The 46,099-nt window shown below is 72.0% G+C and carries 44 protein-coding genes (1 of these 44 running past the window's edge); 18 read left to right on the top strand and 26 right to left on the bottom strand.

Features of this window, described 5'->3' with window-relative positions; all coding sequences use genetic code 11:
* On the top strand, positions 1-300 hold the final stretch of the coding sequence (locus ETD85_RS05285; protein WP_240778969.1) for a substrate-binding domain-containing protein. The gene continues 627 nt to the left of window position 1, outside the view; only the last 300 of its 927 coding nucleotides appear in the window; its start codon lies beyond the left edge, outside the window; it ends in the stop codon at positions 298-300.
* Between the two features lie 9 nt (positions 301-309).
* Here the strand turns inward: ETD85_RS05285 and ETD85_RS05290 are convergent, their stop codons facing one another.
* Both ETD85_RS05290 and ETD85_RS05295 read right to left on the bottom strand, forming a co-directional pair.
* Positions 310-2,424: a SpoIIE family protein phosphatase gene (locus tag ETD85_RS05290; RefSeq protein WP_138688458.1), complete on the bottom strand. Its 2,115-nt coding sequence runs from the start codon at positions 2,422-2,424 to the stop codon at positions 310-312.
* 254 nt (positions 2,425-2,678) lie between these two features.
* On the bottom strand, positions 2,679-3,536 hold the full coding sequence (locus ETD85_RS05295) for an oxidoreductase (protein ID WP_170246507.1): 858 nt from the start codon (positions 3,534-3,536) through the stop codon (positions 2,679-2,681).
* 136 nt (positions 3,537-3,672) lie between these two features.
* Here ETD85_RS05295 and ETD85_RS05300 point away from each other — a divergent pair, with 136 nt between their 5' ends.
* Complete coding sequence (locus ETD85_RS05300; RefSeq protein ID WP_138688459.1) at positions 3,673-5,718, top strand: SpoIIE family protein phosphatase; 2,046 nt, start codon at positions 3,673-3,675, stop codon at positions 5,716-5,718.
* Here ETD85_RS05300 and ETD85_RS05305 read toward each other — a convergent pair.
* Positions 5,715-7,121 (bottom strand): MFS transporter, encoded by a 1,407-nt coding sequence (locus ETD85_RS05305; RefSeq protein ID WP_138688460.1) that lies wholly within the window; start codon positions 7,119-7,121, stop codon positions 5,715-5,717. The genes ETD85_RS05300 and ETD85_RS05305 overlap by 4 nt on opposite strands.
* A 168-nt stretch (positions 7,122-7,289) precedes the next feature.
* On the opposite strand from ETD85_RS05305, the gene ETD85_RS05310 reads away from it, so the two are divergent.
* The 3 genes from ETD85_RS05310 (at position 7,290) to qcrB (ending at position 9,936) form a co-directional block, all read left to right on the top strand.
* On the top strand, positions 7,290-7,646 hold the full coding sequence (locus tag ETD85_RS05310) for a winged helix-turn-helix transcriptional regulator (RefSeq protein WP_138688461.1): 357 nt from the start codon (positions 7,290-7,292) through the stop codon (positions 7,644-7,646).
* Positions 7,647-7,789: 143 nt separating this feature from the next.
* On the top strand, positions 7,790-8,311 hold the full coding sequence (locus tag ETD85_RS05315; protein WP_138688462.1) for a hypothetical protein: 522 nt from the start codon (positions 7,790-7,792) through the stop codon (positions 8,309-8,311).
* Complete coding sequence (qcrB, locus tag ETD85_RS05320) at positions 8,308-9,936, top strand: cytochrome bc1 complex cytochrome b subunit (protein WP_138688463.1); 1,629 nt, start codon at positions 8,308-8,310, stop codon at positions 9,934-9,936. The genes ETD85_RS05315 and qcrB overlap by 4 nt, the downstream gene beginning before the upstream one ends.
* A gap of 14 nt (positions 9,937-9,950) precedes the next feature.
* Here the strand turns inward: qcrB and ETD85_RS05325 are convergent, their stop codons facing one another.
* Positions 9,951-10,457 (bottom strand): RNA polymerase sigma factor, encoded by a 507-nt coding sequence (locus ETD85_RS05325; RefSeq protein WP_240778970.1) that lies wholly within the window; start codon positions 10,455-10,457, stop codon positions 9,951-9,953.
* A gap of 75 nt (positions 10,458-10,532) precedes the next feature.
* The gene (locus ETD85_RS05330) at positions 10,533-11,441 is read right to left on the bottom strand and encodes a MerR family transcriptional regulator (RefSeq protein WP_138688464.1); all 909 of its coding nucleotides are present in this window, start codon (positions 11,439-11,441) and stop codon (positions 10,533-10,535) included.
* A 187-nt stretch (positions 11,442-11,628) separates the two neighbouring features.
* On the opposite strand from ETD85_RS05330, the gene ETD85_RS05335 reads away from it, so the two are divergent.
* From ETD85_RS05335 to plsX, 4 genes are read left to right on the top strand one after another with little or no spacing between them, the layout of a single operon-like run.
* Positions 11,629-12,675, top strand: a complete 1,047-nt coding sequence (locus tag ETD85_RS05335; RefSeq protein WP_170246508.1) for a polyprenyl synthetase family protein — start codon at positions 11,629-11,631, stop codon at positions 12,673-12,675.
* A gap of 32 nt (positions 12,676-12,707) precedes the next feature.
* The gene (locus tag ETD85_RS05340) at positions 12,708-14,174 is read left to right on the top strand and encodes a phytoene desaturase family protein (protein ID WP_240778971.1); all 1,467 of its coding nucleotides are present in this window, start codon (positions 12,708-12,710) and stop codon (positions 14,172-14,174) included.
* On the top strand, positions 14,171-15,070 hold the full coding sequence (locus ETD85_RS05345; RefSeq protein ID WP_138688466.1) for a phytoene/squalene synthase family protein: 900 nt from the start codon (positions 14,171-14,173) through the stop codon (positions 15,068-15,070). The genes ETD85_RS05340 and ETD85_RS05345 overlap by 4 nt, the downstream gene beginning before the upstream one ends.
* Complete coding sequence (plsX, locus tag ETD85_RS05350) at positions 15,067-16,101, top strand: phosphate acyltransferase PlsX (RefSeq protein ID WP_240778972.1); 1,035 nt, start codon at positions 15,067-15,069, stop codon at positions 16,099-16,101. Before ETD85_RS05345 ends, plsX begins: the two co-directional genes overlap by 4 nt.
* 5 nt (positions 16,102-16,106) lie before the next feature.
* Here plsX and ETD85_RS05355 read toward each other — a convergent pair whose 3' ends face one another.
* Complete coding sequence (locus ETD85_RS05355) at positions 16,107-16,811, bottom strand: spheroidene monooxygenase (protein ID WP_240778973.1); 705 nt, start codon at positions 16,809-16,811, stop codon at positions 16,107-16,109.
* On the opposite strand from ETD85_RS05355, the gene ETD85_RS05360 reads away from it, so the two are divergent.
* The gene (locus ETD85_RS05360; protein WP_138688467.1) at positions 16,786-17,382 is read left to right on the top strand and encodes a glycerol-3-phosphate acyltransferase; all 597 of its coding nucleotides are present in this window, start codon (positions 16,786-16,788) and stop codon (positions 17,380-17,382) included. The genes ETD85_RS05355 and ETD85_RS05360 overlap by 26 nt on opposite strands.
* On the opposite strand, the gene ETD85_RS05365 is transcribed toward ETD85_RS05360, so the two are convergent.
* From ETD85_RS05365 to ppk2, 10 genes are all read right to left on the bottom strand, one after another.
* Entirely contained in the window at positions 17,333-18,448 is a 1,116-nt protein-coding gene (locus tag ETD85_RS05365) for a glycosyltransferase family 2 protein (RefSeq protein WP_138688468.1), read from the bottom strand. The two genes, ETD85_RS05360 and ETD85_RS05365, sit on opposite strands and share 50 nt — an antisense overlap.
* 84 nt (positions 18,449-18,532) lie before the next feature.
* A complete protein-coding gene (locus tag ETD85_RS05370; RefSeq protein WP_240778974.1) occupies positions 18,533-19,972 on the bottom strand; it encodes a phytoene desaturase family protein in 1,440 nt (479 codons plus the stop codon).
* The gene (locus ETD85_RS05375; RefSeq protein ID WP_240778975.1) at positions 19,960-20,697 is read right to left on the bottom strand and encodes a carotenoid biosynthesis protein; all 738 of its coding nucleotides are present in this window, start codon (positions 20,695-20,697) and stop codon (positions 19,960-19,962) included. Before ETD85_RS05375 ends, ETD85_RS05370 begins: the two co-directional genes overlap by 13 nt.
* Before the next feature lie 125 nt (positions 20,698-20,822).
* Positions 20,823-21,356: a TspO/MBR family protein gene (locus ETD85_RS05380; RefSeq protein WP_138688469.1), complete on the bottom strand. Its 534-nt coding sequence runs from the start codon at positions 21,354-21,356 to the stop codon at positions 20,823-20,825.
* Between the two features lie 98 nt (positions 21,357-21,454).
* Positions 21,455-22,465, bottom strand: coding sequence for a SpoIIE family protein phosphatase (locus tag ETD85_RS05385; RefSeq protein ID WP_138688470.1), 1,011 nt, complete (start codon positions 22,463-22,465; stop codon positions 21,455-21,457).
* Positions 22,453-22,854, bottom strand: coding sequence for an anti-sigma regulatory factor (locus tag ETD85_RS05390; protein ID WP_138688471.1), 402 nt, complete (start codon positions 22,852-22,854; stop codon positions 22,453-22,455). The genes ETD85_RS05385 and ETD85_RS05390 overlap by 13 nt, the downstream gene beginning before the upstream one ends.
* Positions 22,851-23,231, bottom strand: coding sequence for an STAS domain-containing protein (locus ETD85_RS05395; protein ID WP_206058093.1), 381 nt, complete (start codon positions 23,229-23,231; stop codon positions 22,851-22,853). The genes ETD85_RS05390 and ETD85_RS05395 overlap by 4 nt, the downstream gene beginning before the upstream one ends.
* Positions 23,231-24,094, bottom strand: a complete 864-nt coding sequence (locus ETD85_RS05400) for an STAS domain-containing protein (protein ID WP_240778976.1) — start codon at positions 24,092-24,094, stop codon at positions 23,231-23,233. Before ETD85_RS05400 ends, ETD85_RS05395 begins: the two co-directional genes overlap by 1 nt.
* A 146-nt stretch (positions 24,095-24,240) precedes the next feature.
* The gene (locus tag ETD85_RS05405) at positions 24,241-25,056 is read right to left on the bottom strand and encodes a SigB/SigF/SigG family RNA polymerase sigma factor (RefSeq protein WP_138688472.1); all 816 of its coding nucleotides are present in this window, start codon (positions 25,054-25,056) and stop codon (positions 24,241-24,243) included.
* A gap of 213 nt (positions 25,057-25,269) precedes the next feature.
* Positions 25,270-26,256 carry a polyphosphate kinase 2 gene (gene ppk2 / locus ETD85_RS05410; RefSeq protein WP_240778977.1) on the bottom strand — a complete coding sequence of 329 codons (987 nt, stop codon included), beginning with the start codon at positions 26,254-26,256 and terminating at the stop codon, positions 25,270-25,272.
* A 234-nt stretch (positions 26,257-26,490) separates the two neighbouring features.
* Here ppk2 and ETD85_RS05415 point away from each other — a divergent pair, with 234 nt between their 5' ends.
* The 3 genes from ETD85_RS05415 to ETD85_RS05425 all read left to right on the top strand — a co-directional run bounded on the left by ETD85_RS05415 (position 26,491) and on the right by ETD85_RS05425 (position 29,106).
* Positions 26,491-27,585 carry an AI-2E family transporter gene (locus ETD85_RS05415; protein ID WP_240778978.1) on the top strand — a complete coding sequence of 365 codons (1,095 nt, stop codon included), beginning with the start codon at positions 26,491-26,493 and terminating at the stop codon, positions 27,583-27,585.
* 117 nt (positions 27,586-27,702) lie between these two features.
* Complete coding sequence (locus tag ETD85_RS05420) at positions 27,703-28,359, top strand: SDR family NAD(P)-dependent oxidoreductase (protein WP_138688474.1); 657 nt, start codon at positions 27,703-27,705, stop codon at positions 28,357-28,359.
* 84 nt (positions 28,360-28,443) lie between these two features.
* Positions 28,444-29,106, top strand: a complete 663-nt coding sequence (locus tag ETD85_RS05425; protein ID WP_138688475.1) for a TetR/AcrR family transcriptional regulator — start codon at positions 28,444-28,446, stop codon at positions 29,104-29,106.
* 41 nt (positions 29,107-29,147) lie between these two features.
* Here the strand turns inward: ETD85_RS05425 and ETD85_RS05430 are convergent, their stop codons facing one another.
* Positions 29,148-29,375 carry a hypothetical protein gene (locus ETD85_RS05430; RefSeq protein WP_138688476.1) on the bottom strand — a complete coding sequence of 76 codons (228 nt, stop codon included), beginning with the start codon at positions 29,373-29,375 and terminating at the stop codon, positions 29,148-29,150.
* 19 nt (positions 29,376-29,394) lie between these two features.
* Between ETD85_RS05430 and ETD85_RS05435 the strand changes: the two genes are divergently transcribed.
* From ETD85_RS05435 to ETD85_RS05445, 3 genes are all read left to right on the top strand, one after another.
* A complete protein-coding gene (locus ETD85_RS05435; RefSeq protein WP_138688477.1) occupies positions 29,395-30,222 on the top strand; it encodes a hypothetical protein in 828 nt (275 codons plus the stop codon).
* Between the two features lie 58 nt (positions 30,223-30,280).
* Positions 30,281-30,622, top strand: a complete 342-nt coding sequence (locus ETD85_RS05440) for a hypothetical protein (protein WP_138688478.1) — start codon at positions 30,281-30,283, stop codon at positions 30,620-30,622.
* A 154-nt stretch (positions 30,623-30,776) separates the two neighbouring features.
* Positions 30,777-31,583 carry an NmrA family NAD(P)-binding protein gene (locus ETD85_RS05445; RefSeq protein WP_138688479.1) on the top strand — a complete coding sequence of 269 codons (807 nt, stop codon included), beginning with the start codon at positions 30,777-30,779 and terminating at the stop codon, positions 31,581-31,583.
* A gap of 45 nt (positions 31,584-31,628) precedes the next feature.
* Here the strand turns inward: ETD85_RS05445 and ETD85_RS05450 are convergent, their stop codons facing one another.
* From ETD85_RS05450 to ETD85_RS05470, 5 genes are all read right to left on the bottom strand, one after another.
* The gene (locus ETD85_RS05450; RefSeq protein WP_206058094.1) at positions 31,629-32,972 is read right to left on the bottom strand and encodes an alpha/beta hydrolase; all 1,344 of its coding nucleotides are present in this window, start codon (positions 32,970-32,972) and stop codon (positions 31,629-31,631) included.
* A gap of 277 nt (positions 32,973-33,249) precedes the next feature.
* Positions 33,250-37,566: an nSTAND1 domain-containing NTPase gene (locus tag ETD85_RS05455; protein ID WP_138688481.1), complete on the bottom strand. Its 4,317-nt coding sequence runs from the start codon at positions 37,564-37,566 to the stop codon at positions 33,250-33,252.
* A gap of 192 nt (positions 37,567-37,758) precedes the next feature.
* Positions 37,759-39,063, bottom strand: coding sequence for an RNA polymerase sigma factor (locus ETD85_RS05460; protein ID WP_138688482.1), 1,305 nt, complete (start codon positions 39,061-39,063; stop codon positions 37,759-37,761).
* The gene (locus tag ETD85_RS05465) at positions 39,060-39,431 is read right to left on the bottom strand and encodes a YciI family protein (protein ID WP_138688483.1); all 372 of its coding nucleotides are present in this window, start codon (positions 39,429-39,431) and stop codon (positions 39,060-39,062) included. Before ETD85_RS05465 ends, ETD85_RS05460 begins: the two co-directional genes overlap by 4 nt.
* Before the next feature lie 42 nt (positions 39,432-39,473).
* On the bottom strand, positions 39,474-40,103 hold the full coding sequence (locus tag ETD85_RS05470; RefSeq protein ID WP_138688484.1) for a DUF998 domain-containing protein: 630 nt from the start codon (positions 40,101-40,103) through the stop codon (positions 39,474-39,476).
* A gap of 158 nt (positions 40,104-40,261) precedes the next feature.
* On the opposite strand from ETD85_RS05470, the gene ETD85_RS05475 reads away from it, so the two are divergent.
* Positions 40,262-40,696, top strand: a complete 435-nt coding sequence (locus tag ETD85_RS05475) for a hypothetical protein (protein ID WP_138688485.1) — start codon at positions 40,262-40,264, stop codon at positions 40,694-40,696.
* Positions 40,697-40,716: 20 nt separating this feature from the next.
* Here the strand turns inward: ETD85_RS05475 and ETD85_RS05480 are convergent, their stop codons facing one another.
* From ETD85_RS05480 to ETD85_RS05495, 4 genes are all read right to left on the bottom strand, one after another.
* Positions 40,717-41,319, bottom strand: a complete 603-nt coding sequence (locus ETD85_RS05480) for a TetR/AcrR family transcriptional regulator (RefSeq protein WP_138688486.1) — start codon at positions 41,317-41,319, stop codon at positions 40,717-40,719.
* Positions 41,320-41,332: 13 nt separating this feature from the next.
* Complete coding sequence (locus tag ETD85_RS05485) at positions 41,333-41,836, bottom strand: alpha/beta fold hydrolase (protein ID WP_206058095.1); 504 nt, start codon at positions 41,834-41,836, stop codon at positions 41,333-41,335.
* Between the two features lie 311 nt (positions 41,837-42,147).
* Positions 42,148-44,526, bottom strand: a complete 2,379-nt coding sequence (locus tag ETD85_RS05490) for an ATP-binding protein (protein ID WP_138688487.1) — start codon at positions 44,524-44,526, stop codon at positions 42,148-42,150.
* Between the two features lie 99 nt (positions 44,527-44,625).
* Positions 44,626-45,378 carry a sensor histidine kinase gene (locus ETD85_RS05495; RefSeq protein WP_170246510.1) on the bottom strand — a complete coding sequence of 251 codons (753 nt, stop codon included), beginning with the start codon at positions 45,376-45,378 and terminating at the stop codon, positions 44,626-44,628.
* Positions 45,379-45,637: 259 nt separating this feature from the next.
* Between ETD85_RS05495 and ETD85_RS05500 the strand changes: the two genes are divergently transcribed.
* Entirely contained in the window at positions 45,638-46,078 is a 441-nt protein-coding gene (locus ETD85_RS05500) for a YybH family protein (RefSeq protein ID WP_138688489.1), read from the top strand.
* The last annotated feature ends 21 nt before the right edge of the window (positions 46,079-46,099 follow it).

The raw sequence follows: 46,099 nt of genomic DNA on the forward strand, positions 1-46,099 counted from the left end.
CCCGGCGTCACAGGCGTGTTCGCGAGCAACGACGAAATGGCATTGGGAGCGATCAAGGCGCTGGGCAGCAGAGCTGGGCAGCAGGTCAAGGTGGTGAGCTTCGACGGGACGCCGGACGGGATCAGGGCGGTGCAGGCAGGCACGATGGCCGCCACGGTCGCCCAGCAACCCCGGCTGATGGGCTCGATGGCGCTGAACGACGCGATCAAGGCGGCCAAGGGGCAGGCCATCGCGAAGTCGGTGGCGGTTCCCATCAAGCTGGCGACCAAGGCCAACGCGGACGAGTTCTGGACCTTCTGAGCCCCGCGCTCACGAAGATGTCGCGGTGGGCCGCAGGAGGAGCAGGGCGATGTCGTCCATGCGGTGACGGGCGGGCGAGTCGTCGATGAGCGACTGTGCGAGCTGGCGCAACGGCAGGCCGGGGGCGGGGGTGAAGCGATGCGCCAGGCCGCTGATGGCCTCGCCCAGGTCGAGACCGGGTTGTTCGATGAGGCCGTCGGTGTAGAGGGCCAGGACCGAGCCGGGCGGCAGGGCCACCTCGCTGGTGTAGGCGGCGTCGGGGTCGATGCCGAGCAGCAGCCCGGGTGGGGTGTCGATGATGTGTGCGGGCCGGCCGGGGCGGCTGAGCAGGGGCGGCAGGTGCCCGGCGTTGGCCAGGCAGGCGGTGTGCCGTTCGAGGTCGATGGTGAGGTAGATACAGCTGGTGAAGCGGTCGGGGGCCAGCCGGTTCATCAGGCGGTTGGTGTGCGCGAGTACGTCGCCCGGAGGGACTCCGGCGGTGGCGTGGGCGTGGATGGCGGTGCGTACCTGGCCCATGAGGGCGGCGGCGGTCACGTCGTGGCCCTGGACGTCGGCGATGACGGCCGCGCTCCGGGTGTCGCTGAGCTGGATGAGGTCGTAGAAGTCGCCGCCGATGTCCATCCCGGGGGTGGCGGGCACGTAGCGGGCCGCCAGCTCGAGGCCGGGGAGGTGGGGCAGGTCGCGTGGCAGCAGGTTCGACTGCAGGCATTGGGCGATCTGGTTCGTGCTGTCATAGAGCTGGGCGCGCTCGAACGCCTGGGCGATGAGGCCGGAGAGCGCGGTGAGCGCGGCGCGCTCGTCGGTGGTGAACAGGTGCGGCCGGTCATAGGCCAGTACGCAGGTGCCGATCGGCCGGCCTGAGGTGACGAGCGGCAGGAACGCCCAGGCGGACATGCCGTCGGCGCGGATGGCGCCCAGGTAGCCGTGGCGAAGCTCGTGCCAGGTGGAGCAGAACACCGGCTGGCCGCGTTCGTGGTCGCGCGCCGCTGAAGCCTGGTTGATCACCGGACGGCCGTTGAACTTCTCGATGGCCTGCCGGCTGTAGCCGTGCGAGGCGACGACGCGGATGCGGCCGCTGCGCCAGGTGAGGATGGCCATGGCCTGGGCGTTGTGGAGGGGCAGGACGTGGTCGGCGGCGAGGTCGATGACGTCGTGCACGGTGATCGCCCGCGCCAGGGCGGTGGCCAGGTGCAGCGTCTCGTGCAGGCCGAACACCCGAGGACGCCGGGTGCGGCTGGCCGGGTCCGGTTCTGCGGTGTTCGGGGTGATGCGGAGGGTGACGCCCGGCAGACCCGGATAGCACTGGAACAGCAGCTGCCGTCCTTCGGGGTTGCGGGCGGTGAAGTGGGTGGTCTGATGGCTGACGATCGCGGCCCGATACTGGTCTTCGCAGGCCGGATCGTCCACCCACGGCAGCGCTTTGCACAGGCGCCGCCCGATCATCTCCGTCGGTTCGGTCGCGAGCAACGCCGTGGCGGGCGTGGTGACGAGGCTCACCCGGCCGTGCGCGTCGAGGAAGCAGAAGCCCTCGGGCAGCCGGTTGAGGCACTCCACCGCGATGGAGTCGGCAGGGAGATGCGTCCCGCGTGCGGGGTGCGGGTCCAGCACCCGCGGCTGCGGTCCCGCGGTGACCGGCCGGCCTCGCTCGTCGGCCTGCCGGAGCAGCTCACCCATGCGAGCGCAGGCGCTGTCGATGACGTGGAGCTGGCGCGGGGTGAGCCCGCCGGCGCGTCCGGTGGGCCACGCCAGGAGGATCCCTCCCTGCACAGTAGCGTCGGAGCAGATGGGGGCGGCGGCCAAGGCGAAGTGGTACGGCAGGGCGAGCGCTGCGGCGGGGAACCCGCGGGCCAGGGCTTCCCGGCCGCTGAGCCAGATCAGCCGCCGTTCCCGCACCGCCACCGACACCGGCACCTGATCGTTTCTCCGGACCCGGGCCCACGCCTTGGCGATCATGGCGGGAAGGCCTATCGCCGTCTGCATCGTCAGTACGTGGCCGTTGCCGGCGATGGTGTACACCACGCCGATGTGCGCCTCTGCGTCGAAGACGGCCTGGACCAGCAGCTCATCCAGACGAGACGAGTCTTTCGCCACGTCGGGGACGACGGCGTCACGCAGCCGCGCCACCGCGGCACGCCTTGCCCACTACGAGCCCGATCACTACACAAAACCCCCCATACGGGCAGAATACACACCGGAGTGGCGCCGACCGCTCGGGATTCGGCTGGAAGCCACAGAGCCCGAGTATCAGCCGGACGCCCGGCCGGCGCTGCGCGCCACGTGACGGCACGGCGTGCTTTGAGGGCAATGTGGCACGACGTAAGGCAAAGTCCTTTTGACCAGGAACTCACTGGCGGGCGGGAGAAGCGGGCACGCGGCCCTCACCCCAGGTCGGCGAGGTCCTCCGCGGTCAGCTTCAGCGTGCCCGCGGCGACGTTCTCCTCCAGGTGGGCCGGCGAGCCGGTGCCGGGGATGAGCAGGATGTTCGGTGAACGGGCCAGCAGCCACGCCAGCGCCACCTGCGGCACGGTCGCGCCGTGGCGGGCGGCGACGGCGTCCAGCCGCGCGGTGGTGAGCGGCTGGAACCCGCCGACCGGGAAGAAGGGGACGTAGGCGATGCCGGCTCGCGCGCAGGAGTCGACCAGCGGATCGTCGTCGCGCCGGGCCAGGTTGTAGAGGTTTTGCACGCAGGCGATCGGCGCGATCGTCCGTGCCTGCTCAACCTCGGCAGCCGTGACGTTGGAGACGCCCAGGTGGCGGATCAGGCCCTCCTCACGCAGCGCGAGCAGCGTCTCCAGAGGCCCGGCCAGCCCGGTCTGGCTCCGGTCGAGGTCACCCATCCGCAGGTTCACCACATCGAGGCGGTCCACGCCGAGCGAGCGCAGGTTCGCCTCGACGCCGCGGCGCAGGCCGTCGGGGGTCAGGCCGGTCATCTCGTGTGCGGGCAGGGCCAGGTCGGAGCCCTCGACCAGCGCCCCCACCTTGGTCACGATCACCAGATCGTCCGGGTACGGGGACAGCGCCTCGCGGATCAGCTCGTTGGCCGCCACACCGTCGCGGGAGTAGTAGTGGGAGGTGTCGATGTGATTCACCCCGAGCTCCACGGCCCGGCGCAGGACGGCCAGCGCCGTCTCCCGCCCGGGCCGCTCGCCCTTCGGCCAGCCGGTCAGCTTCATCGCGCCGTAGCCGATCCGCGCGACGTTGAGATCGCCGTTCAGTGCCCATCGTTCAGTCGTCACGATCACACACCTTAAGGGCAGCCGTAGCTGGGGCTGCATCTCGTAGGCCGCGCCCGTGCTGCCGGCATCGCCGAGTTCGTGCTTCGCCATCCATGGGTAGGGCTGAGAGAGCTTGTGACCGTCGGGGGAGGTCACGATGGATGTCGCAGATCGCGGAAGCAGCGGGCTTTCGTTCGACATGCTGGACCCTGCGCCGGTGGGGGTCGCGGTGACGCGGGGTCCGGATCACCGGCTGATCTACAGCAACGCCGTGTACCGGAAGCAGGTCAGCGATCCTCGCGGTGGAATACCGGTCGAGGAGGCGTTCGCCCGATTCGTGCTGCCGCACTACCGCCCGCGCTTCGACCGGGTGTACGCCACGGGCGAGCCGGTCATCAGCACCGCGGAGCCGGCGGTGTCGATACCCGGTGACGATGCGGCGGCGGAGCGGTTCTTCACCTTCAGCCTGTCGCGGGCCGTGTTCGGCCTCGGCGACCACGGCGTCCTCGTGGTGGTGCTGGACGTGAGCGAGCAGACCACCGCCGCCCGCCGGCTGACGGCCATCGCCGAGCAGCGCCGCCGCATCCTGCGGCGCTACCAGAGCCTTATGCGCGTCAGCGCCGACATCTTCTGGGTGACCGACAGGGACGGGTACGTGTCCGAGCCGAGCCCCAGCTGGGAGCGGGTGACCGGGCAGCCGTGGGAGGGGCACCGCGGGCAGGGCTGGCTGCGGATGGTCCACCCCGAAGACCGCCCGGCCACCGTGATGTCCTGGGCCCAGGCGGTCGGCAAGGTCACCGAGATATGGGAGCACGTATACCGGCTGCGCATGCGCGACGGCGGCTACCGGCACTTCCAGCTCCGCGCGGTGCCGATCTCCGAGAACGGCGAGGTCGTGGAATGGGTGGGCACGTGCACCGACATCGAGCAGGAGTGGCAGAAGCAGCGGCGCCAGCGCCTGCTCAACCTCGCCGGGGCCGCCACGGCGCAGCTGCGGAGCCTGGAGGAGATGCTCAGCGCGCTGGCCGACGTCATCGTCCCGGAGTTGGCCGACGGCTGCGGCGTCTACCTCGTCACCGACCTCACCGACGCGCGGCATGGCGGCGCCCCGTTCATCATCGAACGGCTGGCCACCGCCGCGCGTCCCGGCCTGAAGCGGCTGCCGCCCTACAGCGAGGAGCCGCTTTCCGCCGACAACGCCTTCGTCAAGGCCGTCCGGCGTCGCCGGCCTTTGCTGAAGACGTTTCCCCCCGGCTCGCCGCCGCCTGACGCCGTTCCCGCGGGCACGCTGCCGTGGCTGACGGCGAACGACGCCAACAGCATGCTGGTCCTGCCGGTCGTGGTGGACGGGACGGTTCCCGCCGTGGTCTGCGCGGTGATGTGCGGGGACCGCCCGCCGATCAACCGGGAGGACATCTCCCTGCTGAACCGCATGTTCGATCACGCCCATGACGCCTTGAGCAGGGCCATCCGCTTCCAGCGCACCCAGCAGATCGCACTCGCCCTGCAGTACAGCCTGCTCGCCGAGCCGCCGCGCCTGCCCGGCCTGCAGATCGTGGCCCGCTATCGGGCCAGCCCGGCCGCGGCGGAGGTGGGCGGGGACTGGTACGACTCCTTCATCCTGCCCGACGGTGTCCCGGTGCTGGTGATCGGCGACGTGGCCGGCCACGATCTGAGCGCCGCCGTCGCGATGAGCCAGCTGCGGAACATGCTGCGCGCGCTGGCGATGGACCGATGCGAACCGCCGGGAGAGATCCTCACCCGGCTCAACAGGGCGGTGGAGTCGCTCTCCAACGACGTCACCGCCACCTGCGTGTACGCGCGAGTGGAAGCACTCGATGACGGTTACCGGCTGCAGTACGCGACGGCCGGCCATCCGCCGCCGCTGCTGGTCACGCGCGAGGGCCGGGGCCGTTTCCTCGAGGGGGCCCTCAGCCCGCTGCTCGGCTTCCCCGATGCCGGAAAGCGCGTCTCGCAGATGGAACCGCTGCCACCGGGCAGCACGCTCCTGCTGTACACCGACGGCCTCGTCGAGCGGCCGGGCGAGCACCTCGACCGCGGCTTGGAACGGCTGCGCTGCCTGGCGGAGACCGTCGCCAACGACCCGGTGGACAGGTTCTGCGACACGATGCTCAGCGGGCTCCCCACGAGCGGGCTGGACGACATAGCGGTGATAGCGCTCCGCCTGCCCACGGCCGACTAGGCGGTACGTCCGGCGGCGCGCCGGAGCACCAGGCTGATCAGGATCGTCACCGCCATCGCGACCGCCCCCGCCCAGGCGGCGGTGGTGTAGCCGGCCTCGGCCGGGAAGGTGGCGCCGGTGCCGGTGTGGGCGGCGAGCACCAGGCCGCCGAGCGCGCTGCCGATGGAGAAGCCGACGCTGCGCACCACCTGGTTGAAACTCATCGCGCTGGAGGTCTCTTCCGGCGGGGTGGCGGCCAGGATCGCGGCGGGCATCGCGGCGGAGAAGGCGCCGACGCCCAGCCCGAGCAGGCCCATCACGGCGAACGCCAGCCACAGCTGGCCGCGGGCCAGCGCGAACACCACCAGCGCCGCCAGGACCGCGCCACCTCCGGCGGCCAGGACCGTCGCCGCCTGGAGCCGCTCGCGCAGCCGGGGCGCCAGTTTGCCGCCCGCGAAGCCCAGCACCGAGAACGGCACGAGCACCAGGCCGGCCGTGAAGACGTCCACGCCGAAGCCGTACCCGGCCGACGCGGGCGTCTGCACGTACCGGGTGACCAGGGTCAGCAACAGGTACATGCCGATGCCGCCCAGAAACATGGTCACGTTGGCGCCGGCCACCGCGGGATGCCGCAGGAGAGTGAAGTCCACCAGCGGGACGGCGGACCGGCGTTCGCGGCGCACCCAGGCGGCGAGCAGCACGGCCGCGGCGACCGGCAGGGCGGCGGCGAGCGCCGGGTGCTCGGTCCACAGGGCGGTCTGGCTGATCGCCAGTGACAGCGCGATGAGACCGGCGCCGAGCAGCGCGGCCCCGGGCACGTCGACCACCGCCGACCGGCCCGGTGGCGGCTGCGGCACCGCCCGCCAGGCCGCGGCCAGCGCGCCAGCGGTGATCAGCAGGCCGAGCCCGTACGCCGCCCGTAGCCCGGAGACGTTCGTGAGGAGCCCGGCCAGCGGGTAGCCGATGCCGATGCCGACGGTGGAGGCCACCGACAGCAGCGCGATCGCCGCACCGGCGCGCTGCTGCGGCAGGTGGTCGCGGGCGACGCCCATCATCAGCGCGGCCAGCCCCAGGCCGGCGCCCTGCGCGACTCGCCCGGCCAGCAGCCAGCCGAAAGACGGCGCCACCACGGTCAGCAGGCTGCCGGCCACCACCACGGCCAGGATGGCGAGGATGACCTGACGCCTGCGCGGCCCGGCGCCAAGACGCCCGAGTACGGGGGTGGCGATCGCGCCCACCAGCAGCGGGGCGGTGAGCGTCCACTGCGCGGCGGCCAGCGAGACCTCGAACTCACCCGCCACCGCGGTGATCAGCGGCGCCCCGAGGCTGCCCACCACCGCGACGACCAGGGCGATGAACATCAGGGCGGGCACCAGCAACCGGCCCGCGGCCCCGTGCCGGGACTCGTTCGCGGTGCCGGTCATCGGCTCGCCTGACGCGGCGGCAGGTCGGCTCCCAGCCGCTCGCACAACGGCGTGCGCAGCACCGTCATCTTCGACTCCCCTGCCCTCATGTGCTTCGGAAACAGAATCACCGGAAGCACGGTACTGTATCGGAAAACGAAGCGCGGACATGGGTCGGGAGGCGACAGCATGGCAGCTCCGATCCCAGGAGAGCCGGTACGCGGATCAAGCACGGGCCGTCCCCTGATGGCCGCGCTCGACCTGTTCGGACGCCGATGGAACCTGCGCATCGTCTGGGAGCTGCGACGCGGCGCGCTCGGCTTCCGGGCACTTCAGCAGCGCTGCGACAACATGTCGTCCAGTGTCCTGCGACAGCGGCTCACCGAGCTGCTCGACACCCGGATCGTCGAGCAGCAGCCCGACAGCACCTATCGCCTCACCGAGCTGGGCCTCGGCGCCTACCGGGCACTCCGCCCGCTCGTGCGCTGGTCCGGCGAATGGGCGTCCGCCCTCGCCGCCGACGACGACTCCGCCCCGCGCAGCTAACCGACGGCACTCGCCGCCCGGACGGGGCCCGGCCCGCCACCTCTCGCGACGTTCTGCAAAGAAAGATCTGAGTGAACGCGCGTTCCCGATTAAGGCGTCACGGACAGGGACTCTTGAAGGCGAACAGGAGAGCCGGTTGAGCCATGATGCAGCAGGACGTGCTTCTCGATGCGGTTATTGACGCGCTGGATGCCAGCCGACCGTGGATTCGGTACAGAATCCGGCGATTCCCCGAAGGCGAACCATATCTGCGCCTGACGGTCGCCGGATGCCACATGATTGTCTTCGTCCAGGAGACCACGTGGTTCTGCCTGAGCTGGGACCATTCGGGCGTCGCCCGGCTGAGCGCCCTCGGGGACGTCTCCGAGTCGCCGCAATCAATAGTCGAGCGTCTACGCCAACCGGCGGCCTCCCGGCGCTCCCGTTCACCGATATTCGCGATTCTCGGCAGGCTCGCGGCCGCGGCCATGGTCGTGGTGACGGCCACCGTCGTCATAGGCGCCCTGCTGGCCGTGGCCGTCCCCGCGGCCGGTTACAGCACGGCGCGCGACACCGTCCGGATCGTCATCTCCGCCCTGGCCATCGGGGCGGGCCTGATAGCGGGCGGATGGACATTCCGCCGGCTGATGGGCGTCAGAAGCCGCTGTCGAGGAGGCCGCCGATGAAAAGTGTTCCGAACGCCGTAGCCAAGCCCGCGGCATTTCTGGACGACCGTCTGGGCGGGGCGGGTTTCCTCAAGCGCAACCTCCGGAAGATCTTCCCGGATCACTGGTCTTTCCTGCTGGGCGAAATCGCCCTCTACTCGTTCATCATTCTGCTGTTGACGGGCACGTTCCTGACCTTCTGGTTCAAGCCGAGCATGCTGGAGACCGTCTACGACGGCGGCTACGCACCGCTCAAGGGCGTGACCATGTCCGAGGCGTACGCCTCGACCCTGGCGATCAGTTTCGACGTGCGCGGCGGGCTGCTCATCCGTCAGATTCATCACTGGGCCGCTCTGCTGTTCGTGGGCGGCATGATGATCCATATGCTGCGGGTGTTCTTCACCGGCGCGTACCGCAAGCCTCGCGAGCTCAACTGGCTGATCGGCGTGCTGCTGCTGACGCTGGCCCTCGCCGAGGGACTGACCGGCTATTCGCTCCCCGACGACCTCCTGTCCGGCGCCGGGCTGCGGATCACCCATGGCGTCATCATCTCGCTGCCGCTGGTCGGCACCTACCTCGCGTTCTTCCTGTTCGGTGGCGAGTTTCCCGGAGAGGACATCATCCCCCGGTTCTTCACCCTGCATATCCTGCTCATTCCCGGCATTCTTCTGGCGCTGATCTCGGCCCATCTCGTTCTCATGTGGGTGCAGAAACACACGCAGATGCCGGGCAGAGGCCGGACGAACGCGAACGTGGTGGGCGGACCGTTCTTCCCGGCGTTCATGGCCAAGGCGGGAGCTTATCTCCTGTTCACCCTGGCGACCGTTTCGGGGCTGGCGACATTCGCTCAGATCAACCCGATCTGGCTTTTCGGCCCCTACACGCCGGCGAGCATCTCGGCCGGGTCGCAGCCTGACTTCTACATGGGCTTCCTCGAAGGCTCCCTCCGGCTCATGCTGCCGTGGGAGATCAATCTCTTCGGCACCGCCCACGCCGGCACTCTCCCGCTGAACGTGATCATCCCGGCGCTCGTACCGCTGGGCCTCATCATGACGGGCCTGGCGCTCTACCCCTTCCTCGAACGCTGGGTGACCGGCGACAACAGCGAGCACCACATCGCCGAACGGCCGAGGAACAATCCGCACCGCACCGCGATCGGCATGTCCGCCGTGACCTTCTACGGCGTCCTGTGGATCATGGGCGCCAACGACGAGATCGCGGCCAATTTTCACATCAGCCTCAACTGGACGACCTACATCGGGCGGGTGCTGATCTTCGTCGCGCCGGTCCTGGCTTACGTGATCACCTACCGTATGTGCCTGGGCCTGCAGCGCTCCGACGCGGCGCAGATCGCGCACGGCGTGGAGACCGGTGTGATCAAGCGCCTGCCGCACGGCGAGTTCATCGAGGTCCACACGCCGCCGGGTGCCGACAGGGTCGCGGTGCTGCACAGCAAGGTTCCCGTGCCGGCCCGCTTCGCCGACGGCGGCCCGAAGGAGGGCGTCCGGCCCGCCCGCCTGCGCGGCCCGCTCGGCCGGCTACGCCGCCGCATGTCCAGTGCCTACGGCGGGGAGAAGGTGCCTCTCGACGGCGACGGTCACGACCGCGCCGCCATCGAGACTCCGGAGGCGAAGGATCGCCGATGACCCGTCGAGCCGGCTCACGCCGTCCCGCTCAGCAGGGCCGAGAGCCTGTGCAGCCCGCGTGAGATGCGGGCCTTGACGGTGCCGATGGGCACGCGCAGGCGGTGGGCGATCTCCCGTTGGGTCAGGTCGGCGAAGTAGGCCAGTTCGATCGCCTCCCGCTGGGCGTCCGGCAGCTCGGCGAGTGCCCTGTCGATCTGGTCGCGGTCACCGAGCTCGTCGGGTACGGACCGTCCTCGTCTCGCCAGGTCGCCCGCCTCCTCCAACGGCACGGTGGGCGGCCTGCGGGCGCGCAGGTGGTCGACGGCGCGGCGGTGGGCGATGGCGAAGACCCAGGCGGCCTGGCTCCGGGCCGGATCGTAGCGCTCGCGTGAGCGCCAGACGTCGGCGAAGACGATCTGCAGCATGTCCTCGACGTCCTGGGCGGGCACGAACCGGCGCAGGTAGGAGCGCACGGCGGGGGCATGCGCGCGGTAGCACGCGCTGAGCTCTTCGTCGTCGCCGTCCATGCGCCTGCCCCTCACCCAAAAAATCTACTCAAAACTTATTCATAGCGAGGCGTGGGGCGCCGGCGCAAGCTCATCGGGGGAAAGGTCAGGTCAACCGAGGGCGGAGGTGACGCACGCGACGGCGTCGGGCAGGCTCGACACCCGGATGACCCCGGGTGGCGGCTCCGCTCGCCAGCCGAGCCCGCCGATGACGATCTGGCAGGCAGGGCGAAGCCCGGGCAGGGCGGCGAGCGGGGCGACGTCGCCGGTGATCTCCTGCTGCGACCACACGAACACGACCGCCGGGCCGAGCCGGCGCATCGCCTGACCCAGTGCGGTGTAGGGGGTGCGGGCGCCGAGGACGCGGGTCTGCACGTCCCGTTCGGCGAGCGCGGCGGCCAGTGCGTGCACCGGCAGGCTGTGCTGCTCGTCCTCGGCGCAGGCCAGCAGCACGGGCCGGTCCGCGCTCGGCGCGGCGTCGCGAGCGACGCGCTGCAGCGCCGCCTGGACCCGGTCGGACAGCAGGTGCTCGATGTCGATGCCCGCCCCGGTGCCGTCCTGGCGGCGGCAGACGGCGTCGAAGACGGGCAGCACGAGCCGCTCCCACGTCCACACCACACCTTGCGCGGCCAGCGCCTCGTCCACCAGGCCGGAGACCGCGTGGCCGTCGAGCATGAACGCGGCGCGGGCCAGCGCGGCGGTGGCCGGGCGCGCCCCGGGCCGTTGGCGGGCGGGCGAGAGCTCCGGCGCGGGATCCGGGGCCGGAGCCGGTGTGGCCAGGACGAGCCTGGCCGCCTCGGCCGGTGCCAGGCCGGTCGCGATCAGGCGCTTCATCTCGGCCAGGCGCCGCAGGTCGGCCGCGTCGTAGCGGCGGTGGCCGCCGGGGCTGCGGCGGCTGGGGCCCAGGCCGTAACGCAGATTCCAGGTGCGCAGCGTCGGCGCGGGCACGCCCAGCCGCCGGGAGACGGCCCCGATGCCGTAGCCCGCGTCCTGCTCGCTGACCGGTGTGTCCTCGCCCATGGTGTTCCCGCTGCCGCTCGACGTGTCCGACCATCCTTTCGCGGTTGCGGAGCACCTTGGACGCATGCGCGGGCGTGTCCCGCCGGGGAAGCGGCGTGCAGTGGTTACCGTGAAGATGCGTTCCGGCGTGCAACCGGGCCCGCTCCTCCTGCGAAGGCTTTCTATAGCGACAGAAGGAGCTGCGTGCATGGACACGGTGACCTCGCAGACCAGCCAGGTGCGCGAGCTGGTCGACCGCCACTTGGCCCGGCTGCTCGATGAGCAGCTGGTCCGGCTCGCCTTCCTGGACGAGCCGGACGTCGAGCTGGTGCGCGAGTTCCTGGTGACGTTCGTCCTGGAGGGCGGCAAGCGGTTGCGGCCCGCGTTCGTCCACTGGGGTTACCGGGCGGCCGGCGGTGAGCGGCCGCAGGACGCGCTGCCCGCGGCGTGCGCCGTAGAGCTCGTCCACGCTGCCGCTCTGCTGCTCGACGACGTGATGGACGAGGCGGACTCGCGGCGTGGCCGGCCGGCCGCGCACGTGGCGCTGGCCGGCCTGCACCGGCGGGCGGGCCGGCGGGGCGACGCCGGCCGGTTCGGCGAGTCGGCGGTGACGCTGCTGGCGCTGCTGGCCTTGAGCTGGGCCGATGCGGCGCTGCTGGAGACGGGGCCGCGCCTGGGAGCCGCGCTCGACATCCTCACCCAGCTGAGGGTGGAAGCGATCGGCGGGCAGTACCTCGACCTGGCCCGCACGGGCGGTGCGGGGGCGGGCGAGGAGCAGGTCAGACGCATCTCGCTCTACAAGTCGGGCAAGTACACGGTCGAACGGCCCCTGCATCTCGGTCATGCCGTCGCGGGCGGCAGCCCGCGGACGCGGCGGCTGCTGAGCGCGTACGCGCTGCCGCTGGGTGAGGCGTTCCAGCTCAGGGACGACATCAGCGGCGTGTTCGGCGACCCGGCCAGTACCGGCAAGCCCGCCGGGGTCGACCTGCTCCAGGGCAAGGCGACCTACCTGCTCGTCGAGGCCCGCCGGCGGACCGGCAGCCCGCTGCTCGACGACATCACCGATCACCGCGACGTGGCGGCCGTGCGGCGGCTGATCGCCGAGTGCGGCGCGCTGAACGCGGCCGAGCAGCGCATCGCCGTCCTGGTCGAGTCGGCGGTCGCGGCGCTGGACTGGCCGCCAGGCATCCCGGCCGAGGCCAGGCAGGCGCTGGCCGAGCTGGCGGCCCAGGCCACCGAAGGAGCCCCGGAATGAGCCCGCGAATGAGCTCCCGGATGAGCCCCCGGATGAGCCCCCTAATGAGCCCGGTCGTGGTCGTCGGAGCGGGCCTGGGCGGCCTGGCGGCGGCCGTCCATCTGGCCGCGGCCGGCCGCCAGGTCACCGTGGTCGAGGCCCTCGACGGTCCAGGAGGCTGCTGCGGCACCGCCCAGGTCGGGGCCTACCGTTTCGACACCGGCCCGTCCGTGCTGACCATGCCCGGCGTGCTCGCCGAGGTCTTCGGCGCCGCCGGGCAGGAGCTGCGGCATTGGCTGCCGTTGCGCAGGCTGGACCCGTCGTACCGGATGGTCTTCGACGACGGGTCGCGGCTGGACGTGCTGCCGGAGCGCGAGGCGATGGCCGAGCAGGTGCGCACGGTGTGCGGGCCCGCGGAGGCCGCGCGCTACGAGCGGTACCGGCGGGTGCTCGATGAGCTGTTCCGGGTGGAGTGGCCGGCGTTCATCGACGCGGACATGACGCGGCTGCGCGCCCTCGCGCGGCCCGCCGCGCTGCTGCGGCTGGCGGCGCTGGGCGGCTTCCGCCGGCTGGACCGCCTGGCGGCCCGGCACCTGACGGATGCGCGGCTGATCAAGGCGCACACCTTCCAGTCCCTGTACGTGGGGCTGTCGCCGCAACGCGCGCTGGGCATCTACGCCGTGATCGCGCACATGGACACCGTCGGCGGCGTGTACGTCCCCGAACGCGGCGGCATGCACGCCATCCCGGCGGCCATGGCGGCCCTGCTGGAGAAGCTGGGCGCGGGCATCCGCTACGGGGTGCGCGCCCGGACGGTCGAGACCGACAGCGACGGCGTCACCGGCGTGCTGCTGGAAGACGGCGACCGGCTGCCGGCCGGGCAGGTGGTCGTGGCCTGCGACCGGCTCGCGGCCCGGCGGCTGCTGCCCGCCTCGGCGGACGACTGGCGGCTGCGCCCCCCCCGCCACTCCCCCTCCTGCCTGGTGGTCCACGCCGGTCTGGACCGCGCGCTGGCCGATCAGGCGCACCACACCCTGCACTTCGGCCGGACCTGGCGGGAGACGTTCACCGCGCTGGCGGCGGGCCTGCCGCAGCCGGACCCCAGCCTGCTGGTGACCTACCCCGAGCCGGACGGCGAGGCCGCGCCGGACGGGCACGCCACGCTGAGCGTCCTCGAACCGGCGCCCAACCTGGAGCGCGCCGACTGGGACCGGCTGCGCCCCGAGCTGGAGTCGCGGCTGGTCGGCCGCCTGGCCGAGCTCGGCTACGGCGACCTGTCGGCCGCGCCCCGGCTGGTCCTCGACCCGCCCGCCTGGGCGGCGCGCGGGCACAGCGCCGGAACCCCGTTCGCGCTGGACCACCGCTTCACCCAGACGGCGTGGCTGCGACCCCAGGCCGTCGCCCGGCGAGTGCCCGGGCTGCACTTCGCCGGCATGTACACCGCGCCCGGCGTCGGGGTGCCCCCGGTGCTGATCTCCGGCCGGCTCGCCGCCGAACGCATACTCAAGGAGGCCCGTTGACGCTCACCGCCAGCTACGAACGCTGCCGGCGGCTCCACGCCCGCTACGGCCGCTCCTACTACCTGGCCACCCGGCTGCTGCCGCAGTGGAAGCGGCGGCACGTGCACGCCCTGTACGGCTTCGCCCGTTACGCCGACGAGATCGTCGACTCCTTCACCATGACCGCCGACCGGACCCGCGCGCTCGACGCCCTGGCCGCCAGGGTCGAGGCCGGGCTCTCGGGGGCGAAGACGGACGATCCCGTACTGCCGGCGTTCCTGCACACCGTCCACTCCTTCGGCATCGGCCACGACGACATCGGGGCCTTCCTCACCTCGATGCGCGCCGACCTGTCGGTGACCCGGTACGCGACCTACGACGACCTGCTCGGCTACATGGCGGGATCGGCCGCCGCCATCGGCACGATGATGCTGCCGGTGCTGGAGCCGGTGCCCGGCGCCGAGCAGGAGGCCCGCGAGCCCGCCCGCCAGCTCGGCCTGGCCTTCCAGCTCACCAACTTCCTGCGCGACGTCGGCGAGGACTTCGCCAGGGGCCGCGTCTACCTGCCGATGGAGGACCTGGACAAGTTCGGCGTGGAGCCGGGCGCGCTGGGCGCCGACCGTACCGAACGGGCCGTGCGGGAGCTGCTCGCCTTCGAGGCCGGGCGCGCCCGCATCCACTACCGCGCCGCAGCCGGCGGCATCCGCCTGCTCACCGCCTCCTCGCGGCCGTGCGTGCGGGCCGCCGTCGACCTGTACGGAGGCATCCTCGACGAGATCGAGCGCCGCGATTTCGACGTCCTGGCCGGCCGGGTACGGGTGCCGGGCCGGCGCAAGGCGGCCGTGTTCGCCCGCCACCTGCTGGCCTCCGCCGAGGCGGGCCGGGCCGAGCGCCGCGTCCGCGTGGAGCTCCCGTGACCGCGGTGCAGCCCGTGGTGCCGCCCGCGGTGCAGCCCGCGGTGCAGCCCGTCGTCCTGGACGCGATGGGCGGCGACCACGGGCCGGCCGAGACGGTCGCCGGCGCGGTGACGGCGCTGCGCGCGCACCACGTCCCCGTCATCCTGGTCGGCGACGAGCCACAGGTGAGCGGCGAGTTGCGCCGGCACGGCGCCACGGCCGAGATTCCGGTGGTGCACGCCGACGACGCCGTCCCGATGGCCGAGCGCGGCGCGGCCGCCGCGACGCGGGCGACCTCCAGCCTCGCGATCGGCTGCCGGCTGGTCAGCAGCGGGGAGGGCGGCGCGTTCGTGTCGGCCGGATCCACCGGCGCGGTGGTCGCGTGCGCGGTGCGCGCCATCGGCCGATCGGGCGGCGTGCTGCGGCCCGCCCTGGCCGTTGCGCTGCCCTCGTTGCGGGGCGGCGCGAGCGTGCTGGTGGACGCGGGCGCGACAGCCGACCCGAGCCCGGCCATGATGGCCCAGTTCGCCCTGCTGGGCGCGGGGTACGCGCGCGCCGTGCTCGGCCGCGCCGAACCGGTCGTGGGGCTGCTGTCCATCGGCTCCGAGCCGGGTAAGGGCAACCGGCTGTCCTGCCAGGCCGAGGAGCTGCTCGCCGCCTTGCCGCTGCGCTTCCACGGCAACATCGAGGGCCACGACGTGCTGTCCGGCGCCGTGGACGTGATCGTCACCGACGGCTTCACCGGCAACGTCGTGCTCAAGAACGTCGAGGGCTGCGTGCAGACGGCACTGGCCATGGTCGCCGAGGCCGGCATCGCCTCCCCGCTGCGGCTGGCCGAAGTCGCCCGCCGCTACGACCCGCAGACCCATGGTGGCGCCGCCCTGCTCGGCCTGCGCGGCACCGTCGTCGTCGCGCACGGCTCCTCGCCGGCCGCCACGATCGCCCGGGCCTGCGAGATGGCGTACGCGCTGGCGGGGCACCCGGCGACCGGCATGGCGGCCACCGCTGCCACTGCGGTCACCGCCGCCACCGCGGCGGAGCTGGTGACGTGACCTGCTCAGCGCAGCGGGTCCGCGCCGTCCCAGGTGCCCTCCCCGGCGTACGGGGTGAAGCGGGCGAACAGCTCCTCGGCGTACCAGTCGTGCGCGCGTACGCGCTGGATGACCTTCTGGTGTGCCGCGCCCTGGTAGGCGAAGGCGCGTACCGCCTCCCGGTCCCGCCACAGCGAGAAGGTGGCCTGCCGGGCCAGCGGCCACTCCCCCATGCCGATGGAGGCCAGGCAGCCGTCCTGCCGCCGCAGCAGCTCGTCGACCGGCGGGACCGACCGGTAGAAGGCGATCAGGCGGCCGGGCCGGATCGACGCCCTGGTGAGCACCGCCACCGGCCCCGCCCCGCCGGCGGGCCGAGGCGTCAGGCCGCCGAGCGGGTCGCGGCCGGCCCAGGCGCCGCGCGAGGCCAGCGGGGCCAGCCGCACCTGCCAGCTCTCCGCCGCCTCCGCCCGCCAGCGGGCGGCGATCGGCGAGGCGCGCAGGAACTCCTCCAGGTCGTCCTCGCCGCGCCAGACCGCGAACAGCGCCCACCGGCGCAGGTCGGCCCCCAGCGACATGGAACGGCCCTGACCGGTGCCGAGCAGCCGCCAGAACAGCAGCCCGCCGGCGCCCCGCAGCAGCGGCCGGTCGAAGGCCATGTGCTTCATGGCGGCCACGCTGTCATAACGGATGAGGTGGAACGAGGCGATGGTTGAGGTGCTCGTGGCGGTCATCGCCGGCTACCTGCTCGGCTCGGTGCCGGTCGCGGTCCTGGTGGCGCGCGTGCACGGTGTCGATCCGCGCGACGTCGGCGACCGCAACCCGGGGTACTGGAACGTCAAGGAGCAGCTCGGCCGGCGGGCGGCGGTGCCGGTGTTCGCCGGCGACACGCTGAAGGGGGCGCTGGCCGCCCTGAGCGGGCTGCTGATCAGCGGCGGCCACACCACCGTGCTCGGCGCGGTCACCGCTGAGAGCGTGGCGCCGGTGTACCTGGCGGTGGCGGCGGCCATGGCCGGGCACGCGTGGCCGGTCTTCGCCGCCTTCCGTGGCGGCCGCTGCATCCTCACCTTCGCGGGCGGCATCGCGGTGATCTGCCCTCCGGCGTTCGTGCTGGCGGTGGCCGCGCTGGTGGTGACGGCGCTGGCGCTGCGCTCGTTCGCGATGGGGGCGCGCCTGGCGGTGTTCGGCGTGCCGGTGCTGCAACTGCTGTTCGCGCCCGCGGAGCTGGTGGCGGCCACCGGCGGGCTGATGTGCCTCATCGGGCTGCGCTTCGGCCAGGCCGCGCTGGCCGACCGCCGCCGCTGACGCCCGGATAGGTACGGCCCCGCCACGTGCGGACGGGCCGCCGCGTGGCCTGGGTCAGCCGGAACGCCGACGCCGGATCGAGCAGCGGCGACAGCAGCAGGCCCGCGCCGGGCTCGCGGTAGCTGCCCCGCAACGCGCCCGCCAGCAGCAGCCGCAGCCCGAGCAGCGCCACATCCAGCGGGGCCGGGCGGCCGGCGACCAGCCGGAGCACGGGCAGCGCCCCGGTCAGCCAGATGACGGCCAGGTCGGCCGCCTGCCAGCCGGGCCCGGTCACATCACGCAGCGGCAGCGAACGGCCCCACTCCCGCCACAGCTCGCGGACCGAATCGTGCATGTCGACCTCCAGCAGGCCGCCCGCATCCAGGAAACCCACCTTCCAGCCCTGCGCGGCCAGGCGCCGGGCCAGCGCCACGTCGTCGGTCATCCGGTCCCGCACGAGCGCGAAGCCGTCCGCCTCGGTCATCCGATCCCGGCGGAAGGCCATGCACTGCCCGTTGGCGACGAGGCGATGCGCCGGCGGCGGGCTGGCCGGGCCGATGGGCCCGAACCGGTAGACCAGCGTGGCCAGCATGGAGGCGTGCAGGGCCTGCTCCAGCAGGCCGTCACAGACGAACCTGGGGCCGGCGCTCACCAGGTTGTAGCGCTCCAGGGCGCCGGCCAGCGCGCCGAACAGACCGGAGGCGGGCCGGGCGTCGGCGTCCAGCGTCACCACGACCTCGCCGCCGGCGGCGGCCACCCCCTGGCGTAGCGCCCACTGCTTGCCCACCCACCCCGCGGGCAGCGGTTCGGCGGTGACGACCTTGGCTCCCAGCGACGCGGCCAACTCGGCCGTGCCGTCGCTGGAGCCGTCGTCGACGACGATCACCTCGGTGACGGCAGGGGCCGCGAGCACGGCGCGCAGGCAGGGCCCGATCCTGGCCACCTCGTCGCGGGCGGGGATCACCACGGAGATCGTCAGGCCGGCGTCCGGGCGGGCCCGCAGCGGCGGCTGCCGCCGCCGGCCCCGCCCGAGCCTCGCGACGACGACCGCGCCCGCGACCACCTGCGCCAAAGTGAGAAGCCTCATCGCACACCCCCGCCGGTCCGCCACGCCGTGGTGAGCGGCCTCATCTCGAACCCCCGCCGGTCCGCCACGCCATGGTGAGCGGCTTCATCGCGCACCCGCCTGGAAGTCCTGCGCGACCATGGCGGCCACGATGCGCGCGCCCAGGGCCACCATCGGCAGGCCGCCGCCCGGGTGCGCCGAGCCGCCCACCAGGTACAGGCCGCGGCGCGGGCCCCGGTTTCCGGGGCGCAGGAAGGACGCCAGCCTGCCCCGGTAGGCGCTGCCGTAGATGGCGCCGCCCCAGGCCCCGTAGCGCTCCCGCAGATCGGCCGGGGTGAAGACGTCGACGAAGCGCAGCCGCCCCGCCAGGTCGTGGCCGCGCTCGGCCAGCCGCTCCAGCACCAGATCGCGGTACGCCTCCACCCCGATCGGCCACCGGCCGGGATCGCGGGCGGGCACGTTGACCAGCATGCTCCAGTTCTCCGCGCCCTGCGGGGCCTGGGAGGGGTCGTCCACGGACGAGCAGCCGATGTAGATCGTCGGGTCGAGCGGCGGACGCCCCCGGTCGAAGATGTCGGCGAACTCCTTCTCATAGTCGGCCGAGAACAGCACCGAATGATGCGGCAGCCCCGGCGTGCGTCCCTCCACCCCGGCCAGCAGCAGCAGCGCCGACGACGAGGGCCCCAGCCGGGCGATGCGGCGCAGCCGCCGGCGGTTCGGCAGCAGGCGGCCGTACAGGGCGGCGGCGTCGGTGTTGGCCACCACGACGTCGGCCCGGACGCGTTCGCCGCTCGCCAGCCGCACCCCCGTGACCCGGGAGTCGCCGGCCTCGACGGCGGAGACCGGCTCGGACAGGAACACCTGCACGCCGGCCGCCTTCAGCAGCAGGGCCAGGTCGTCGGCCAGCCGGGCCAGGCCGCCGGGCGCGTACCAGACGCCCTGCCCGTGCTCCAGCGCCGGCACGCAGCCCAGCGCGGCGGGCGCGCGATACGGGCTCGACCCGGCATAGGTGGCGTAGCGGCCGGTGTACTGCCGCAGCCGGGCGTCGCGGAAGTAGCGCCGGGCCAGCCCGTCCAGCGTGCGCGCGGGCGCCACGGCCAGCAGGTCCGACAGGCGGGCCTCGCCAGGCGGCCGGACCAGCGGCCCGGCGAACACGGTCCGGCTCGCCGCCCGCAGGCATCCCTGTGCCCAATCGTGGAAGGCGCGCCAGGCCCGCCCCTCCCCTGGGGCCAGCCGCTCCACCGCGGCGGCCATCCGCTCGGGGTCGCGCCGGGCGTCCAGCACCGTGCCGTCGGCGAACCGGTAGCGGCACAGCAGCTCCGGCTCGACCAGCTCGCGCTCCAGCCCCAGCTCGCGAAACAGCTCCGGCATGGTGAGCAACGAGGGCCCCAGGGAGAAGGTGAACCCGTCGCGGCGGTGCTCGGCCAGCTTGCCGCCCAGCCGGGGCAGCTGCTCGTACAGCCGGACCTCGTTCCCCTGCCTGGCCAGCAGCAGTGCGCACACCATGCCGCCCACGCCGCCGCCGATCACCGTCACCTCTGCCATGATCGCCTCCAGGCCGGCGCGGCGAACGCGCCCATCGTGATCCCGCCCGCCACCGCCACCAGCGGATCGGGCGGGTCGAACACCGCCGCGAAGGCGAGCGTCTCCATGGCCGCCATGACCGTGTAGAGCGCGAGCAGCCCCCGCCCCGGCCCCGCGGCGCCGCAGACGCGCCCGACGACCAGCATGACCAGGGCCGACACGAGCAGCCATCCGGCGAAGTTGGTCAGCGGGATGCCGCGGTAGAAGCCGTCCTCCGCCCAGGTCCACAGACCCAGCCGGACCATCTGCGGGTCGAGGAACAGGTCCCACGCCGTCAGCGCGCCCGCGCCCGCGCAGACGCGCGCCCACCCGCCGGCCGGTACGACGGCGGCCGCCACCGCGTACGCGGCCAGACCCATGCCGCCCCAGGCCAGCGCCACCACCACGGGAACACCGGCGACCTGCGGCCACAGCACGCCGGTGTAGCGGTACTCACCGAACGGGAACCCGGTCAGCACTCCGGCCAGCTCGGCCGCGTAGCCGGTCAGCACCGCCGCGCCGAACGCGGTCGTCGCCCTGGCCGGTCCCCATGCGTCCGCGGCGAAGGCGACGGCGCAGACGGCCAGCAGCACGACGATCGGCCCGGTGTACCGCTCGGGCCGATCGTCGAGCCCGGAGGCAACCTGCGCGCCCATCATGGCCAGCAACGACAGCACGCCGAGCGCGCGTGCCGGCCCAAGGGCCACACCTTTCACCCGTGCGCCTGGCGTCTGTTCCACACCCTGTCTTTCGCAGCGGCCGTGCACACGGATGCACCTGCCCCGCCGCGCGCCAAATGATCACCATGGCGGTGCGAGCATCAGGACAAGGATCACTCCCTGCGCCGGGCCGCCGCGGCGATGGCCGGAGTCCGGGTGTTCGGGTTGCGGACGGCGATCGAGACGTTGAGCGCGGTGGCGAACAGTGTCCAGGCCGCGTACGGCAGCAGAGCGAGACCCGCGCGGCGATCGGCGCGCAGGAATCGGCGTACGAGGACGACGTTGGAGGCGTTGAGCGCGACGATGTCGGCCAGCGCGAGCCGGGGTGCGCGGGCGGCGAAGAACAGCGGCGTCCAAGCCGCGTTGAGCGCCAGGTTCAGGGCGAAGGCGCGCCTCAGCCGGGCGCGGCCGTCCTCTTCGGTCTCCTCGGTCAGGGCGCGGGCGCCGGAGTAGGCGATGAGCCCGTACAGCGGCGTCCAGACCAGGCCGAAGGCTTGTGACGGTGGCTGCCAGCGGGGCTTGCGTAGCGTGCGGTACCACGCCGAATTCGCGTCGGTGGACAGTCCGCCGAGCGCGGCCGCCGCGGTGACCGCGGTGGCCGTCTTCAGCAGGTAACGGCGGAACGAGGGTCGGGCTGCCGGTGTCATGCTCGCCCCCTACCCTCGTCGCGCGCTCCGATCTGCTCTTCTGGTGCCCCCATCGGGATCACGCAAAGCACGCAGGGGTGGCCGGGGCCCTGCGGCCCTCATGGCGTGACCTTGAGCGCGAGCACGCAGGCGTCGTCCCGGTGGGTGCCCGCATCCCTCAGCAGCGTGGCCGCCACCACGGCGGGAGTGCGGCTCGTCAGGCCGGGGAACGCGGCGATGTCCCATCGGGCGGACAGCCCGTCGGAGTGCATCACGATCATGCTGTGCGGCGGCGCGGTGTAGGTGTACTCGCGCAGCGTCCTGCTGTGGCGGCCGGCGATGCCGGCCAGGGAGATCAGGCCTTGCCGGCCCTCAGGATTGACGATCCAGCCCGAGATGTTGCCGATCCCGGCGTAGCGCACCAGCCCGCTCGCCCGGTCGAGCCGGGCCACCGCGACGGCGGCGCCCCTGCTGCCGTCCAACGCGCGGTGCAGGCGCTCCAGCAGCGGCACCGGCGGCAGCTCGCCGTGCTCCTGGAAGGTGCGCAGCGCCCGCCGGGAGGCCTCCGCCGCCAGCTCGCCATGGCCGAGCCCGTCGCACACCATCGCCATCGCCGTCTCGTCGGTGTCGAAGCAGGCGAACGCGTCGCCGCAGACGCTCTCCTCACCGATGGGCCGGCTCAGGCCGCTCACCCGCGAGACCCGTGGCGGCCGCTCGTCGGCGGTGAAGCACATCCCGATCACGGTTCCACGGCCGGGGATGGAGTAGACGTCGTGCGCCGCGGCCATCCGGGCGATGCCGCCCAGCCCGATCCCCAGCGTCCCGGCGGTGGAGTAGCCGTCGCGCCAGACGCGGTTGAGATCGGCGATCCCCGGCCCTTTGTCCAGCGCGAGGGCTTCGACGGCGGCCGGCGCGTCCGGGTACGGCCGGATCAGCATCGTTCCCTCGACCGCGTGCTTGACCAGGTTGGAGGCCGCCTCGCTGACCGCGATGCCCACCCGCTCGCGGGCGACCTGGCCGAATCCCAGGGTCCCGGCGAGCGCCATCGCGGCCCGGCGGGCGACACCGATGGCGCTGGCATCCTCTACCCGGAACCAGGCTTCGTTGCCGGAGCGGATCATCTGCCCCATTTGGTCACCGTCACCCGGGTGCCCTGGCCAGGCTCCGAGGTCAGGTCGAACTCGTCCATGAGACGGCGCGAGCCGCTCAAGCCGAGGCCGAGGCCGCCTCCCGTGCTCCATCCGTCGGTGAGGGCCTGCGCCAGATCAGCGATTCCCGGGCCGTCGTCGCTGAAGAGCAACCGCAGGCCCCGCCGGGCGCCGCGGCTGACCACCTCGATCCGGACCTGGCCGCCCCCGCCGTACACCACGGTGTTGCGGGCCAGCTCGCTGGCGGCGGTCACCACCTTGGTCTGGTCCACCACCGACAGCCCGATCTCCTGAGCCACGGTGCGCACGCGCTGGCGCACCGCGACCACGTCGCCGTTACCGGCGATCTGCAGCTCTACGACATCATTCACCAGGACACCGGGGCCGCCCCGGCGTCAGAACGATCTTCGAGCAGCGCGACACCCTTCTCAAGGTTGAGTGCGGTACGCACGCCACCAAGGGACAGGCCGAGCTCGACCAGCGTGATGGCCACCGCCGGCCGCATGCCCACGACGATCGTCTCGGCGTCCAGCACGCGCGAGATCGACGCGATGGTGGCCAGCATCCGGCCGATGAAGGAGTCGACGATCTCCACGGCGGAAATGTCGATGATCACCCCGCGGGCGGCGCTCTCCACGACGGCCTCGGCCAGGTCCTCCTGCAACGCCAGGACGCCCTGATCCTCCAGCTCGACCTGGATGGAGACGATGAGGATGTCATCGAGCTTGAGTATGGGCACGCGCTCCATCAGACGCGCTCCGTCCCCACCACGACCCGCTTGCCCGCGCCCCGCGAGATCTGCACGCCGCTGCGCCGCAGCGCGTGCGCCAGGGCGTCGGCCAGCGAGGACTTGGTGACGATGTCGCCGAACTCGATGCCCAGCGCCACGATCGTCTGAGCGATCTGCGGGCGGATCCCGGAGATCACGCATTCGGCGCCCATCAACCGGGCCGCCATCACCGTCTTGAGCAGGTGCTGGGCCACCTCGGTGTCCACCGCCGGCACCCCGGTGATGTCGATCACCGCATGCTCGGCGCCGGTCTCGACCAGCCCCTCCAGCAGCTTCTCCATGACCACCTGCGTGCGGGCCGAATCGAGCGTGCCCACCAGCGGCACCGCGAGGATGCCGTCCCACAGCTTCACCACCGGCGTGGACAGCTCCAGCAGCTGCTCGGCCTGACCGGAGATGATCTTCTCGCGGGCGGTGACGTAGGTCTCGAACGTGTACAGGCCCAGGTCGTCGATGAACTTGGAGAACCAGATGTAGCCACGCAGGCTGTCGAAGTCCTCGTCGGCCTCGACGACCTCGTAGACCGCCTCCTTGAGACTGAACACCACGCTCGCGGTGTCGGACGGGGTGAACCCCTCGCGGGCCTGGCCGCGGGACAGCTCCCCCAGCAGGCCGCGCAGATCACTGGCGTCCCCGCCCTTCTCGAGCGAGAGGTGAAGGGCCTGGTAGATCTCCCGCAGCCGGCCGGTCAGCAGGGCGCGATCGGCGTGGCCGCCGCCGGTGTCCGCGGCCAGATCGATCCAGCGCTTGAGAATGGGCTCACCTTGCTCCCTGAGGAGCGCTTCGATGCGCAGCCGATCGGCGTCGCCGTGAACGGTCAAAGCGTGCTCCTGTTGGGGCGTAGGCAGTATTCGGTTGTGAAGCGTTCACGCAGGCTACCCGCTTTGTGACCGTGCCTCTACCGCGCGGCCTCTTCCGCGCGGCCTCTTCCGCACGACCTCTTCCGCTGGGGCAGCCGCCGTGCGGGTCAGGCGGCCACGCGGGTGCGGCGGGTCGGCCGGCGATCGGTGGCTCCGACGAGGGACTGGCGCAGCAGGGCCAGCGTGGTGCGCAGGAGCCGGGAGACGTGCATCTGGGAGATGCCGAACTCTGCGGCGATCTCGGACTGGGTGAGGTTGCCGTGGAAGCGCAGCAGCAGGATGTGCCTCTCCCGCTCGGGCAGCGCGTCGATGAGCGGGCGGACGGCCTGCGCGTCGATGAACGTGTCCAGCGAGTCATCATAGGCCGGGATGAAGTCCCCCAGGCAGGCCGAGTCGCCCTCCTCCGTGCCGACCGGCGCGTCCAGGGACAGGGTGCTGTAGGCGGAGGATGCCTCCAGAGTCAGCAGGGCCTCTTCCTCCGACAGGTCCATCCTGGCCGCCAGCTCCGCCACCGTCGGCGAGCGGCCCAGCGACTGGGCGAGCTCGCCGCTGACGCGGTTGAGCTCGGAGCGGCGCTCCTGGTAGACCCGCGGCACCCGGATCGCCCAGGTACGGTCGCGGAAGTGGCGTTTGATCTCACCGGCGATGGTCACGGCGGCATACCCGCGGAACTCGTGGCCCAGCCCGGGATCGAACCCGTTGATGGCCTTGACCAGGCCGACGTACGCCGCCTGCCGCAGGTCCTCCATGGGTTCGCCGCGATATCGGTAGCGGCGGACGATCTCGGTCACCAGCCGGTGGTGCGTCTCCACGAGCCGCTCGCGCAGCCTGGCTCGACGCTCTTCGGAGACGCCGGGTGCGACCATGGCCACCAGGAGTTGCTCGGCGGTCATGTCGGTGAGGGCGGTGTTGTGATCGGTCATGAATGGGTACCGCATCTCTGGTGTGCAGGCCGCCCCATCCAAGACCGAGGCCCAGGCAGAAGCCGCCTCGTACGTCTGACGAGACGAAGCCCTCTGCTGGACCTCACTCGATCACATACCCACGACTGACCGTCCACTCAGACCGGAAGGTGACAATGCCGTCACGTCCCGGGGTGTTTGCGCGGGAGCATGGGCGGCGCCCCCCGGCCTCCGTCAGCCGCGCCGTCCGGGGTAGGGGTCGCGGTCCTCGTCCAGGACGTCGGCGGCCGTGCGGATGATGAGCGGATCGGGCACGCCGACCACCTCGTGGTCCTTGTTGTCGTAGTCGAACTGGGTCAGCACGTGGCGGATGGCTTCGATGCGGGCGCGTTTCTTGTCGTTGCTCTTGATGACCGTCCAGGGTGCGTGCTCGGTGTCGGTGTGCTGGAACATGTCCTCTTTGGCGTCGGTGTACTCGTCCCACTTCTGGCGGGAGGCCAGGTCCATCGGGGACAGCTTCCACCGCCGTACCGGGTCGACGGTGCGGATGATGAAGCGGGTGAGCTGCTCGCTCCGGGACACCGAGAACCAGAACTTGATCAGGTGGATGCCGTCCTCGACCAGCATCTGTTCGAGCATCGGCGCCTGCCGCAGGAACTGCAGGTATTCCGGTGCGGTGCAGAATCCCATCACCCGCTCGACCCCGGTCCGGTTGTACCAGGAGCGGTCGAAGAACACCATTTCGCCGGCCGCGGGCAGATGGGCGATGTAGCGCTGGAAGTACCACTGGGCGCTCTCCCGCTCGCCAGGCTTGTCCAGAGCCACGACAGCGGAGCCCCGAGGGTTGAGATGCTCGCGGAAGCGCTTGATCGTCCCGCCCTTGCCCGCCGCGTCGCGCCCCTCGAAGAGGATCACCAACCGGGCTCCGGTTTCCTTGATCCAATATTGCAGCTTCACCAGCTCGATCTGGAGCAGCCGCTTGTCGCGGTCGTACTCCTGCCGGCCCATCTTGGTCGTGTACGGATAGTACTCCCGCCAGGTGTTCACTGGGTGGCCATGACGATCCACCAGAACCGGGTCGTCATCGTCGTCGTCGATCACTCGGACGTGGGGAAGGTCGTTGAGGAGCTCGCCGGGCGCCACCGTGCTTTCCCCGTGCCGGCGAGTGGCCAGGAGGCGGTCCTTGAGGATGTCGCCCGTGTCGTTGCCCGTGTTGTCCACTCCGCGCGCCTACCCCGAGCCCGCCGCCCGACACGCAGGAGGCACGCTCCCCAAGCCCGGTGACAGCCTCGCCGTCCGGGGGCAGGAGGAATGGCCCTTACCCGTGACGCGCCGTTATTTCGCCAACATTCCCCTCACTTGAAGCACGGAAGCGTGCCTATCCCTGACCGGTGGGGAAGATTGACGTGCATGGATTCACATCAGGAGCGCCTGTTGCGGTTAGTGCCGCCGATCTTGGCCAGAGTAGCCGCGTGGTGCGCGTGCCTGATCGTCATCGGCATCGTGGCCAACTACGTGTTCGGCTTCGTGGCGACGATGCGCATCGTCGCCCTGCCGGTGGCGGTGGCCCTGCTGCTGACCGCGCTGTTGTTCCCGCTCACGCGGCACCTGCGCGCGTCGGGCCTGCGGCCGATCTACGCCACCTGGATCACCATGCTCGTCTCCTTCGCCGTGCTGAGCGGGACGGGCTGGATCATCGGCGTGCGGGCCAACGAGGAGTTCCCCGGCCTGGTGACCCAGGTCAGGCAGACGGCCAAGACGGTGGAGGGCTGGCTCTACACCGGCCCCCTGAACCTGGAGCCCATCCAGCTCAGCCGCTGGGTGGACGAGATCGCCAAGCTGGTCACCGAGCGGCAGCAGCAGATCACTTCGACGGTGCTCGCGGGCACCGTGGTGCTGGTCGAGGTGCTGGCCTCGATCGTGCTCCTGCTGTTCGTGACGTTCTTCCTGCTCAAGGACGGCGACCAGATCTGGGCCTGGTTCCTCAAGGCGTTCGGCCGGATGGCGCCGCGGGTCGACCGGGCCGGGCGGACCGCGTGGACCACGCTGTCGCACTACGTGCAGGGCACGGTGGCCGTGGCGGCGGTGCACGGGGTGCTCATGGGCCTGGTGCTGGCCATCATGGGCGTCCCGCTCTGGGCGGCGCTCGCCGTACTGATCTTCCTGGCCAGCTTCATCCCGATCGTCGGCATCCTGTTCGCCGGCGCGGTCGCGACGCTGGTCACGCTCGGCGCGAAGGGCCCGATCTACGCATTGATCTTCCTCGGCATCCTGGTCGTCGAGCAGCAGTTGGAGAACCACGTACTCCAGCCGCTGATAGTCGGCAGGGTGCTGCACTTCCACCCGCTGGCGATCATCATCGTGCTGGCCGTCGGCGGCATCCTGGCCGGGATCGCGGGCGCGGTCGTGGCGGTGCCGATCACCGCCATCCTCTACCGGGCCGTGCCCGAGCTCTTCAAGGAAGACCTGATCGCTCTCCCGGCGGGCTCGACCCCAGAACCACCGGCGCAGGCCGTACCTCCCGAGAAGGAACCCGAGCAGAAGGACTGACGCGCTCGCGGGCCGAACGCGAGAGAGGCGAACGCACCCGGCTCCACACCGGGCCTGATTTTGCGACAGAATGTCGTAAACTTGTCGACAAGTTGTCGCATAAAGGAGCGTGGAGTCGTGGCGGAGCGAACCCAGCAGTTGATCGTCGTAACCGGAGCCTCCACGGGCATGGGCGCGTCCGCCGCCCGCGAGCTGGCCCGCCAGGGACTCCACGTCCTGGCCGGCGTGCGACGCGAGCGTGACGCCGACGCCATCCGATCGACCGGCATCGAGCCGGTCATCCTCGACATCACCGAGCCCGAGCAGGTGGAGGCACTCGCCGCGCGGGTCGCCGGCGACCCGCGCGCGTACGCCGGCGCGAAGTTCGCCCTGGAGGCGGTCAGCGACTCGCTCCGCCGGGAGGTCGCACCGCTGGGCGTACAGGTGATCGTGGTCGAGCCCGGCGGCGTCCGCACGGAGATGGCCGCCCGCGGGATCGCGACGGCGAACCAGCTGGCCGCCCAGATGACGCCGGAGCAGGACCAGCGCTACGGCGGCCTGGTCCAGGCGATCAACACGCTGATGGCCTCGGGCACCGCGTCGGGCGTGAGCGCGGACGCCGCCGCCCGGGTCATCGCGAAGGCCGTGACGACGCGTAAGCCGCGCACCCGCTACACCATCGGCCGGGATGCCGCCCTGATCACCCGCCTGACCCGGATGCTGTCCGACCGCGCGCTCGACCGCGTCATAGCCGCCAACCTGCGCCGTCACTACCCGAAGGGAGCCGCGGCGTAACCCGCCGCAGCCTCTGGCCCGGAGCCCGGCCCTCACGCGCGGACCCGGGGCGAAAGGGAAGCAGCGGTGAGAGAGGATGTTCGGATGCCGCGGATCAGAGGAGCCAGCATCGAGGAGCACCACGAGATGGTGTGGGCCGACCTCGCCGAGGCGATGCGGCAGCTGCTGCTGGAGCGCGACTACGACTCGATCAACATGGGCCACATCGCGGCCAGGGCCGGGCTCGCGCGCAACACGCTGTACAACTACGCCCGCGACAAGAGCGCGCTGGTCCTGGCGCTGACCCAGCGGGCGGGCCGGCCCGTGGTGGAGCGGGTGGCCGCGATCGCCGCGCGGTCCGCGGACCCGGCCGCGGAGCGGATGCGGGAGATCATCGTGGCGGTCCTGGAGGCGTTCACGGACCAGATCCTGCAGCTGATGTTCCGGCCGGGGTCCGGTCCGCCGGCCGCCGAGGTGCCGAAGGGGCCGGACAGCCCGTTCCACGCGGTCGTGGTCGAGGTGGAGAACGTCGTCCGGGACGGCATCGCGCGCGGAGAGTTCCATGACCTCGGCGACGTGCACCTCGCGGTGGAGCTGCTGTCGGGTGTCATGCGCGCGGGCGCCGAGCGCATCGGCCGGGATCCGGCCGCCTTCGCGGCCACGGTCAGCGCGGCGCGCGAGATCGTCCTCGCGTCCCTGGCCCGCCGCCCGGGTCAGGCTCCGCCGGCGGGTCTTCAGCCCGTACGAGAGCACGGGCCGGGGCGGTAGTCCCGGCCGATGGTCGGGGGACGCCGGGCACCCTGGCGGCTCTACTCGCCGGGCTCGGCGCCGGCCATCCGGGTTTTCCCGCGCCGGGCCAGCAGGGGAAGTGCGGCGAGCTGGATGAGGGCGGCGGCGCCGAGGATGCTGCTGGTGACCTCCTCCCGCCAGCCGGGAAGGTGCTCGGAGAAGCCTGACTGCTCGTCCACGTACATCGGCAGGTTGCCCCAAGCCACGGGGAGCAGCGTCACCAGGTAGCCGACCGTGAAGACGCCCACGATCAGCAGGGAGCGCGCCGTGCCTGCGGAGGAGGATCCCGTGCACGGCCAGAGCGGCGGCGGGCACGACGGCGAAGGCGCACACCAGCCACATGGCTTCGAGCGCGAAGTCGGCCTCCCAGAAGGACCCGGGCGGGGCTGTGGCGCGGGCGATCCGGTCGGACACGAGGTTGGCCGCGGCGAAGGCCAGGAGGAACGTCAGCGGGAGCAGGAGGAGCCACACGCTCCACGGGGAAGCCGGAAGGAGCACATCCCGGCGTACGAAGCCGCGCACCGCGAAGAGCTGGGCGATCGCGGCGGTGGCGAGGATCCCGCCGAGCAGCGGCGGATACCACGGCGGCGACAGCGCGCCCATGTCGAAGGGCACCGTCGCATATCCGCCCGACGGGCCAGGAAACACCTCGTCGTAGCCGGTGACCGGGTTCAGGACGTAGACCACCGGCATCGCGGCCACGTATGCGGCGCCCAGGAAGCCCGTCCCGAGCACGAGGCCGGCGGGCCGGCGGCTCAATCCGAACTCGACGAGGCCGAACAGCAGAGCGGCGCCGATGAAGAACGCGCCGAGCAGGGCGATGCGCCCCTGGGCGAACGGGATGAAGGCGGCGATCGCCTGGGGTACCACGTGCTCGTTCGCCTCGGCGGGGGCGGCGGGAAGGCGCCCCCGCACATCGCGGACGGCGAAGAAGTTGACGACGACCACGACAAGCCCGAACGGCAGTGGAAACCACGTCAGTTTGCCCATGACCATTCGATGATCGCATGCGCTGATCGGTTCGAATCGAGCGCGGCGTTACGAGCCGCAAGGATGCCACCCCTGGATTCATTACGGAAAGTTACCGACTCTTGACGTTGAGTAATCGGTCCGGGAGGATGAACTGCCAGATGATCAACGAGAGAGGCTGACCATGTTCAGGCGCATCACGAAGCTCGCGGCTCTTTTCGCGGTCTCCGCCTTCCCCCTGCTCGCTGCCACCCCGGCCAGCGCCGGAGTCGACGCTCAGTGCGGCCAGTACATCTGCGTCATGACCGCGCACCACAACCGGTTCGTCCAGGACATCACCGTCAGGACCAAGGACGGCCTCCCCGGGACGCTGCGCGCCTACTGGGGCAATTTCCACTCCCCGAAGGTGAACGCCGCGTCTCACCGGTGGGCGGTGGGCTACGAGCAGGCGCAGGCGAAGCTGGTCTGTGGCGGTCTTGAGCGCGACGGCCGATCGATCGAAGACGGGATCTGCGTCACCATCTGATCCGCCCGGCCATGACGAAGGGCCGGCAAGCACGTCGGGGGCGCCACCGATCACATCGGCGGCGCCCCCGACGTGCGGTCCTTGACCTCAAGGGCGGTTGAGTTTCTAGGGTCGTCGGCGACTCGTCCGGCAAGCTGACCTAAGGAATTCGACTGTGACGACTTTGGTGACAGGTGCCACCGGGAACACCGGCCGGCACGTCGTGGCAGAGCTGATCCGCCGAGGAGAGCGGGTCCGCGCCCTGACACGGGACCCGGCGGCGAACGCGGGAAGGTTCCCGGCCGAGGTGGAGTTGGTGGCCGGCACGCACAACGCGCCGGAAAAGCTGGACGCCGCACTCCAGGGCGTCACCCGCCTGCATGTCACGGTGACGGCGGGCCTGGCCGAGGCCGGGCCCGAGCTGGTCCGGCGGGCGGTCGCCGCGGGCGTTCAGCGCTTGACCGTGCTGTGGGGCGGCTGGGTGGGCCCGGTCGAGCAGGCGGTGGCGGACTCGGGCGTGGAATGGACGCGGCTGGAAGCACAGGAGTTCATGTCCAACACGTTGACCTGGGCCGGATCGATCCGAGCCGAGGGAGTGGTCCGGGAGCCGTACGACTACCCCAGCGCGCTGGTGCACGAGGCCGACATCGCGGCCGTGGCAGCCGTCGCGCTGCTCGACGACGGCCACGCCGGGCAGTCCTACAACCTCACCGGGCCCGAACCGCTGACCCCGACCGACCGCATCGCGATCCTGTCCCGGGCGATCCGCCGCGACATCGCCTTCGAGCCCATCACGCACGAGCAGGCGATCGACAGGCTGATGGCCACCGGTGTCTCCCGGGCCGACGCCGAATATGTCGTCGGCTGGTATGCCGAGCCCAGTGATTCCGCCCAGACCGTGGACGACACGGTCGAACGGGTGACCGGCCGTCCGGCGCGTACGTTCGCGCAGTGGGTGGACGAGCACGCGGACCGGTTCTAGGCTCCGGCCACGATCACGCGGGCGTGGTCGTGGCCGTGGCCGGGGTCAGCAGCTCTTGTCGCGGGCGGGCAGGTTTCCGGTGGTCAGGAACGAGGTGACGGTCTGGTCGCCGCAGGCGTTGCCGTTGGCGAGGTAGACGCCGTGACCGCCGGAGTCGACGCTGACCATGCGGGCCCGCTGCCCGAATGCCTGGCGCATCTTCAGCGCTCCGCTGTAGGGCGTGGAGGGGTCACGCAGGTTCTGGATGAGCAGGACGTTGGCGGGCCCGCGCGAGGTGACGCGCACGACGGGCTCGGCGGGCTCGAACGGCCAGAACTGGCACGGGCCCATGTTGACGGGCATGCCCGCGGTCAGCGGGTGGGCGGCCCGGTCACGCCTGACCTGCTGCTGGTAGGAGCCGACCGCGTCCTGCCACGCGACGTCGTTGCACATGGTGGCGCCGGCGTGGGCGGCGGTGTTCTGCATGGCGGCCGCCGGTGGCGTGTTCGACGGGGGCAGCTCGCCCGTGGTCAGGGCGGCCCGCATGAGGGTGGCGAGCATGGGGAAGTTCGTGTCGGAGTAGAGGGCGTTGAGCATGGTCTCGCGCAGGAGGTTGCCGTTCAGCTCCTCCGGGTTGGCGCCGGGCCACGGCAGGGGCTTGCGGTCCAGTGCGGTCGCGAGGTCGAGGAAGGTCCGGCGGACCGCCGCCGGGTCGGCGCCGAGACCGTACTCGCCGTCGCGGGCCGCGGCCCAGGCGGCGAAGTCGGGGAAGCGGTCCTCCACGCCGACGGCGTAGTTGGCCAGCCACTGCCGCGCCACCTTCCGCGGATCGGGGTCGTCGTTGCTGTCCAGGACGACCCGGTCGGTGCGCTGCGGGAACATGGTGGCGTAGACGGCGCCCGCGTAGGTGCCGTACGAGACGCCCCAGTAGGAGAGCTTCTTCTCCCCCAGCGCCTGGCGGATCCGGTCGATGTCCCGGGCCTCGTTGCGGGTGCTGATGTGCCGGATGAGCGGTCCGCCGTTGCGGGCGCACGCCTCGGCGATCCGGCGCGACCAGGCGACGTTCTCCGCGATGCCGCCGTCGGCGTCGGGGTACGGCTTGAGCTTGGTGAAGGAGACGTCGCGGGCGTCGAGACCGCACGAGACGGGCGAGCTCTGGCCCACGCCACGCGGGTCGAACCCGATGATGTCATAGCGGTCGAGCACGTCCTGCGGCAGCTTCTTGACCTGGACGCTGGGGCGGTTCAGGCCAGGGCTGCCCGGTCCGCCGGGGATGATCAGCAGCACCCCGCGGCGCAGCGCGGGCTTGGCGGTCTTGATCCGCGACACGGCCAGCGAGATCGCCGGCCCGCCCGGCTTCCGGTAGTCCATGGGGACCTGGAGGGTGGCGCATTCCTGGCGCGGGTCCACCCCGGATCCCGCGGGGCAGGCACTCCACGTGGTTGCCGTTGCCTGGGCCGGGGTCACCAGGGCTGCGGTCAGGATGGCGGTGGATGCTCCGGCAGCGGACAGTCTCGCAAGGTTGCGCATCAAGGGGTCCTCTTCAATGATCGTTCGGCTTGTGTCACCGACTCTGCCGGATCGCCGATCTTCGCCCCAGAGACCTCGTCATCGATGCTCCATGACATGCTCACGAACTGGACACAACGCCCAGCCGATGACATCGCGGCGGTGGGCGAGCCGCCGCTCAGGAAGGGGAGCAGGTCCAGAGATAGGCGCCGCCTTGCAGGTAGCGGTTGCGTTCCTCCGGTGTGAAGGGCCGGGCGGCGATGGCGCAGACGGCCGCCGCCGGGTCGGCGGGCATGCTCACGTCCCACAGGCGGACGATGTGGTCGAACCCGGCGGAGGCCAGGGTGCGCCCGTCCGGGCTGAACGCCAGCTCCAGCGCGTCACCGACCAGGTTGACCAGCGGCTCCCCGATCTGCCGCCCGGTCCGCACGTCCCACAGGCGTACCGCGCCCTTGCTGTCGGTGCTGGCCACGGTGCGGCCGTCGGGGCTGAAGGACGCCCACAGCACGTCATTGTCGTGGTCGAGCGGGGCGCCGATGGGGCGGCGGGTGGCCAGGTCCCACAGCCGTACCGTCCCGTCGCCCGCCGAGGCGATCAGCGTGCGGCCATCCGGGCTGAGTGCCACCGACCACACCGCGCCCGTCGGGCCGGTGATCGGCGCGCCGAGCGGGCGCCCGGACCGGGCGTCCCACAGCCGGACGGAGCCGTCCACCGCGCCGCTGACCAACGAGCGGCCGTCGGGGGCGAACACCACCGACTGCGCACCCTTGGTGTGGCCCGTGAGCGTGCGGAGCGGCCGGTGCGCGGCGGCGTCCCACAGCCGGACGGTCGCGTCGTCGGAGGCGCTGGCCAGCGTGCGCCCGTCGGGGCTGAAGGCCACCGCGATCACGTTCTCCGTGTGCCCGGTCAGCGGCGGGCCGATCTGCCTGTGGGTGGCGACGTCCCAGAGGCGTACCGCGTCGTCGAACCCGCCGCTCGCCAGCAGCCGGCCGTCGGGGCTGAACACCACCGAATGCACCGCGTCTTCGTGCCCGGTGAGCGGGGACCCGATCTGCCGGCGGGTCTTGGCGTCCCAGAGGCGCACCGTGCCGTCTGCGGCGGCGGTGGCCAGCAGGCGCCCGTCGGGGCTGAACACCACCGACCAGACGGCCTCGCGGTGCCCGGTGAGCGGCGGGGTGAGCGGGCGGCGGACCGTGATGTCCCACAGGCGGATGGTGTCGTCGCGGGACCCGCTGGCCAGCGTCCGGCCGTCGGGCGAGAACGCCACCGACATCACCCGGTCCTTGTGCCCGTCAAGGGGCGCGCCGAGCAACTGGTTGGTCGTCAGGTCCCACAAGCGCACCGACCCGTCCCCGGCCGCGCTGGCCAGGACGCGCCCGTCGGGACTGAACGCCACGGAGTGGACCATCTGCCGCTGGCCGAAGAACTTGACGGTCTGCCGGCGGGTGGCGGTGTCCCACAGCAGGATCGTGTCGTCGCCGGCGCCGCTGGCCAGCGTCCTGCCGTCGGGGCTGAAGGCGACCGACCAAATGCCGGCGGTGTGCTGTTTGAGGCGCCCGAGCGGCCGGCGGGTGCCGGGGTTCCACAACCGGATCGATTTGTCGTAGCTGCCGCTGGCCAGCGTCTTGCCGTCGGGGCTGAAGGCCAGCGACGACACGGCGCCGGTGTGGCCGTCGAGCGTGCCCCGTGGCCGCAGGGTGGTCGTGTCCCACATCCGGACCTTGCCGTCCTTGCCGCCGGCGGCCAGCGTCCTGCCGTCGGGGCTGAACGCCACCCGGCGCAGCTCCTCGGTCCCGCCGTCGAGCTCGGCCGGCGGCCGGCGAGCCCGTACGTCCCACAGCCGCACGATGGTGTCGTCTCCCGCGCTGGCGAGGGTACGCCCGTCAGAGCTGAAGGCGACCGACCACACGGGGGCGGTGTGACCGGTGAGGACGGCGATCGGTGCGTACGTCGCCGCGTCCCACAGCCGCACCGCCGCGTCGGCGCCGGTCGTGGCCAGGACCCGCCCGTCCGGGCTGAAGGCCACCGACAGGACGTTGTCCGGGCCGGTCAGCAGGGCGCGGCCGGGCCTGCCCAGGACGGAGGCCAGACCGGCGCGGGTCTCGTCGGTCCGGGCCGTGGCCCAGGCGGTGGCGGCCAGCCGGGCGGAGACGGCCGGGTCGCTCTTGGCTCTCTCACTCTCCCGGGCGAGCCGGTCGGCGTTCCTGATGAGGGCGAGCTCGCGCTGGTGGCCGGCCTCCTGGCTGGCCCGCCATGCGACGGTCGCCGAAATGAGGGCCAGGACGAGCAGGCAGGCCAGCGTGGTGACCGCGCCCCGCCGCCGGCGCCGGGCGCGCACGACGGCCCGCCGGCCGGCCCGCAGGAACTCCACCGCGGGCGCGGGCAGGGCCGGATAGCGGTCGGGGTCGGCCTGCCACCTTTCCTGGGCGCGCAGGGCCGCCTCCAGCCGGCCGCCGCGATACAGGAACGCGGAGTCGCGGCCCTCGGCGTCCCACTCCCTGCCGTCCTGGACCAGCTCGCCGTAGGCCGCCCGGTCGGCCCGGTCCTCGGCCAGCCAGGCGGTCAGCCGCGGCCAGCCGTCCAGCAGCACGTCATGGGCCACCTCGACGACCCCCGCGCCGTCCCGGTGGCCGGTCACCACCAGGCGGGCGTCAGTGAACGCCCGCACCACGGACTCCACCGTCTCCGGGCGGGCGGGAGCGCACCCGGCCACCAGCTCGGCGTGGGGCACCCGCCGCCGCGTCACCTGGCCGCCCGCGCTCGTGGCGGTGAGCAACAGCAGGACGCGCCTGGCGACCTGCCGCCGCCCGGCGTCGAGGCTGGTGTAGGCGTCCTCGGCGGCGGCCCGCACCGCGGTGGCGACGCCTCCGGCGCGGTCGTAGCCCCGCCGGGTCAGCCGGCCGTCCTCCCGGTTCTCCCAGGTACGCATCATGGCCAGCGACAGCAGCGGCAGCACCCCGGCCCCCGGCGCGTCGTGGGTGTGGCCGACCAGCTCGCGGACGACCTGCCCGGCCAGCCCGTCCTCCACCTCCAGCCCCGCGGTGTGGGCGGGCCCGGTGATCGCCCTGGTCAGCTCATCGGCGTGCATCGGCCCCAGCACGAAGCCGCGCCTGTCCAGCGCGCCGGCCAGCTCGGGGTGGTCGGCGCACCGGTCGACGAAGTCGCCTCGTACGGCACACACCACGATGCCGGGCGGCTCCGCACCCGCAGGCGTGGTCGCGATGGCGTCCAGCGCGGCCAGGAACCGCTCCCGGTCATCGCCCCGCCCCGGCGCCGGGCCGCCGCCGGCCTCGGCGAACAGCTCCTCCAGCTGGTCGACCACGACCACCAGCCGTCTCGGCCCTCGTACCGCCTCCACCTGGTGCTCCGCCCGGCGGGCGGCGTCGGCCAGCAGCACCGCCCGCGCCCGCCCGGCGGCCCGGGCGGGATCAGCCCGCAGGTCCCGCAGCACCGCGTCGGGATCGGCGCCGCTGCGCACCGCGAGCTGCGTCGCCAGCTCGCGCAATGGCTGCAGGGTCGGCGTGAGGAGCAGGTGCGGCCATTGCCGAGCGGACGGCACCCCCGCCATGAACCCGCCCGTCAGCGCCGGCAGCAGCCCGGCCTGCAGGAGCGAGGACTTCCCCGCCCCGGACGCGCCGGTCACCACCATCAGGCCCGGATCGTCGAGCCTGGCCGCGACCATCATCAGCAGCCTGATCGTGGCCTGCCCCCGGCCGTAGAAGACGCCCGCCTGCTCCACGCCGAACGGCAGCAGCCCCTGATAGGGGCACCGGCCCGCCCATTCCGGATACGCGCCCGCGCCCGCCGATCCGGAGCCGGGCGCGGGTGGGAGGCGTCCGCAGATCACCCGTAGGCGCTCGTGCATCTGCATGAGGAGCATCCGCTGCTGCTCGTTCTCCCGGCGGTCGCGCCTGTGCTCGGCGTCCTGGCGGTAGAGCGTCCGCTGGATCTCCTCGGTCGCCTCGCGCAGCCGTCCGAGCAGCGGCGTGAACGCCGACATCTGGCCGCCCAGCTCGGCGAAGCCCTGGGCGATCTCCGCGAGCAGGCGCTCGTCGCCGTGCCGCAGCGCCTCGTCGAGGAGGACCTGGGCGGCGTCCATGCCGTCGAGCAGCCGGGCGAGCGTCTCAGCCAGCTCGCCGGCCCGCCGGTCCTCGGCGTGCAAGGCCCGCTCCAGCGCGGTGGCGATCTCCTGTCGTACGAGGGCCGCCGAGGGTGGCTCGCCGCGGCCCCGCTCGCGGGCCGCCGCCAGCGCCTTGCTGATCACCTCGGTCAGCAGGTTGGCCCCGACCGAACCTGCGACGCCCAGGCCGGCCAGCACGAACGGCGCCTGCAGACCGGCCGCGGCCACCGGCGCGAGGGCTCCGGCGCACAATCCCACCAGCAGGGCTCGCGGCGTCGCCCGCGCCACCCGGCGGCCGGACCTGCGCGCCATTTCCGACACCCATGCCCGGACGCCGTCCCGTGCCTGCTCCTGGAGGTCGCGGTCATCCCCCACGCCGGCACGTCCGACGTGGGGAGCGAGCGCACGAGGCGGTCCGGAGCAGCGGCATCGGGCACCTTGCCGGGGTCTGGGGCCGCTGGGGGCGCGACCCGTCGCTCCACCATGATAGTGACTCAACGGAGTCAAATGACTACCAGCGCCGGCCTTCGGGCAGCGGTCGGCTCGACCTGCGGGATGGCCGGGCTCTCAGCCGAGGTGGCCGGCCCGGTCGAGAAGGTATCGCTGCTCGATCCGGTTGCCGGTCAGGGAGGCCGCCTCGCGGTAGAGTCTCGCCGCGCCGGTCGCGTCGCCGGTCATCTGCAGCAGGTGCCCCCGCACCGCGCGCTCGCGTTGCCGGATCAGCGGGTCCTGGTCGAGCCGGAAGCGGCGGTTGAGGTCGTCGAGCAGGGCCAGCCCGCGGGCCGGCCCGTACGCCTTGGCCACCGCCACCACCCGGCTCAGCCGTACCGGCGCGGTGGGGGTGAGCCGTTCGAGCCACAGGTAGAGCGCCGCGATCTGCGGCCAGTCGGTCCGCTCCGGCGAAGCGGCCGCCGCGTGGCAGGCCGCGATCGCGGCCTGCACCTGGTAGGGGCCGACCTCGCGGCGGCTCCAGACGCTGTCGATCAGGCCGGTGCCCTCGCCGATGAGGTCGCGGTTCCATCGCGTCCGGTCCTGCTCGTCCAGGGGCACCAGCTCGTCGTGGCCACCGGTACGGGCGGGACGGCGTGCCTCGGCGAGCAGCATCAGCGCGAGCAGGCCGGTGACCTCCGCGTCGGCGGGCAGGGAGCGGTGCAGCATGCGGGTCAGCCGGATGGCCTCGCCGGTCAGGTCGACGCGGGCGAGCCGATCGCCGCTGGAGGCCGTGTAGCCCTCGTTGAAGATCAGGTAGAGCACCTGCATCACGGCGGCCATCCGGCTGTCCCGGTCGGTGTCGGCCGGCGCGGTGAAGCGGGCACCGGCGCGGGCCAGCTGCTGCTTGGCGCGGCTGATCCGGGTGCCCATGGTGTTCTCGGGGGTGCCGTAGGCGTGCGCGATCTCGGCGGTCGTCAGGCCACCCACCGCGCGCAGCGTGAGCGCGACCTGGGAGGTGGCGCTCAGCGCTGGGTGGCAGCAGAGCAGCAGCAGGGCGAGGCTGTCGTCGGTCTCCGGCGCAGGGCCCGCTTGCCGGGCCGGCTCCCGCATGGCCAGTTCGGCGACGCCGGCCTCCTGCTCGCGCCGGCGCCGGGCCTGGTCGGCGCGCAGCGCATCGACCATCCGCCGGTAGCCGATGCGGATCAGCCAGCTACGCGGGTTCTCCGGCACGCCGGTAGCCGGCCAGGCCCGGCTCGCGGCGAGCAGTGCCTCCTGCACGGCGTCCTCGGCGATGTCGAAGCGGCCGAAGCGCCGTACGAGCGCGCCGAGCACCTGGGGCGCCTCGATGCGCAGCAGGTGCTCGATGTCCGCGTTCAGGCCGCGTGCGCCTTCCCCGCTGTCCGGCCGGCCGTCCGCTCGCGCCGGGCGCCGCCCGGTCACGCCGTGAAGTCCTCGCCCATGATCGGCCGGATCTCGATCGGCTCGCCCAGCACCTCGACGATCCGCGAGACGATCTCCACGGCTCGCTCCTGGCTCGCCACGTCGATCACGGCGAAGCTGGCCAGGACCTCCTTCAGCTCGGCGAACGGCCCATCGGTCGCCACCACGCCGTCGCCGGACCTGCGGACCGTGGTGCTGACCGCCGGATGGCCGAGGCCCTCGCTGCCGACGAACTCGCCGGTGGCGATCAGCTCCTGCTCGAACTTCTGGTAGGCGGCGAACGCCGCCAGCGCCTCCTCGGACGGGGTGTCGGCGGTCGCGGCGTCCCAGGCGGCGGCCGGGGTGTAGCTGAGCAGCAGGTACTTCATGGTGGATCCTCTTGTCGGACGTTCGGGCCAGCGTACGTGAGGTCAGGCGGGGCGGCGCAGGGACAGCGCCAGGACGGTCGTCCAGGTGAAGGCGACCAGTCCGTTGACGGCGATCTGGATGCTCATGTGCTCCGGCGTCATGGGCAGCAGCAGGACGAGCGCGGCGGCGCCGTTGCCGATGGCGGCCGGCACGGCGCGGCGGCGGGCGCATCGCACGCCCAGCACGATGGCGGCGATGGCCAGCGCCGTGAAGGAGACGGCGGCCGCGCTCGAGTGCGCGATGCTGTGCCAGGACATCTGCGCCACCGGCCCGTCAGGAGTTCCGGCGGGGAAGCCGTGCTCCGGGTCCATGGTGAACACGCCGGCCGCGATCATCCCGGTCCCGAAGATCCCGACCAGGACGGGTAGCGCCCGGCGGCCGGTTCCCTCGGTGTAGGTGCGCCTGATGCCGGCGGCCAGCGCCAGGCCGCCCACGCCGGCGAGCACGAACGTGGTGATCTGGATCCAGCCGAGGCCGCCGGTGGAGAGCTGGCTGATCGGATGGCGGGTGATGTCGAAGCCCTCGCGGGTGAGCATCTGGATGATGGCCGAGGCGAGGAACACCGGCCCGGCCAGGGCACCGGCGAGCAGCAGGCGGCCGGATGGGCGGTGGACGGCTGTTGTGGTGGCCATGACTTCCTCCTTGATGGGGTCCTGCCGCTACCTCGTGGCGGGACCCGGCCTCTCGACACGGCGGCGATGTGATCTGAAACACATCCGAGCGGTGTCGAGGCACGCGGGCGGCCTCCGAGGTACCGGCGAACACTCACCACACCCACAAGGAGAACGAGATGTCCGAGATGCCGGAGACCTACGAGCCGAGCGCTGACCTGAAGGCCCTGGACCGCCTCGTCGGCACCTGGGCGATCACCGGCGGCGCCGAGGGAACCGTCCGGTACGAGTGGATGGCCGGCGGCTTCTTCCTGCTCCAGCACGTCGACCTCACCCAGTTCGGCCGGCCCGTCACCGGTCTGGAAGTGATCGGCAACCTGCGCCCGTTCGGCGAGCCGGTCGGCGCGGACGTGGTGTCACGCTTCTACGACTCGACCGGCAACACGCTCGACTACGTGTACGAGCTGACCGGCGACAAGCTGACCATCTGGGGCGGCGCGAAGGGCAGCCCCGCCTACTACGAAGGCACCTTCAGCGCCGACGGCACCACCGTCACCGGCGCATGGGTCTACCCCGGCGGAGGCGGATACGAATCCACCATGACGCGGATCTGACATCACCGGCCCGCCGGGACCTACACCGTGACGAACAGGCGGTCCAGGTGGTAGTCGATGATCTCGACGGCGGCCTCGTAGCTGCGTTGCCGGCTGAGGACGCTGGAGGTCAGGCCGTTGGCGAGCGCCAGGAGGCCGGCGACTTCGGTACGCGGGTCACGATCGGGGGCGATGTCCCCGGCCTCCTGCGCGGCGGTCAACCGTACAGTGAGGAAGTTCTCCACTGCGTTGGGCAGGGTCAGCCCGACCGCGGCGAGCGCCGGGTCGGTGAGGGCGGCGGTGTAGTAGGCGGTCCAGGCCATGGCGTCCAGCCTGCTCTGCTCGTCGAACGGCAGGATCGTGCCGAGGACGGCGGCGAAAAGGTCTCGCGGCGTCAGCTCGCCCGCGACGGCGGCGGCCCGTTGCTTGACCCGGCGGTCCATGCGGGCACCCAGCTCGGTGAGGCCGGACTCGAGCAGGGCCTGCTTGCCGGCGAAGTAGTACTGGACGACGCGCAGCGAGACCCCGGCCTCGGCGGCGATCTCACGCATCGACACCGCCTGCAGGCCGCGGGTGCCGGCGATGCGCAGCAGCGCCTCGGTCAGCAGGCGGCGCCGCTCATCGTGATCCACCTGTCGGGGCATGCCCGTTTCCCCTCTACTGCCCGGTCCCGGGCCGCGCCGGGCCGGGAAAGGTGAGGATCCGCTCGGCGACCAGGTCGGGAGCTTCGACGGGCAGCGAGTGCCCGGTGCCGGGCACGATCTCCACCCGCCAGGACGGCGCGATGCCGGCCAGCCGGGCGGCCAGCGCCTGCGCGTCGAGCAGGGCGCTGCGGGCGCCCAGCAGCACCTGTACGGGCACCGGCACCTGGCGTATCTGCTCGTCGGTGTAGGTGGGTGGGATGGGCACGTGCCGGCGGAAGGACCAGCCGGCCCGCATGAGCCTCATCAGCTCATCCTCGCGCAGCGCCCCGTTGCCCACGACGCCGGCCATGCGGTGTCGCAGCGTACGGGGAAGCATGGAGGCGATGGCGCCGGCAAGGGCCCACCGGACGAACCGCCTGGGCAGCGGCGCGAAGCCGCCCGGGTCCACCAGCGTCAGCGCCGCCACCCGGCCGCCGCTGAACCGAGCGGCCCGGCTCGCCGAGCGGGTCCACGGCAAGGACCGGGCGCGTGCGCGCCAGGGGCTCGATGTAGCGGTACCAGGCCAGCGCGTTGGCGCCGGCGCCGGCCAGGAGGACCACGGGGTCCCCCTCGGCGGGCCCGGCCCGGTGGATCCGCACCATGCCGGCGCGGGTCTCCACGTCGATGGCGTCCACCGGCACCGGCCACAGCTCGGCGAGCACCTGGTCATAGACGGCGTAGTACTTGTCACGGGCAGAGTCACTGGTGAAGGCGGACGGCCGGTCAGGCATGCGCATGGTGACCCCATCTCCTTAATGGATACAGTTGTATCCTAACAAGGCGCGGGCATCACCTGTCCGGCGGGGAGGTGGACCGGTTGACGTACCAGGCAACGATCTGGGCGCGTGAGGTGAATCCGAGCTTCTTCAGGATGTGCTCCACGTGGCCCTCGGCCGTGCGGTGGGCGATGACCAGATGGGCGGCGATGTCCTTGTTGCGCATGCCTGCGGCGACGAGGCCGGCCACCTGGAGCTCCCTCGGGGTCAGCGCCTCCTGCGGCGGCCCGGGCGCCAGCGCGGCGGAGGGCCCGGGTTCGGCCTGCGGTTCGGCCGGTTCGGCCGGCTCCTGCAAGGCGTAGGCGATGGCCTCGTTGAAGTCGAAGCCCGCCCCCTCCTCGACAGCCTTGCAGTAATCCTGCTCGCCGAGGCGGGCGCGCAGCGACGACTCCGCGGCACGATGGGCGTCCTCGTAAGGGCGGAAGCCTTCCAGCGGCACGTCGAGCAGCCGTCGCATCATGCCGGCGGCGCCCAGCATGCGCGCGGCCGGCACGTCGCGCCCCTGCGCGGCGGCGACCCAGGCGAGCGACTCCACGAACCACGCCGGGCTGTAGCGGTAGCCGGCCGACCGTTCGAGGCGCAGGCAGCACAGGAACAAGGAGGCGGCCCGCGTCAGATCGCCCGCGTACCAGCGTCCGATGCCCTCGGCCCAGGTCGCCAGCGCGATCTCGCTGCGCGAGCCCGCCGCCTCGGCGATCTCCCGGCAGCGTGCCACCCAGCCCGCGGCGCGCGGATCGCGGGCGAAGATCGCGGACAGGGCCAGGTAGAACGCCGGCAGGAACGTGTCGTGCAGGATCCCGTCCTCGGTGATCTCGCCCGGGTGGCGCTCGTACCAGTTCAGGGCCGATTCGAGCAGGTCGATCGCCTCCCGGTAATCGCCCAGCATCAGGGTCAGCCGTCCCGACAGAAACCTCGTCACCGCCTTCGGCCTCTCGCGACCGGAGCCGTCGGCCAGCAGCCGGCACTCCTCGAGCAGCACCCGCGCGGGGTCGATCCTGCCGTGCATGAGAGCGAAGAACGTGCCCAAGGTCAGCACGCTGAAGCGGTCCCGTCCGGCTATCTGCCGGCATTCGAGCAGCCGGTCGATCCAGTAGCTGGCTTCGGACGGGCCGCCGAAGAAGCTCCAGTAGCCCTCCAGCGAGAGGAAGATCCGGGTCGCCTCCCCGGCGCGGCGAGCTTCGCCCAGGCAGTGGTCCATCGCGGCCCGCAGGTTCGGCATCTCGGGGACGACGGTGGTGAAGCATTCCACCTGGTTGGAGCCGTACCAGCCGGCCCTGTTGCGTTCGGCCAGGTCCCGGTAGTGGTCGGCGTGCCGGCGGCGGGTCGCCAGTGCTGCCTCGCTCCGGTTCAGCCGGTCGTGACCGTACTGGCGCAGGGTTTCCAGGATCCGGTAGCGGGGGCGGGCGCCGCAGGTCTCTCTGATCACGATGGACTTCTCGGTCAGCGCGGCCAGCAGCGGCAGGACCTCCTCGCGGGTGAGCGGCGCGGCCGAGCAGACCTCCTCCGCCGCCGCCAGGTCGAAGCCGCCGGAGAACACCGACAGGCGTTCCCACACGATCTGTTCCTGGGTGGAGCACAGCTCGAAGCTCCACTCGACCGCCGCGTTCAGCGTCTGGTGGCGGGGCAGGGCGGTGCGGTAGCCGCGCGTCAGGAAGTGCAGGCGGTGCCCGAGCCGGTCGATGATCTGCTCCAGCGACAGGACCCGCAGCCACACCGCCGCGAGCTCGATCGCCAGCGGAATGCCGTCGAGCAGGCGGCACAACCGCGCCGCCGCCACGTGCTGCGCGGCGATGTCGACCTCCGGCGCGATGCTCCTGCCCCGCTCCACCAGCAGCGCCAGGGCGTCGTAACGCAGGACGTCATTCCTGGTGATCCGGGTGTCGGGGCCGGGGAAGGACATCGGCGGCACGATGTAGGGCGTCTCGCCGGGCACTCCCAGCGCCTCGCGGCTGGTGGCCAGCAACCGCACCTCGGGCGCCGCGCGGAGCAGGGCGTCGGCCAGCCCTGCGGCGGCTTCCACCAGGTGTTCGCAGTTGTCCAGCACCAGGAGCATCTGCTTGGGCCGCAGATAGTCGACCACGGTTTCGACAGACGGCTGGGGCATCTCCTCCCGCAGCCCCAGGGCCTCCGCGACGGCCACGGCGAGCAACTGCTCGTCATGCAGGCAGGCCAGCTCGATCATCCGCACCCCGTCGCGGAAGGCCCGCTGCACGCGGGCTGCCACATGGGTCGCCAGGCGGGTCTTGCCCACGCCGCCCGGGCCCGTCAGGGTCACCAGCCGGGTGGCGGACATGAGGCTCCGGATCGCGGCGATCTCGCGCTTGCGACCGATGATCTCGCCCGGCTCGGCAGGGAGGTGAGGAGTGGGCTGCGTGGCAGCCGATCGACCCATGACGGCGACTATGTGCCCCTGACCTGCCCGGAGGTAACCGGCCTACGGGTCCGGGTGTGACATAGGCACTGCCAAGGAATGGATGCCGGCCGCGCCTGCTCAGGCTGCCTCTTCGGCCATCGTGCCGCAGCACGGCAGCGGAAGCCGCAGCACCAGCCGCGCGCCGCCCAGCTCGGAGTCCTGCACGGTCAGCGTGCCCCGGTGCGCCTGCGCGATGGCTTGGGCGATGGGCAGGCCCAGGCCGGTTCCGCCATGCTCGCGGCTACGCGCGGTGTCAATCCGGGCAAAGTGGTCGAAGACTCGATCACGCTGCGGGAGCGGGATTCCGGGACCGTCGTCTTCCACGGTGACCACGACACCGTCGCTCTCGCCGAAAGCCGTCACCCGCACCGCCGATTCGCCGTGCCGCTCCGCGTTGTCCAGCAGGTTGCCGAGCAGGCGGGCAAGGTCGCCGGTGACGCCGCTCACGAGCAGACCGTCTTCCAGCTCCAGCTGGATGGGCGGAGCGCACGCGCGCCTGCCGACCTGCTCCGCCACGAGGCTGGCGACGTCGATCACCTGCGGCGAGTCCGTGGAGGCGCCGTCCAGCCCGGCGAGGGTGAGCAGATCCCTGAGCACGGCCTGCATCCGGTCCACCTCACGCAGGGCGTTGCCGACCAGCTCCCCCAGGTCGGTCTGGCCGGGGTGCATGCCCGCCTCCTCCAGTTGCAGCCGCAGTCCGGCCAGCGGGGTGCCGAGCTCATGCGAGGCATCAGTGATGAACTGGCGCCTCTGGGTACGCATGCGTTCCACAAGGTGTCCCATCCGGGCGACGAGGGTGGCGATCTCGCCGTTGTCGCATGCCGTGGTCATCTGGTCCCTCCCCTGGATTGCTCCTCTCTGCAGCATCGCCCGGTACGTGTCGGCTCCGCGACCGTGGAACTACCTATCTCCTCCCCCATTTCGTGCGATGGGGGCGCCAGGCCGGAGCGGGACGTTCGGCACACCCCCATCATGTCGCCCAGGACATAACGCCATAGCAATATTAATCTTAGACAAGATAACTCCTGAGCTATAGCGTCGGAGGTGAGAGAAAGCCAGATTCCACGGCAAAGGGAAGGGTTGGGTAGCGATGCCTACGCAACGCGAGACAGACGAAGCCGAGATCCGCCGGCTGGTCGGCCAGATCGTCGAAGGGCTCCAGGGCAAGGATCTCGAGGGTCTGAAGCGGCTTTACGCGACGGACATCGTGTCCTTCGACGTCGAGCCGCCGCTCCAGCATGTGGGGATCGAGGCGAAGCTCAAGAACTGGGCGCCGGTGTTCACGTTCTTCACGAGTGTGACGTATGAGGTTCGCGACCTGACGCTCACCGTGGGCGACGACGTGGCGTTCGGGCACGCCTTCGCTCGTCTCAGCGGCACGCTGAAGGACGGGACGGCGACGCGCGGTATGTGGGTCAGGGTCACGTACTGCCTCAAGAAGATCGACGGCACGTGGTTGATCGCGCACGACCAGGTCTCGGTGCCGCTCGACATCTCCAGCGGCAAGGCCGTTGTCGACCTCGAGCCCTGATCCCGTCACCCCACCCCCGCC

The sequence above is a fragment of the Nonomuraea zeae genome, from assembly GCF_005889725.1.
Classification (GTDB): domain Bacteria; phylum Actinomycetota; class Actinomycetes; order Streptosporangiales; family Streptosporangiaceae; genus Nonomuraea; species Nonomuraea zeae.

Coding starts and splice junctions, on each gene's coding strand:
- ETD85_RS05300 (WP_138688459.1), top strand. CDS start 3,673: ATGGATGTCGCAGATCGCGGAAGCAGCGGGCTTTCGTTCGACATGCTG.
- ETD85_RS05305 (WP_138688460.1), bottom strand. CDS start 7,121: ATGACCGGCACCGCGAACGAGTCCCGGCACGGGGCCGCGGGCCGGTTG.
- ETD85_RS05310 (WP_138688461.1), top strand. CDS start 7,290: ATGGCAGCTCCGATCCCAGGAGAGCCGGTACGCGGATCAAGCACGGGC.
- ETD85_RS05315 (WP_138688462.1), top strand. CDS start 7,790: ATGATGCAGCAGGACGTGCTTCTCGATGCGGTTATTGACGCGCTGGAT.
- qcrB (WP_138688463.1), top strand. CDS start 8,308: ATGAAAAGTGTTCCGAACGCCGTAGCCAAGCCCGCGGCATTTCTGGAC.
- ETD85_RS05330 (WP_138688464.1), bottom strand. CDS start 11,441: ATGGGCGAGGACACACCGGTCAGCGAGCAGGACGCGGGCTACGGCATC.
- ETD85_RS05335 (WP_170246508.1), top strand. CDS start 11,629: ATGGACACGGTGACCTCGCAGACCAGCCAGGTGCGCGAGCTGGTCGAC.
- ETD85_RS05340 (WP_240778971.1), top strand. CDS start 12,708: ATGAGCCCCCTAATGAGCCCGGTCGTGGTCGTCGGAGCGGGCCTGGGC.
- ETD85_RS05360 (WP_138688467.1), top strand. CDS start 16,786: ATGGTTGAGGTGCTCGTGGCGGTCATCGCCGGCTACCTGCTCGGCTCG.
- ETD85_RS05355 (WP_240778973.1), bottom strand. CDS start 16,811: ATGACCGCCACGAGCACCTCAACCATCGCCTCGTTCCACCTCATCCGT.
- ETD85_RS05365 (WP_138688468.1), bottom strand. CDS start 18,448: ATGAGGCTTCTCACTTTGGCGCAGGTGGTCGCGGGCGCGGTCGTCGTC.
- ETD85_RS05370 (WP_240778974.1), bottom strand. CDS start 19,972: ATGGCAGAGGTGACGGTGATCGGCGGCGGCGTGGGCGGCATGGTGTGC.
- ETD85_RS05380 (WP_138688469.1), bottom strand. CDS start 21,356: ATGACACCGGCAGCCCGACCCTCGTTCCGCCGTTACCTGCTGAAGACG.
- ETD85_RS05385 (WP_138688470.1), bottom strand. CDS start 22,465: ATGGGGCAGATGATCCGCTCCGGCAACGAAGCCTGGTTCCGGGTAGAG.
- ETD85_RS05395 (WP_206058093.1), bottom strand. CDS start 23,231: ATGGAGCGCGTGCCCATACTCAAGCTCGATGACATCCTCATCGTCTCC.
- ETD85_RS05405 (WP_138688472.1), bottom strand. CDS start 25,056: ATGACCGATCACAACACCGCCCTCACCGACATGACCGCCGAGCAACTC.
- ETD85_RS05425 (WP_138688475.1), top strand. CDS start 28,444: ATGCCGCGGATCAGAGGAGCCAGCATCGAGGAGCACCACGAGATGGTG.
- ETD85_RS05440 (WP_138688478.1), top strand. CDS start 30,281: ATGTTCAGGCGCATCACGAAGCTCGCGGCTCTTTTCGCGGTCTCCGCC.
- ETD85_RS05465 (WP_138688483.1), bottom strand. CDS start 39,431: ATGAAGTACCTGCTGCTCAGCTACACCCCGGCCGCCGCCTGGGACGCC.
- ETD85_RS05470 (WP_138688484.1), bottom strand. CDS start 40,103: ATGGCCACCACAACAGCCGTCCACCGCCCATCCGGCCGCCTGCTGCTC.
- ETD85_RS05475 (WP_138688485.1), top strand. CDS start 40,262: ATGTCCGAGATGCCGGAGACCTACGAGCCGAGCGCTGACCTGAAGGCC.
- ETD85_RS05480 (WP_138688486.1), bottom strand. CDS start 41,319: ATGCCCCGACAGGTGGATCACGATGAGCGGCGCCGCCTGCTGACCGAG.
- ETD85_RS05490 (WP_138688487.1), bottom strand. CDS start 44,526: ATGGGTCGATCGGCTGCCACGCAGCCCACTCCTCACCTCCCTGCCGAG.
- ETD85_RS05495 (WP_170246510.1), bottom strand. CDS start 45,378: ATGACCACGGCATGCGACAACGGCGAGATCGCCACCCTCGTCGCCCGG.
- ETD85_RS05500 (WP_138688489.1), top strand. CDS start 45,638: ATGCCTACGCAACGCGAGACAGACGAAGCCGAGATCCGCCGGCTGGTC.